The organism is Streptomyces sp. CNT372 (genome assembly GCF_000377145.1).
In genome coordinates this window covers 340,923-396,680 of record NZ_KB897780.1, presented here as the reverse complement: position 1 = coordinate 396,680, position 55,758 = coordinate 340,923, and the positions used below count along the sequence as shown (strand labels likewise).

The 55,758-nt window shown below is 72.7% G+C and carries 54 protein-coding genes, 5 tRNA genes and 1 pseudogene (2 of these 60 running past the window's edge); 36 read left to right on the top strand and 24 right to left on the bottom strand.

The genetic code is table 11. The features are described from left to right. Positions 1-625, top strand: partial view of a dioxygenase family protein gene (locus tag C593_RS0112240; RefSeq protein ID WP_018847577.1) — the 3' portion only. The gene continues 257 nt to the left of window position 1, outside the view; the window shows 625 of its 882 coding nt (coding positions 258-882); its start codon lies off the left edge, out of view; its stop codon occupies positions 623-625. A gap of 154 nt (positions 626-779) precedes the next feature. Here C593_RS0112240 and fahA read toward each other — a convergent pair whose 3' ends face one another. Beyond that, positions 780-2,018 (bottom strand): fumarylacetoacetase, encoded by a 1,239-nt coding sequence (gene fahA, locus C593_RS0112235; RefSeq protein WP_018847576.1) that lies wholly within the window; start codon positions 2,016-2,018, stop codon positions 780-782. A gap of 187 nt (positions 2,019-2,205) precedes the next feature. Further along, entirely contained in the window at positions 2,206-4,206 is a 2,001-nt protein-coding gene (locus C593_RS0112230) for a CocE/NonD family hydrolase (RefSeq protein WP_018847575.1), read from the bottom strand. 212 nt (positions 4,207-4,418) lie between these two features. Between C593_RS0112230 and C593_RS0112225 the strand changes: the two genes are divergently transcribed. Both C593_RS0112225 and C593_RS0112220 read left to right on the top strand, forming a co-directional pair. Then, positions 4,419-5,429, top strand: coding sequence for a polyprenyl synthetase family protein (locus C593_RS0112225; RefSeq protein ID WP_018847574.1), 1,011 nt, complete (start codon positions 4,419-4,421; stop codon positions 5,427-5,429). A gap of 223 nt (positions 5,430-5,652) precedes the next feature. Beyond that, a complete protein-coding gene (locus tag C593_RS0112220) occupies positions 5,653-6,903 on the top strand; it encodes a hypothetical protein (protein ID WP_018847573.1) in 1,251 nt (416 codons plus the stop codon). 87 nt (positions 6,904-6,990) lie between these two features. Here C593_RS0112220 and C593_RS0112215 read toward each other — a convergent pair whose 3' ends face one another. Continuing rightward, positions 6,991-8,313, bottom strand: coding sequence for a M28 family metallopeptidase (locus C593_RS0112215; protein WP_018847572.1), 1,323 nt, complete (start codon positions 8,311-8,313; stop codon positions 6,991-6,993). A 521-nt stretch (positions 8,314-8,834) separates the two neighbouring features. Between C593_RS0112215 and C593_RS0112210 the strand changes: the two genes are divergently transcribed. Next, positions 8,835-10,592 carry a recombinase family protein gene (locus C593_RS0112210; RefSeq protein WP_018847571.1) on the top strand — a complete coding sequence of 586 codons (1,758 nt, stop codon included), beginning with the start codon at positions 8,835-8,837 and terminating at the stop codon, positions 10,590-10,592. A gap of 672 nt (positions 10,593-11,264) precedes the next feature. Here the strand turns inward: C593_RS0112210 and C593_RS0112205 are convergent. After that, the gene (locus C593_RS0112205) at positions 11,265-11,537 is read right to left on the bottom strand and encodes a hypothetical protein (protein ID WP_158686832.1); all 273 of its coding nucleotides are present in this window, start codon (positions 11,535-11,537) and stop codon (positions 11,265-11,267) included. A 56-nt stretch (positions 11,538-11,593) separates the two neighbouring features. Here C593_RS0112205 and C593_RS33005 point away from each other — a divergent pair. Together C593_RS33005 and C593_RS0112200 are read left to right on the top strand one after the other, a co-directional pair. Further along, a tRNA-Arg gene (locus tag C593_RS33005) sits at positions 11,594-11,688 on the top strand. Between the two features lie 42 nt (positions 11,689-11,730). After that, a complete protein-coding gene (locus C593_RS0112200; protein WP_018847570.1) occupies positions 11,731-12,081 on the top strand; it encodes an HNH endonuclease signature motif containing protein in 351 nt (116 codons plus the stop codon). Between the two features lie 693 nt (positions 12,082-12,774). Here C593_RS0112200 and C593_RS31615 read toward each other — a convergent pair. Further along, complete coding sequence (locus C593_RS31615; RefSeq protein ID WP_078521417.1) at positions 12,775-14,112, bottom strand: NsdA family TPR-like regulatory protein; 1,338 nt, start codon at positions 14,110-14,112, stop codon at positions 12,775-12,777. Between the two features lie 141 nt (positions 14,113-14,253). Between C593_RS31615 and C593_RS0112195 the strand changes: the two genes are divergently transcribed. The 4 genes from C593_RS0112195 (at position 14,254) to C593_RS29505 (ending at position 17,284) form a co-directional block, all read left to right on the top strand. Further along, complete coding sequence (locus C593_RS0112195; RefSeq protein ID WP_158686831.1) at positions 14,254-14,802, top strand: hypothetical protein; 549 nt, start codon at positions 14,254-14,256, stop codon at positions 14,800-14,802. Positions 14,803-15,049: 247 nt separating this feature from the next. Then, on the top strand, positions 15,050-15,181 hold the full coding sequence (locus C593_RS33720; protein ID WP_018847568.1) for a hypothetical protein: 132 nt from the start codon (positions 15,050-15,052) through the stop codon (positions 15,179-15,181). Between the two features lies 1 nt (position 15,182). Beyond that, the gene (gene tgmB / locus C593_RS0112185) at positions 15,183-16,130 is read left to right on the top strand and encodes an ATP-grasp ribosomal peptide maturase (protein ID WP_018847567.1); all 948 of its coding nucleotides are present in this window, start codon (positions 15,183-15,185) and stop codon (positions 16,128-16,130) included. Then, complete coding sequence (locus C593_RS29505; RefSeq protein WP_018847566.1) at positions 16,127-17,284, top strand: methyltransferase domain-containing protein; 1,158 nt, start codon at positions 16,127-16,129, stop codon at positions 17,282-17,284. Before tgmB ends, C593_RS29505 begins: the two co-directional genes overlap by 4 nt. 67 nt (positions 17,285-17,351) lie before the next feature. Here the strand turns inward: C593_RS29505 and C593_RS0112175 are convergent, their stop codons facing one another. Further along, complete coding sequence (locus C593_RS0112175; RefSeq protein ID WP_018847565.1) at positions 17,352-17,606, bottom strand: winged helix-turn-helix domain-containing protein; 255 nt, start codon at positions 17,604-17,606, stop codon at positions 17,352-17,354. Between the two features lie 161 nt (positions 17,607-17,767). Here C593_RS0112175 and C593_RS0112170 point away from each other — a divergent pair, with 161 nt between their 5' ends. Beyond that, positions 17,768-18,076 (top strand): hypothetical protein, encoded by a 309-nt coding sequence (locus tag C593_RS0112170; protein ID WP_018847564.1) that lies wholly within the window; start codon positions 17,768-17,770, stop codon positions 18,074-18,076. Next, entirely contained in the window at positions 18,073-18,276 is a 204-nt protein-coding gene (locus tag C593_RS0112165) for a hypothetical protein (RefSeq protein WP_018847563.1), read from the top strand. Before C593_RS0112170 ends, C593_RS0112165 begins: the two co-directional genes overlap by 4 nt. Before the next feature lie 81 nt (positions 18,277-18,357). On the opposite strand, the gene C593_RS0112160 is transcribed toward C593_RS0112165, so the two are convergent. Next, on the bottom strand, positions 18,358-18,804 hold the full coding sequence (locus C593_RS0112160; RefSeq protein ID WP_018847562.1) for a VOC family protein: 447 nt from the start codon (positions 18,802-18,804) through the stop codon (positions 18,358-18,360). Positions 18,805-18,826: 22 nt separating this feature from the next. On the opposite strand from C593_RS0112160, the pseudogene C593_RS33715 reads away from it, so the two are divergent. The 3 genes and pseudogenes from C593_RS33715 to C593_RS0112150 form a co-directional block, all read left to right on the top strand. Further along, a pseudogene (locus C593_RS33715) lies at positions 18,827-19,426 on the top strand (CGNR zinc finger domain-containing protein); the annotation flags it as partial. A gap of 15 nt (positions 19,427-19,441) precedes the next feature. Continuing rightward, the gene (locus tag C593_RS33710; RefSeq protein ID WP_078521455.1) at positions 19,442-19,891 is read left to right on the top strand and encodes an SRPBCC family protein; all 450 of its coding nucleotides are present in this window, start codon (positions 19,442-19,444) and stop codon (positions 19,889-19,891) included. A gap of 77 nt (positions 19,892-19,968) precedes the next feature. Beyond that, complete coding sequence (locus tag C593_RS0112150) at positions 19,969-20,301, top strand: DUF6401 family natural product biosynthesis protein (protein ID WP_018847560.1); 333 nt, start codon at positions 19,969-19,971, stop codon at positions 20,299-20,301. Between the two features lie 178 nt (positions 20,302-20,479). Here the strand turns inward: C593_RS0112150 and C593_RS29495 are convergent, their stop codons facing one another. From C593_RS29495 to C593_RS0112115, 7 genes are all read right to left on the bottom strand, one after another. Next, a complete protein-coding gene (locus C593_RS29495) occupies positions 20,480-21,352 on the bottom strand; it encodes a mechanosensitive ion channel family protein (protein ID WP_018847559.1) in 873 nt (290 codons plus the stop codon). A 365-nt stretch (positions 21,353-21,717) separates the two neighbouring features. Next, positions 21,718-22,812: an EamA family transporter RarD gene (gene rarD, locus C593_RS0112140; protein ID WP_018847558.1), complete on the bottom strand. Its 1,095-nt coding sequence runs from the start codon at positions 22,810-22,812 to the stop codon at positions 21,718-21,720. A 164-nt stretch (positions 22,813-22,976) separates the two neighbouring features. After that, on the bottom strand, positions 22,977-24,044 hold the full coding sequence (locus tag C593_RS0112135; RefSeq protein WP_018847557.1) for a 2-oxoacid:ferredoxin oxidoreductase subunit beta: 1,068 nt from the start codon (positions 24,042-24,044) through the stop codon (positions 22,977-22,979). Continuing rightward, positions 24,037-26,001 (bottom strand): 2-oxoacid:acceptor oxidoreductase subunit alpha, encoded by a 1,965-nt coding sequence (locus C593_RS0112130; protein ID WP_026277608.1) that lies wholly within the window; start codon positions 25,999-26,001, stop codon positions 24,037-24,039. Before C593_RS0112130 ends, C593_RS0112135 begins: the two co-directional genes overlap by 8 nt. Before the next feature lie 199 nt (positions 26,002-26,200). Beyond that, positions 26,201-26,860: a response regulator transcription factor gene (locus C593_RS0112125; protein ID WP_026277607.1), complete on the bottom strand. Its 660-nt coding sequence runs from the start codon at positions 26,858-26,860 to the stop codon at positions 26,201-26,203. Positions 26,861-27,217: 357 nt separating this feature from the next. Next, positions 27,218-28,543: a sensor histidine kinase gene (locus C593_RS0112120; protein WP_018847554.1), complete on the bottom strand. Its 1,326-nt coding sequence runs from the start codon at positions 28,541-28,543 to the stop codon at positions 27,218-27,220. 281 nt (positions 28,544-28,824) lie between these two features. Continuing rightward, positions 28,825-30,018, bottom strand: a complete 1,194-nt coding sequence (locus C593_RS0112115) for a sensor domain-containing protein (protein WP_018847553.1) — start codon at positions 30,016-30,018, stop codon at positions 28,825-28,827. 198 nt (positions 30,019-30,216) lie between these two features. On the opposite strand from C593_RS0112115, the gene C593_RS0112110 reads away from it, so the two are divergent. From C593_RS0112110 to C593_RS0112055, 12 genes are all read left to right on the top strand, one after another. Next, the gene (locus C593_RS0112110) at positions 30,217-30,615 is read left to right on the top strand and encodes an NADH-quinone oxidoreductase subunit A (protein WP_018847552.1); all 399 of its coding nucleotides are present in this window, start codon (positions 30,217-30,219) and stop codon (positions 30,613-30,615) included. Next, positions 30,606-31,283, top strand: coding sequence for a NuoB/complex I 20 kDa subunit family protein (locus C593_RS0112105; protein WP_018847551.1), 678 nt, complete (start codon positions 30,606-30,608; stop codon positions 31,281-31,283). The genes C593_RS0112110 and C593_RS0112105 overlap by 10 nt, the downstream gene beginning before the upstream one ends. After that, positions 31,280-32,389, top strand: a complete 1,110-nt coding sequence (locus C593_RS0112100) for an NADH-quinone oxidoreductase subunit C (protein ID WP_018847550.1) — start codon at positions 31,280-31,282, stop codon at positions 32,387-32,389. Before C593_RS0112105 ends, C593_RS0112100 begins: the two co-directional genes overlap by 4 nt. Further along, positions 32,386-33,351 carry a complex I subunit 1 family protein gene (locus C593_RS0112095; protein WP_018847549.1) on the top strand — a complete coding sequence of 322 codons (966 nt, stop codon included), beginning with the start codon at positions 32,386-32,388 and terminating at the stop codon, positions 33,349-33,351. The genes C593_RS0112100 and C593_RS0112095 overlap by 4 nt, the downstream gene beginning before the upstream one ends. Before the next feature lie 2 nt (positions 33,352-33,353). Continuing rightward, the gene (locus C593_RS0112090) at positions 33,354-34,022 is read left to right on the top strand and encodes a NuoI/complex I 23 kDa subunit family protein (RefSeq protein ID WP_018847548.1); all 669 of its coding nucleotides are present in this window, start codon (positions 33,354-33,356) and stop codon (positions 34,020-34,022) included. Beyond that, on the top strand, positions 34,019-34,711 hold the full coding sequence (locus tag C593_RS0112085) for an NADH-quinone oxidoreductase subunit J (protein ID WP_018847547.1): 693 nt from the start codon (positions 34,019-34,021) through the stop codon (positions 34,709-34,711). Before C593_RS0112090 ends, C593_RS0112085 begins: the two co-directional genes overlap by 4 nt. Next, entirely contained in the window at positions 34,711-35,088 is a 378-nt protein-coding gene (gene nuoK, locus C593_RS0112080) for an NADH-quinone oxidoreductase subunit NuoK (RefSeq protein ID WP_018847546.1), read from the top strand. Before C593_RS0112085 ends, nuoK begins: the two co-directional genes overlap by 1 nt. Then, the gene (locus C593_RS0112075) at positions 35,085-37,085 is read left to right on the top strand and encodes an NADH-quinone oxidoreductase subunit L (RefSeq protein WP_018847545.1); all 2,001 of its coding nucleotides are present in this window, start codon (positions 35,085-35,087) and stop codon (positions 37,083-37,085) included. Before nuoK ends, C593_RS0112075 begins: the two co-directional genes overlap by 4 nt. Positions 37,086-37,088: 3 nt before the next feature. Beyond that, positions 37,089-38,690 carry an NADH-quinone oxidoreductase subunit M gene (locus tag C593_RS0112070; protein WP_018847544.1) on the top strand — a complete coding sequence of 534 codons (1,602 nt, stop codon included), beginning with the start codon at positions 37,089-37,091 and terminating at the stop codon, positions 38,688-38,690. Then, a complete protein-coding gene (locus C593_RS0112065; RefSeq protein WP_018847543.1) occupies positions 38,687-40,264 on the top strand; it encodes an NADH-quinone oxidoreductase subunit N in 1,578 nt (525 codons plus the stop codon). Before C593_RS0112070 ends, C593_RS0112065 begins: the two co-directional genes overlap by 4 nt. A 198-nt stretch (positions 40,265-40,462) precedes the next feature. Beyond that, positions 40,463-41,326, top strand: a complete 864-nt coding sequence (gene htpX, locus C593_RS0112060) for a zinc metalloprotease HtpX (protein WP_018847542.1) — start codon at positions 40,463-40,465, stop codon at positions 41,324-41,326. Next, on the top strand, positions 41,323-41,715 hold the full coding sequence (locus C593_RS0112055; protein ID WP_018847541.1) for a YccF domain-containing protein: 393 nt from the start codon (positions 41,323-41,325) through the stop codon (positions 41,713-41,715). The genes htpX and C593_RS0112055 overlap by 4 nt, the downstream gene beginning before the upstream one ends. Positions 41,716-41,782: 67 nt before the next feature. Here C593_RS0112055 and C593_RS29490 read toward each other — a convergent pair whose 3' ends face one another. The 5 genes from C593_RS29490 to C593_RS0112030 form a co-directional block, all read right to left on the bottom strand. Further along, positions 41,783-43,036 carry an amino acid permease gene (locus tag C593_RS29490; RefSeq protein WP_018847540.1) on the bottom strand — a complete coding sequence of 418 codons (1,254 nt, stop codon included), beginning with the start codon at positions 43,034-43,036 and terminating at the stop codon, positions 41,783-41,785. 111 nt (positions 43,037-43,147) lie between these two features. Next, positions 43,148-43,819 (bottom strand): alpha-ketoglutarate-dependent dioxygenase AlkB, encoded by a 672-nt coding sequence (locus tag C593_RS0112045; RefSeq protein ID WP_026277606.1) that lies wholly within the window; start codon positions 43,817-43,819, stop codon positions 43,148-43,150. Next, positions 43,816-44,346, bottom strand: a complete 531-nt coding sequence (locus C593_RS0112040) for a methylated-DNA--[protein]-cysteine S-methyltransferase (RefSeq protein WP_018847538.1) — start codon at positions 44,344-44,346, stop codon at positions 43,816-43,818. Before C593_RS0112040 ends, C593_RS0112045 begins: the two co-directional genes overlap by 4 nt. A 164-nt stretch (positions 44,347-44,510) precedes the next feature. After that, positions 44,511-44,585, bottom strand: a tRNA-Ala gene (locus C593_RS0112035). Between the two features lie 461 nt (positions 44,586-45,046). Further along, positions 45,047-45,535 carry a YajQ family cyclic di-GMP-binding protein gene (locus tag C593_RS0112030; protein WP_018847537.1) on the bottom strand — a complete coding sequence of 163 codons (489 nt, stop codon included), beginning with the start codon at positions 45,533-45,535 and terminating at the stop codon, positions 45,047-45,049. A gap of 194 nt (positions 45,536-45,729) precedes the next feature. On the opposite strand from C593_RS0112030, the gene C593_RS0112025 reads away from it, so the two are divergent. After that, positions 45,730-45,811: transfer RNA gene (locus tag C593_RS0112025), tRNA-Tyr, on the top strand. A gap of 72 nt (positions 45,812-45,883) precedes the next feature. On the opposite strand, the gene C593_RS0112020 is transcribed toward C593_RS0112025, so the two are convergent. The 4 genes from C593_RS0112020 to C593_RS29485 form a co-directional block, all read right to left on the bottom strand. Beyond that, positions 45,884-46,510, bottom strand: a complete 627-nt coding sequence (locus C593_RS0112020) for a hypothetical protein (RefSeq protein WP_018847536.1) — start codon at positions 46,508-46,510, stop codon at positions 45,884-45,886. Positions 46,511-46,640: 130 nt separating this feature from the next. Then, positions 46,641-47,156 carry a GyrI-like domain-containing protein gene (locus C593_RS0112015; protein WP_018847535.1) on the bottom strand — a complete coding sequence of 172 codons (516 nt, stop codon included), beginning with the start codon at positions 47,154-47,156 and terminating at the stop codon, positions 46,641-46,643. A 106-nt stretch (positions 47,157-47,262) separates the two neighbouring features. Next, on the bottom strand, positions 47,263-47,919 hold the full coding sequence (locus tag C593_RS0112010) for an SDR family oxidoreductase (protein WP_018847534.1): 657 nt from the start codon (positions 47,917-47,919) through the stop codon (positions 47,263-47,265). 280 nt (positions 47,920-48,199) lie between these two features. Beyond that, on the bottom strand, positions 48,200-49,462 hold the full coding sequence (locus tag C593_RS29485; protein WP_018847533.1) for an amidohydrolase family protein: 1,263 nt from the start codon (positions 49,460-49,462) through the stop codon (positions 48,200-48,202). A gap of 342 nt (positions 49,463-49,804) precedes the next feature. On the opposite strand from C593_RS29485, the gene C593_RS0112000 reads away from it, so the two are divergent. The 8 genes from C593_RS0112000 (at position 49,805) to C593_RS0111965 (ending at position 55,016) form a co-directional block, all read left to right on the top strand. Beyond that, a tRNA-Thr gene (locus C593_RS0112000) sits at positions 49,805-49,877 on the top strand. Between the two features lie 42 nt (positions 49,878-49,919). After that, positions 49,920-49,992 (top strand) — tRNA-Met (locus C593_RS0111995). Between the two features lie 120 nt (positions 49,993-50,112). After that, a complete protein-coding gene (gene rpmG, locus C593_RS0111990) occupies positions 50,113-50,277 on the top strand; it encodes a 50S ribosomal protein L33 (RefSeq protein WP_003956487.1) in 165 nt (54 codons plus the stop codon). A gap of 88 nt (positions 50,278-50,365) precedes the next feature. Continuing rightward, positions 50,366-50,818: a MaoC family dehydratase N-terminal domain-containing protein gene (locus C593_RS0111985; protein WP_018847532.1), complete on the top strand. Its 453-nt coding sequence runs from the start codon at positions 50,366-50,368 to the stop codon at positions 50,816-50,818. After that, complete coding sequence (locus C593_RS0111980) at positions 50,818-51,246, top strand: MaoC family dehydratase (RefSeq protein WP_018847531.1); 429 nt, start codon at positions 50,818-50,820, stop codon at positions 51,244-51,246. Before C593_RS0111985 ends, C593_RS0111980 begins: the two co-directional genes overlap by 1 nt. 158 nt (positions 51,247-51,404) lie before the next feature. After that, positions 51,405-51,965, top strand: coding sequence for a TetR/AcrR family transcriptional regulator (locus C593_RS0111975; RefSeq protein WP_199790021.1), 561 nt, complete (start codon positions 51,405-51,407; stop codon positions 51,963-51,965). 86 nt (positions 51,966-52,051) lie between these two features. Beyond that, positions 52,052-53,530, top strand: coding sequence for a DHA2 family efflux MFS transporter permease subunit (locus tag C593_RS0111970; RefSeq protein ID WP_018847529.1), 1,479 nt, complete (start codon positions 52,052-52,054; stop codon positions 53,528-53,530). Positions 53,531-53,960: 430 nt separating this feature from the next. After that, positions 53,961-55,016 carry a UDP-N-acetylmuramate dehydrogenase gene (locus tag C593_RS0111965; protein WP_026277604.1) on the top strand — a complete coding sequence of 352 codons (1,056 nt, stop codon included), beginning with the start codon at positions 53,961-53,963 and terminating at the stop codon, positions 55,014-55,016. A gap of 25 nt (positions 55,017-55,041) precedes the next feature. Here the strand turns inward: C593_RS0111965 and C593_RS0111960 are convergent, their stop codons facing one another. Continuing rightward, positions 55,042-55,758, bottom strand: the 3' portion of a protein-coding gene (locus tag C593_RS0111960) for an adenosine deaminase (protein WP_018847527.1). It continues 327 nt past the right edge of the window; only the last 717 of its 1,044 coding nucleotides appear in the window; the start codon falls outside the window, past its right edge; its stop codon occupies positions 55,042-55,044.

The following is a 55,758-nucleotide window of genomic DNA, read 5'->3' as shown; positions in this document are numbered from 1 at the left end:
CAAGCCGGACTCGCCCCGCCGGACGTCACTGCTGGAGCCGGGCACCCCCGGCACCCGGCTGACCGTGACGGGGTATGTCTTCGGGCGGGCCTGCCGCCCCGTCCCGGGCGTCCTGCTCGACTTCTGGCAGGCGGACGTCAACGGCGCCTACGACAACACGGGGTTCCGCTTCCGCGGGCACCAGTTCACGGACGCGCAGGGCGCGTTCCGCCTCACCACGGTCGTCCCGGGGCTGTATCCGGGGCGCACCCGTCACCTGCACGTCAAGGCGCAGGCTCCCGGCCGCCCCGTGCTGACCACACAGCTCTACTTCCCGGGCGAACCGCGCAACAACACCGACGCGCTGTTCGACCCGCGGCTGCTGATGACCGTGCGGGGCGCGGGCGGCGCCCGGGAGGCGGCGTTCGACTTCGTGCTGGACGTGGCCCAGCAGCCGGGCCCGGGTCCCTCGCCGACCGGGGGCCCGACCACCCCGCCGCCGGGCGGGGCCTGGCGCGCCGGGACGTCCTACGCGGCGGGTGACCGGGTCACCTACGGCGGCGCGGCCTATCTGTGCCTCCAGACCCACCTGGCCCAGCCGGGCTGGGAGCCGCCGTCCGTCCCCGCCCTCTGGCGCGCGGTCTGACCGGACCCGGCCCCCGCCCCACGGGCGCGGGCGGGTGAGCCGAAGGGGCGCGCGGATGCCGGAAGGGAGGCCGCGCCCGGGACCCGGGCAACGAGGGTCCGGGCACGGCCGTCCGCCGGCACCCGCCGACAGCGCCCCGGAGGCGGACCGAGCCTCAGAAGGAGGAGGAGGCAGAGGGAACGATCCGGCCGGTGACCTCGCCGAGGCCCACGCGCACCCCGTCCGGGCCCGGGGCCCAGGCCGTGAGGGTGACCTCGTCGCCGTCCTCCAGGAAGGTGCGCTTGCCGTCCGGGAGTTCGACGGCGTCGCGGCCGTTCCAGGTCAGCTCCAGCAGGGAGCCGCGCTGGTTCACCTCGGGCCCGCTCACCGTGCCGGAGCCGTACACGTCGCCGGTGCGCAGGGACGCGCCGTTCACCGTCATATGGGTGAGCTGCTGCGCCGCCGTCCAGTACATCGAGGCGAACGGCGGCTCCGCGACGACCGTGCCGTTGATCGCCACCGAGATCCGCAGGTCGAAGCCGCCGGGCTCCTCCTCAGCGGAGTCGTCCAGGTACGGCAGGAGGTCGAAGTCCCGGGCGGGCGGGGTGGTCCGGGCCGCGTCCAGGGCCTCCAGGGGGGTCACCCACGCGGAGACCGAGGTGGCGAAGGACTTGCCGAGGAACGGGCCCAGCGGCACGTACTCCCACGCCTGGATGTCCCGCGCCGACCAGTCGTTGAGCAGGAACAGCCCGAAGACGTGGTCGCGGAAGGAGTCGAGCGGGACGGGGGTGCCGAGCGCGGACGGGGTGCCGACGACGAAGCCGACCTCGGCCTCGATGTCCAGCTTCACGGACGGCCCGAAGACCGGCGCCGGGTCGGTGGGCGCCTTGCGCTGCCCACAGGGGCGCACCACGTCCGTCCCGGAGACCACGATCGTGCCGGAGCGCCCGTGGTAACCGATGGGCAGGTGCTTCCAGTTGGGCGTGAGGGCGTCGCCGTCCGGGCGGAAGATCCGGCCCACGTTGGTCGCGTGGTGCTCGCTGGCGTAGAAGTCGACATAGTCGGCGACCTCGTACGGCAGGTGCATGGTCACGGCCGAGAGCGGGTGCAGCAGGGGCTCTATGTCCGGCCGGTGGGCGGGGACGGTGACCCAGGCGGTGAGCGCGCGGCGCACATCGCGCCAGACGGTCCGCCCGGCCGCCAGCAGGGGGTTGAGGCTCGGCCGGCCGAGCAGGTCCGCGTAGGGGGAGCCGAGGGCGAGGGCGGCCGCCCCGGCGTCCAGGACGTGATCGCCGATCCGCACACCGAGCCTGCGGCGCTCGGGGTCGTCCGCGGTGGTGAAGACGCCGTACGGGAGGTTGTGCGGGCCGAAGGGGTCGCCCTCGGCCACGTCGAGCGGGCTCTGCTCGGACATCGGTGCCTGCCTCGCTTTCCACGGGTGTGGACGACACGTTACGTGGGCGCGCCGCCCGCCACACCGGTGCCCCGCGCCGCCCGGAAGCAGCCCCGCCCGGACCCCCGGCGGTCGGCCCGCCCGGCACGCCCCGCCGCCTCCCGCCCGGCACCCGCCCCGCCGCTCGGCCCGCCGTGCGCGGACCGCGTCAGCCCGCCGTGCGCGGGATGCGCCGCTCCCAGGTGCGGTGGAAGACGACCTCCTCGCCGTCCCGGCAGACGACCTCGTCCTCGGTGACGAAGTCCGCAGCGTCGCAGGAGAGCTCCGAGCGGGTGGTGATCCGCACGTCCCAGGCGAGCTCGGGGCGGTGGAGGCGGACCGTGCGGTCGGCGCGGGCGTGTGCGGAGAGGGGGTCGTCCTCCTGGATCGTGTACGTCTCGACGGCGTCCTCGGTGAACTCCAGGCCGTCCGGGTGCACCCGGGTCCCGGGGTGCGGGTCCACCGTCAGCCGCCAGGTGCCCGCGGCCACGTCCCGGACCACCAGCCGCTCGGGGCGCGGCTCGTCGAGGGTGGCGGGCACGGTGACCTGGACGGGTTCGGACTGCTCGGGCTCCTCGAAGCGGATGCCGGCGTCCTCCGGGTGGGCGGCCGCGTCGCGCACGGGCAGCTCCAGCCGGGAACCGGCCGGGTCCAGGGTGAAGCCGTCCGCGTCCGGCTGCGGCCAGGCCCAGGGCCAGTACGCCGAGGAGACCGCGAGCCGGATGCGGTGGCCGGGCGGGAAGGCGTACCCGGCGCCGGCCAGCTCGAAGGTCACCTCCCCGCCCTCCCCGGGAGGCCAGGGCACGGCCCGGTCCGGGCCGTGGCGGGCGGAGAGGTTGAGCACGCCCCGGGTCACCAGGGCCGAGGAGCCGTCCGGGGCCACGTCGCAGAGCCGGACGGCCACCTGTCCGCGCGGGCCCCCCGCGCGCAGGCGCAGGGTCACCCGGGGCCGCCCCAGGATCTCCACCGGGGCCCCGGCCACGGGGAACTCGAAGCACGCCGAGCGGGCGTCCTCCTCGCGCTGGTCGGGCGCCGGGCCGGCGTCGTCGCCGCGCGGGAGGAAGGGGCCGGCGTCGAGGCCGGTCCGCTGCGGGGAGCGCACCAGGACGGGATCGCCGGCCAGCGCGTAAGCCACGGGGGTGACGTACGGGGAGGGCCACGCCGGGTCGCCGGCCCAGCGGCCGGGAGGTCGCGGCCGGGCGGAGGCCGGCCGGTGCGAGGCGCTGATCCAGGAGCGCAGCAGGGGCTCGTCCATGACGTCGTTGTCCGCGTCCTTCAGGTGCCGGTCCCACCAGCGCAGGGTCTCCTGGAGGAAGCCGATCGCCGGGCCGGGCGGCGGGACCTCGTCCGGGTACCGGTGCGGCCAGGGCCCGATCAGCCCGCGCACGCGGTCCGCGGGCAGGTGCTCGACCAGCCGCAGCACGGTGTCCCCGCAGGGGCCGTGCCGGCCGCCCACCGCGAGGACGGCCGCCCGGATCGCGGCGGGGTCCTCGCGGACGCCGCCGCCGCGCCAGTAGTCGTCGCGGAGCTGGTGGGCGAGCCAGGTGTACAGGGGTGGTTCCACCGCCTCCAGCCGCTCCAGCCACTGCTCCCGCCAGCCCTCCCCGGCGTGCAGCGGGTCCGGCGGGTGGACGACCAGGGCCAGCGCGGCCGCGGACCGGGCGTGCGTCCCCGCGGCGAGGACGGAGCCGCCCAGGTAGTGGACATCGTCGTCGTAGCGGTCGTCCGGCGCGCAGACCGTGACGACCGCCTTGAGCGGCCCGGGCGCGCGGGCGGCGATCCGGAGGGCCTCGCCGCCGCCCCGCCCGATCCCGAACACGCCCACCCGGCCGCTGCACCAGGGCCGCGCCGCCAGCCACTCCACGACCGCGACCCCGTCCGCGAGCTCCCCCTCGTCGTACGCGTCGCCGGGCAGCCCCTCGCTGTTGCCGTGCCCGCGCGCGTCGACCCGCACCGAGGCGTATCCGTGCCCGGCGTACCAGGGGTGGCGCCGGCTGTCGCGGGGCGCGGTCCGGTCGGTGAGCCGGTCCGGCAGGTACTCCAGCAGCGCGGGCACCGGTTCGCCGGTGACCGGGCGCCAGAGGCGGGCGTGGAGGCGGGTGCCGTCGGGCAGAGGGATGCGGAGGTCCTCGTGGGCGGTCTCGTACGGCAGGTCGGTACGGATGCGCATGGGTGGTGCCTCCCGGTGGCGGCCCGCGTGCCGGGGAGCGGAACCCCTCCCGCCGAACGGTGCAAAGCGGACGTGACGGCATCGAGAAGAACATACCGGCGGGTGCAGGAAGGCGCTCACGGTGATCGAAAGCCGACCGGATACGCTGACATGAGCGAATCCAGCGACACATCGACAATCCGTGTGATCGTCAGCAGACAGGAGACCCCCTCGTGACCGTCGTCGGGCCGTTCGGGCTGAGCGTGCGGGACCAGGCTCTTGAGGCCGATGTCCAGACCGGGCTGTCGGCTGTCGAGGAGGGCCTGCTCGAAGCCACCAAGAGCGAGGTGCCCTTCATCACGGAGGCCGCCCAGCACCTGGTCCGCGCGGGCGGCAAGCGTTTCCGTCCGCTGCTGGTGATGCTGGCCGCGCAGTTCGGCGACCCCCACGCGCCGGGTGTCGTGCCCTCGGCCGTGGTCGTCGAGCTGACCCACCTCGCCACGCTGTACCACGACGACGTGATGGACGAGGCGGACGTGCGCCGCGGGGTGCCCAGCGCCAATTCCCGCTGGGACAACTCGGTGGCCGTCCTCACCGGCGACTTCCTCTTCGCCCGTGCCTCGCACATCCTGGCCGACCTCGGCCCGGAGGCGGTGCGGGTCCAGGCGGAGGCGTTCGAGCGCCTGGTCACCGGCCAGATCCTGGAGACCGCGGGCCCGCGCGACGGCCGTGACCCGGTCGACCACTACCTCGACGTCCTCGCGGGCAAGACCGGCTCGCTGGTCGCCGTCTCCTGCCGCTTCGGCGCGATGATGGCGGGCGCCGAGGAGCGGACCACCGAGGTGCTGACCCAGTACGGCGAGCGGCTCGGCGTGGCCTTCCAGCTCGCCGACGACGTGCTCGACATCGCCTCCGACTCCCACGAGTCCGGCAAGACCCCCGGCACCGATCTGCGCGAGGGCATCGCGACCCTGCCCGTCCTCCTGCTGCGCGCGGCGGCCGAGGCGGGCGGACGGCCCGAGGACGCCGAGCTGGTCGCCCTGCTGGAGAGCGACCTCGCCGACGACGCCCGGCACGCGGAGGCTCTGCGCCTGCTCCGCGCCCACCCCGCCCTGGAGCAGGCCCGCCGGGAGACCGTGCGCTACGCCGAGGAGGCCCGTGCGATGCTCGCACCGCTGCCGGACGGCTACGCCAAGGCGGCCCTGGAGGAGCTGTGCGACGCGGTGGTGCACCGCGCCGGCTGAACCCCCCGGTACGCCGGCTGAAGCCCCCTGCGCGTCGGGCCGGGGCCGGTAGGCAACCCCGAGTCCGGTGGCGCTGCGCCCCTACGGGACGGGAGAGAGACCGGGCCGGTTGTCATACCCGAGGGGTACGCGGGTTTGCTTCCGGGGGCTGACGCCTGAGGGGCCGTCCGTTTGGTCATATGGAAAGCACCACCCCTGACCAACCACGGAGGTAGGGCACACCATGGCACCGAACGACAGCGCACACACCACCGGCGAGGCCCCTGGCCCCGCGGTGGGCCGCCGCAGGGCCGCCCGCTATGTCGTCCCCCTGGCGGTGGCCGGTGTGGCGGCGGGAACCATCGGCCTCGTGCCGGCGCTCGCCAGCTCCGGTGACCCCGAGCTGCCGAAGGTCACCGCCCGCGAGCTGATCGAGAAGATCGCGGCCTCGGACACCCAGCAGCTCTCCGGCACGGTGAAGATCAGCACCGACCTCGGGCTGCCGGCCATGGACGGGCTCCTCGGCTCCGTGGCGGGGGCCTCCGGGGACGGCGCGTCCGCCGACCCGCGGGCCAGGCTGACCGAACTCGCCTCCGGCACCCACACCCTGCGCATCGCGGCCGACGGCCCGGAGCGCCAGAAGCTCACCCTCGTCGACGGCTCCGAGGAGTACAGCCTCATCCGCAACGGCGAGGAGGTCTGGGCCTGGGACAGCGCCTCGAAGGAGGCGTTCCGGGCCGAGGAGCCCGCCGGTGAGCACGGCGGGGACGCGAAGCCGGACCCGTCCGCCGAACTGCCCGCCACCCCGAAGGAGTTCGCGGACGAGCTGCTGGAGTTCTCCGGCGACACCACCTCCTACCGGGTCGGCGGCACGGCCCGGGTCGCGGGCCGGGACGCGTACCAGCTCGTCGTGGCGCCCGAACAGAAGGGCTCGACGGTCAAGTCGGTCACCATCGCGGTCGACGCGAAGACCGGCACCCCGCTGAAGTTCACCCTCACGCCCAGCGGCGGCGGCAAGGCCGTGATCGACGCGGGCTTCACCCGGGTCGACTTCGCCAAGCCCGCCGCGTCCGTCTTCGACTTCACCCCGCCGAAGGGCGCGAAGATCACCGAGGCCGACGAGGTCGACGAGGCGGCGAAGGCCGCGGAGGCGTCCGGCACCGGCAAGGACGACGCCGGACTCCCGAGCGGGCCCGCCGGGCTGCTCGGCGCCGAGGGCCCGGAGGTCATCGGCGAGGGCTGGACGTCGATCCTCACCGTCGGCGGCTCGGGCGAGGCGTCCGGCAACGGGAAGGGCGGGAAGGAAGAACTCCCGGCGGAGGCGGGCCAGTTCCTGGACTCGATCGGCGACAAGGTCAGCGGTACGTTCGGCACGGGCACGGTCTTCTCGACCCGCCTGGTGAACGCGCTGATGACGGACGACGGCACGGTCTACGTCGGTGCCGTCACCAAGGGCGCGCTGCTCGACGCGGCGAACAAGGCCGCCAGGGGCTGACGCCCCGGGCCCGGCGGCAGCGGCCCGGCCCCGCCCCCTCGTTGGGGGCGGGGCCGGGCCGTTCGACGTCCGAGGTCAAAGATCAGGTCAGAAGGTGAGCTTCCAGGAGTCGATGTAGCCCGTGTCGTACCGGGCCACGTCCTGGACGCGCAGCTTCCACTCACCGTTGGCCGCCTCCGAGGAGGCGTTCACCGTGTAGGTGGTGATCACGTTGTCGGCCGAGTCGCTGCCGCTGGAGTTCTTCAGCCGGTAGGCGCTGCCGTCCGGGGCCACCAGGTCGATCACCAGGTCGCCGCGGTAGGTGTGCTTGATGTCCACGCCGACCCGCAGCGCGGCGGGCGCGTTGCCCGAGCGCCCGGTGACCGGGATCGCCGAGGTGACGGCCGCTCCCATGTCCGGGATCGCGACGTCCGCCGTCGACTCGTAGGTGTCACCGCCGGGCGGGTTGGTGGTACCGGCCGACAGGGACCAGATCGCGTGGGCGGCGGCGTCGCTGTTGCGGTCCAGCGCGGTGTCGTTGATGTTCGCGGTGGTGTCGCAGGAGGAGTGGTAGCAGCGGTCGAAGGCCTGCCCGGCCGTACCGCCCCACTTCTGGGCCTGCGCGCTGGACTTGGTGCGGCCGGCGCCCGTGAACAGACCGCCGACCGGTATGCCGGCGTTCTTGAACGAGGCGTGGTCGGAGCGGCCGTCGCCCTCGGTCTCGATCTCGGTGGGGACCCCGAGGCCGGCGAAGTACTCCTTGAAGGTCTGCTCGATCACCGGGTCGTCGTCGTAGACGAAGTAGCCCGGGTTCGGCGAGCCGATCATGTCGAAGTTCAGATAGCCCGAGATCTTCGCGCGCTCGGCGGCGGGCAGGTTGTTGACGTAGTACCGGGAGCCGATCAGGCCGAGCTCCTCCGCGCCCCACCAGGCGAACCGGAGGTGCTTGTCCGGCTGGAGCTGGGCGCGGGAGACGGCGAGCGCGGTCTCCAGGACGGCCGCCGAACCGGAGGCGTTGTCGTTGATGCCGGCGCCCGAGCTGACCGAGTCGAGGTGCGCGCCGGCCATCAGGGTCTGCCCGGTGTCACCGCCGGGCCAGTCGGCTATCAGGTTGTAGCCGGTGGCGCCGCTGGAGGTGAACTGCTGGACGGTGGTGGTGAATCCGGCCGCGTCCAGCTTGGCCTTCACATAGTCGACGGACGCCTTGTAACCGGGTCTGCCGTGGGCCCGGTTGCCGCCGTTCGCGGCGGCTATGGAGGAGAACTGGGTGAGGTGCGCCTTGACGTTGGCGAGCGGTATGTCCGGCGCCGCGAGGGCGGCCGGCCGTGCTGCGCTCGGTGCTGCGGACTGCGCGGGTGCGCCGGCCGCCAGCAGCCCCGCCAGCGCCAGCGCGGCGCCTGCGAGGGTACGTCCGGGAACGGAGAGGTTCATGTGGGGGCTCCGGATTCCGTATGGGGACAGGACGGAACGTGCGTGACGCCCCCGGCCGGCGGGGTCGGGGGCGCTGGAGCAGGAACGGACGTGCGAGGTGCGAGGTGCGAGGTGCGAGGTGCGAGGTGCGACGTGCGACGTGCGCGCGGTGCGAAGTGCGCGGTGCGTGCTGAATGTTGAGTGAGAGCGTGACGCACCGTCAAGGGTGAGAACCGGACATGGCCGTCCGCTCACCGGACGGTGGGCGTCCGGTGGCCGGGCGCCGGGATCCCGGTGGGAGGGTGGCCGGGGTGTCCCGGCCCGTCGGTCCGGACCATCGGCCCGGGCCCGCCTGACCGCACCCGTCAGCCCCGGCCAGTCAGCCGGACCCGCCGGCCCGGGCCCGTCAGTGGAGGCAGAACTCGTTGCCCTCGGGGTCTCCCAACACACAGAACTAGACGTTCTGGAGTGTTGCTGTGGTGGCATCGACGCTGGTCAAGCCCGGTACCGAGACCGGAACCCCTTCGGTCCCTACAGGGGGCATGACCCATGCACCCCGGAACCCCCTCGCGGGCACGGTCTACACCGAGACCCTTCGGGGTGTGCGGTGTGTCCGTCTGTCCGTGCTCACCGACGAGACCACCAGCCCCGAGCGGCAGCGCGAGGCCGACGACCAAGCGGCAGCCGCGCACAACATCAGCTTTGGCGAGGGTGACCAGCTCCGCGAGGCGGTAGACCTTGACGTTTCCGCTTCCAAGATCAGCCCCTTTGACCGTCCCGCCCTCGGCGCGTGGCTCGCCCGACCCGATGACTTTGACGCCCTGGTGTGGTGGCGCTTTGACCGCGCTATCCGGTCCATGGCGGACATGCACGAGCTTGCCAAGTGGGCCCGCACGCACCGAAAGGTGTTGGTGTTCGCCGAGGGCATCGGCGGGGGAAAGCTCGTCTTTGACTTCCGCAACCCCATGGACCCCATGGCGGAATTGCAGATGACCATGTTTGCCTTTGCCGCTCAGGTGGAGGCACAGAGCATCAGCGACCGCGTAACCGGCGCTATGGCTGCCATCCGGAAAATGCCCCTTCGGTGGCGTGGTGGCGGTCGTCCGCCGTACGGCTACATGCCCGCACCGATGCCCAAGGAACACGGGGGTATCGGCTGGACGCTCGTCCCGGACCCCGATGCGGTCAAGGTCATTGAACGCATCGTCCGTGAGCTGTTGGAGGGTGCGACCGTTTCGGCTATCGCCGTGGGGCTCAACGCCGACAGCATCCCGAGCCCGCGTGATCACTGGGCCGTGAAGATGGAGCGCGAGCGGGGCGGGAAGACCGGCGGGGCCAAGGGGTCGCACGTCGTGCGTGACGTGTTCAAGTGGACCCCCGCTGTCATTACCCGGATGCTGCGCAACCCGACGTTGCTCGGTTGGAAGATGCACCAGGGCAAGCCCGTTCGGGACGCCGAGGGCAACCCGATCATGCAGACCGAAACGCCGATCCTCACGCGCGAGGAGTTCGACCGCATCGGCGCGGTTCTCGACTCCCGCAGCATCGACAACAAGGAACGTAAGGACACGGACGCGCTGCTGTTGCGGGTCGTTCACTGCGACTCGTGCGGGGGACGTATGTACCTGTCCAAGCCCACGAAGAACGGGGCGAGCGTCCACCCCTTCTACAAGTGCAACAGCTCGGCGAGGGGCGACGCGTGCGCACTGCCCGCCAACGTCCGCGCGTGCTGGGTGGACGAGTACGTGACCGCCGAGTTCCTGCGGGTGGTCGGTCCGGTCGAGACGACTCACGTTGTCGAGATTCCCGGGTACGACCCCGAGCCCGAGTTGCGCGCCACTCTCGCCGAGTTCGAGGAGCACCAGGAACAGAAGGGGCGGCAGAAGTCCAAGCACGCCGCGCGGGCGTGGCAGGAACGGGCGGACGCGCTCGACAACCGCATAGCCGAGCTGGAGTCCCGGGAGAAGCGCGAGCCGCAGCGCATCGTTACCAGCACGGGCCGCACGTTCGCGGACGAGTGGGCGGAGAAGGACACGGCTGGACGACGCGCGATGCTCATTGAAGCGGGCGTGCGGCTGGACGTGCGGCGCGGTGTCCGGGGCGGGTGGCGGAAGCTGGACACCCGACGTGTCACGTTCACCATGTCCGGTGAGCTGGACCCTGCCGCGGAAGCCCTCGCGGGTGAGGCATCGGCCCTTGAGTCGGTGGCACGCGGAGACTCCCCGACCGAGGGCGCGTCCGTGCGCCTGGTCGAGCCCGCCACGGTCGCCGAGCCCGTCCGGGAACTGGTCGCCGCGTAGGGCCCCGATAGGCTCGGGCTGCCCCGCACCGAAATGGAGCGTGCGGGGTAGGCCCGGTGCCCCCTCGGGGACGGAGTACCGCCGGACCGTCCGGCCCCGGTAGGTCCCCGTGGACCCGCCGGGGCTTTCTGCTGTCCGCCCTCGGGCGTGCGGGGCCCTCGCCGGCTGCCCCTCGGGCCGAGCGGCCCAACAGCGAGGCGAAAGGGTGTTGAGGGTGTCGAGTTTCGACACTTTTTGGGGTAGCCAAGAAAAACCTAAGAGAAAGAGAAACCGGGGTCTCCGTCGTCACCCTCAACACCCCTCGGCCCCTCACACCACCTTCGGTCCCTACAGGTGGGGCACCAGGAAGAGACCGAGGAACGGGCGACCGCCTACCGCACGGAGCGGGCAAGGCGCGCACCACCTTCGGTCCCTACTACTGGGGCAGGAGAGAGCGCGGGAATACCGCGCACCCACCCCGAGGGGGAAACCGGCGGTCCGAGTACCGGCGCTCTCTCACCAGCGTTGCCCGTGCACCACGCACCCGCGAGGGTGGCCGCAGGGGTCGTGAGGCAACGCGCGGGGACCGCACCGCCCATGAGTAACCGCCCCTTGACCGGGGGCGCCGAAAGGGGTCGTAAGCGCGTGCGGTCCCCACCGAGTCCAGACCCTAAGACCCCAGCTGACTGCCGATCAGAGAACGCCGAAAGCGATCTTGTTGAGGAGGCCCTGAGTCCCGGAGGCAACCGCGTTGTTGTTGTACAAGGCCTGGGTGCTGCCGGGGGCTACCGGGGGCCCGGCGCCGATAAAGCCCGGGTATCCCGGGTATCCCGGATAGCCACCCGGGTACGGCGCGGCGGGATACGGGGCCGCTTCCGGCGAGTCGGCGTGAGCGGTGGCGGTGGCCGAGATGACAGCCACTCCGACGAGAGCAGCGGCGGCAAGCGCGCGCTTGGTTGCGTTCATATCGAACCAAACGATCACTCGTCGTTCGCGTTACGCCCGCCGACGAGGACGACCAAGCCCACCTGACCCAATCGGTAGAGGTGCGCGGTACCGGCCCGGCTCGTCCGGGATATCGGCCGCAGAGTTCCGGGTTCGAGTCCCGGGGTGGGCACGCAGAGAACGACGACCAGGCGGACGACATCGAGGGGGCGCCATGCGCTGTATCGACTGCACGGAGCCGGCGACCCATCGGGGCCGCTGCAAGGCTCACCACGGGGCGTACGAGGGTCGCCCGAACGTCCGCTCTCGGCGGGCACGGGGACGACGACGGGCGAACCGTAGGGACGCTGCGGCCCGACTCCGCCGGCGAGTGCAGGAACGGGGCTCGGCCTGGTGCGACTGGTGCTTGGGCGACTTCCCCGCGGACGGGGTGGACGTGGACCACGTGCGGCCCCTCGCCCTCGGCGGTGAAGACGTGGACCGCAATGTTCAAGTGCTGTGCCACTCGTGCCACCAGCTCAAGACCGCTACCGAGTTCGGGGGCGCGCGTGCTGTGGCTCTGTGAGACGTACGAGCACGGTCCCGAGGACGTTGAACGGCTCGGCGCTGTGGTGGCTGCTGTGGCTGCTGCACCGCCCCGCAACGTGCTGGTCGTGACCACGGCCGAGGACACCCCCGCCCCTGGTGCTGGTGCCCCCCGTGCCGCGTAAGCCCCGCCCCCCGTGCCCTGTACCCGGGTGCCCCGAACTGACCACGGGCGGGCGCTGTGCCAAGCATCGGCGCGAGGCCGAGCAACAGCGCGGTACGTCCAACGAACGGGGCTACACCACACGGTGGCAGCGCATCCGTAAGGCGTACCTGTACCGGAACCCGTGGTGTCTGCTGTGCGGGCGTACAGCGACGGTCGCTGACCACTTCCCCGAGTCTCGGCGTGAGCTGGTGGCGCAAGGGGTCGCCGAGCCGGACGCGTTCAACAGGCTCCGTCCGCTGTGCACGCAGTGTCACAACCGCGAGACCGCGCAACGGCAACCGGGCGGTTGGGCTGCCGCGAATGCGAAGCCAATTCGGACATAGGGCGCAGCCCGACCAGGGGGGTACTCCCCTCTCCTCCCGCTCCAGATCGGCAGGGAGGCAAAAAACTCGCATGGCTCGTTGAGGCTTTTTTGCGGAGGTGACCCCGACCTGATCTAACAGAAACACCCGCCCCGCACGCATCATTCATTAGTGAATGATGCGAGCGGGGCTTTCTTTTTTACGCTCAGGTTCCAACCGGTGGTGGGGTGACAAGCCGTGCGCGCTCGTAGAGACTACGGGCAGCCTGATTCTTGAGGTAGGGACGAATCCGAGCCTGCATCGTTGACATAGCCTTGTCGCACTGCCCCGATTGAACGTCGGGGTAAATTTCCACGACCTTGAGCCATGTGGCACACGCGTTTTCGAGGTGGCCAATGTCTAGCTGACGTTCGGCAAGCATAGACAGGTAGCGAATCCGATTTCTCTTGAATGAGCTGTGTCGCAGCTTATCGGATTCCTCAAGGTCTTTGACTGATCCCCGAACGTCGCCCAGTTCGTACCGGACTTGCCCCGCGTGGTAGGTCAGGGAAGAAGGATTGTACGATCCAAACGTCTTTGATTGGGATTCAGCCTTTTCCATTGCCGCTTCGGCCTCTCGCAGATACGTAAGCGCTTTTGTGCGCTCTCCAAGCTGCGCGGAGGCGTGCGCTTGTTGCCCCGCCAAGAAGGCGCGCATTCGCGGACCAGCCTGCGGAGACGCAGAAGCAGCCGCATCGGCAAGACGCATCGCGGTCTTCCCGTGACGTAGATCAACTGCCTGAACGCTCATTCCCCGTAGGGTCGTGCAATACGTTAGGTGGTCTTCCGAGGCCCCTGCTAGCTCTAGCGCTTTTAGGTAATACTGTTGGGCCAGGCCGTGAACCCCTTCATCCACAGCCATATATCCGGTGAGATAGCAAAGATCCGAAGCCGCTGACATCATGGCTTTACGGACTTCTTCTGTCGCGTCGGCTCGAAGGTAGGGGGCGACCGTGTTCACGAGAAAAGCCGCTGCCATCGGGCGAGCGTGCCGACCTCCGAATTGGTCGTCCAAGTCAGACACGCGCTCTGTCATAGCGATGACCATGTTTACGTCGGCCATCCCTATGCGTTGCGTCTTTCCCGACTGAACCGCTTCCATGCGCCCCACAACATCCGGCCACCCAGGGACGGTAAGGGCCACGGAGAACAGTCCGGCACCTAGGACGCTTCGGCGTGAGGGGTCCATATCTTGCCTCCCGAGGTCTACCAGCCCTTCAACGGTAGTCGGGTGACTGCTAGACCCTTCCGGGGGTGGGAATCCCGCCTCGGCATGTGTGACGGGGCGGAGCAGCCTCCGGGCGAGTGCTTCCAGAATCAGCGGCCGCACGGCGTCTTTCGGTAGGTGCCCACTCAACCACTGGTGCACTGAGGGTTGTTGGTACTTGAGGGGTGTTCCGCGTTCGGTGCCTAACCGGTTGACCTCTTGGGCGAACTGCCGCAGGGTCCACCCGCTCTCGCGGTACAGCCGTTCAAGTCCTGCGTTCGGCTGTCGTGTCGTCACTGGTCCCCAACTCCCGTGCTCTGACTGCTTAACGCTTTTAAGTCCTGCTGTCTTCCCAACGGTACCGCCGTGCGTGGTCGGACGGTTGCCTAGTGCGAGCACGACCACCGCAAGGGATGACACCGCAGGGAGGGCCCGGACATGGAGAAGCGCGCACGAACAGCTACGGGGAATCCCGCCCGGTCCAGTGCGGGAGTACCGACTCGGGCCTACTGGTGCGAAGTCCTCGCCGAAGGCGAGGTGTACGGAACGCGCGAAACAGTCCCGTACGTCCTCGGCGCCTTCCAAACGATCTCGCCGAAACTCGCGCTGCGGTGGTTACAGGGCGAGGCCGCGCGCATCGCGGAACGGCTCGACCCTGACCCGGAATGCTGCCCCTGGGCCAAGCCGTGGATGTGCCTGGACACGGTGCCCGTGCCCGACTGCCCCACGGAATTACGGTTCTGGGCTCTGGACGCCGAGGAGCGCCAGGCCGCCCGGGACCAGCTCAAGGACGGGGCCCCGCTGTCGGTGGTGATCCCCGACACGGGCTGTCGTTTCACCTTGTCCGTCTGGCCCGTGGCTGTGCCCCCGTCCGAGTCCAGCCTCACGCTGCCCGCCGCTGACGGACAGCCCATAAGCCCCCGACCTGGTCGCGCGAGCCACAGGAAGGCCCGGCGCACGTCGGGCTGGCTTGCCTCTCTTCTGTGACCAGGGCAGGCCACCAACTCCGCCCCCTGCTACATGACTTGCTCTGTGGCAGGGAGCGGGCCCAACTCCGGTCGGCTGTCTGCGTGACGGTCGGCAGCCGACCGGCTCCAGATGCACCACACCAACCACCTAGGAGGAACAGAGAATGAGCACCGCAACGGTCACGCCCGTCCCGTTCGGGGTCCGGCACCTGGTCTCGCCCCCGCCGTCGAACAATGAAGCGCCCGTCATCACGTAGAGCGAGGGGTTGCAGCTCAACGTATCGGCCGAGGGCAACCCGTGGCACGCGATCACGGCGGAGATGCCCGAGACGCAGACCGAGACCAGCAACGGCGACGGCTCGGCCCCCGGCTCCGACTCCGGAACCGACCTGTACTGACATGCGAACCGTCCTCATCCTGACCGGCCGGAACGATCTCACGGCCGACGCAGTGGTTGAGGAGCTAGTGAAGCGCGGGGAGGAAGTCGTCAGGTTTGACACCGCCGACTTTCCCACCGCCTCCCGTCTGGCCGTCTCCCTCACCGGGGACGGCTGGACGGGGCCCCTCACCGGCTCCCGTTCCGTCCGACTCGAAGCCGTCAAGTCGGTGTGGTGGCGACGCCCCAACGAGTTCCGGACTCCCGGATACTGGCCCGGCAACGCTCGCGCCCTCGCGGTATCGGAAGCACGCTCAGGGCTGCTCGGCGTACTCGGTTCCCTGCCTGTGCGGTGGATCAACCACCCGAGCAAGGACGCCGCCGCGAACTACAAGCCCGTTCAACTCGCCGTTGCTGCCCGCTGCGGGCTCGACGTGCCCCGCTCCGTGATCACGTCGGACCCCGAGCACGCCCGCATGTTCATGGGCGATGACACGGTTGTCTACAAGGGGCTCGGTGGGGGCGTGCTCGGCCCCGGGGGAGAGCGTCAGTTCCTTCCTGTCGCGCTCGTCTCAGCGGACCAGGTGGACGACGGGGTAAGCGGCACAGCCCACCTGTTCCAAGAGCGCGTGGAAAAGGCGTATGAAGTGCGCTTGACCGTGATCGGGGACCGTATGTTTCCCGTAGCTATCCACGCGGGCAGCGAAGCCGCACAGCTCGACTGGCGCACTGACTACCAGTCCCATACGTACGAGGTGGTGGACCTGCCCCCCGAAGTTGAGAAGGGGGTCCGCCGGCTCATGGACGAACTCGGCCTGTTCTTCGGCGCGCTGGACTTCGCGGTCACCCCGGACGGCCGTTGGGTCTTCTTCGAGGTGAACCCCAACGGTCAGTGGCATTGGCTCGCCGTCAAAGCCGGTGTACCGCTCGTTGAAGCCATGGCCGACGCACTACAAGGAGAGACCGCATGACCGAAACGCCCACATGGACCGCCGCCGCCCGCACCCTCGCCGACAAGGTGACCGCGAACGCCCCCGGATGGCATGAAGCAGTCAGCAACACCCCCCGTCATAAGCTCGTCCCGCGCTGGTGGCAGCGCACCCCCAACAGCCCCACGCAGCAATGGGAGTTGGTGAATCCGCCCGAGGACTCCGCCGAGCTGTTGCACGCGGCCTACACGGACGAGACGCTTGTAACCCGCGTCGGTCCCGCCCACGCTGACCACGCGGCCCCGGGCGAGCACGGAAAGGGTGACCCCACGTCGTCCAGCACCCTGCCGGGGCTCATCGTGTCCATGGCTCACCGGCTCGACGTGAAGCCCGGTCAACGCGTGCTCGACGTGGGCACGGGTTCCGGGTACTCCGCCGCTCTGTTCGCGCACCGCTTCGGCGACGGCAACGTGACGAGTGTGGACGTGGACCCGTACTTGGTCGAGGCTGCCCGCAAGCGTCTCGCGGAGTTCGGGCGAACCCCTCGGCTGGAAGCCATCGACGCAACCGGCGATCTCCCCGATACCGAGTACGACCGCATCATGGCGACCGTTTCCGTGCGGCCCGTCCCCGTGTCCTGGCTCCGCGCGCTGCGTCCTGGCGGGCGACTGGTCACGACGATTGCCCACACCGCCCTATTGATCACGGCAGACATGGGCGCGGACGGAATCGCGCGGGGAACCGTCCAGCCCGACCCGGCAACGTTCATGGAGACGCGACGGGAAGCGGACTACCCAGGGAAGCTGGATGACGTGTTCGTGACCGCCCGAGTGCGCAAGGGCGAGGACGTACGGCCCCCCGAGGGCACGATTCCCGACCTCTGGCAGGAATGGCCGCTCCGGTGGCTGTTCGAGCTGGACACGCCCGGAGTCGAGACCCGCGCAGCTACCTACCCGGACGACGGGCGGCGCGTCGTATGGCTGCTCGCTGCGGACGGCTCATGGGCCCGAGCCGAGGACGGAACCTCACCCCTGGTCCACCAGGGTGGCCCTCGCCGACTCTGGGACGACCTGGAACGCGTCCGCCGCACCTGGGAGGAGCACAACCGGTTCTCTCTCCACTCGATGCGTGCGGAACTCTCCCCCCAGGGCAGCTATCTCCGGTCCCCGGACGACTCATGGCGCTTCCCCATCTGACCCCACACGGACCCCGGCCCCGCCCGTGTGCTGCCCCCGTGGCGCGCGGGCGGGGCTACGCGTCGTCCTAGCGCTCTTCCTCGCTGCGGTCACGCACGTAGGTGCCTCGCTGCGGCACGGTGTAGACGTACCCGAGTTCCCGCAGGTGCCGCACCGCGCGGCGGGCGGTGTCCCGGGCCACGCCCCACCGCTGGATCAATGAGGACTCCGAGGGGATCGGGCGGTCCACGGCGAGGGTGCCCGACTCGATATCCCGGATGATCTCCGCCGCGATCTGCTGATACGGGGGTTTCGGGGCTTCGTAGTCAACGCTCGGGCTCATGGGAGAAGCGTAGACAACCAGACACGCCGAACCCCGTTTCTATACGTAGGTAGACGAGGGTAGAGGAGTTGGCTACCGTCGAAACGAAAAGCGCCCCGAGGGACCGATTAGGCCCGGTCCAACGGGGCTTGCCGAGACAGCTAATAGGAGCTGAAACGACCATGCGCGACTCTATCGCCCGTGCCCTGCTTTGGACGCTGCGGCTGCTGCTGCCCGCCAAGGGTCGGCACGCTGCCGAACGTCCCGCCGCCCCGTTCGTTCCCCCGCCCGCCTCGCCCTGGTCCCGCCCCTGGACCGCCCCGTCATCGCGGGAGGTGCGCGAAATCTTCCACGACGAACACACGCGGTACCTGCCCGCCCCGCAACGGGAGCGAAGCTACGCGGCAGCGTTCGCCCGGATCGGCGTGGACTACGACCACCCGACCATGCCGCTCGGCTCGCTCGTACGCCGTGAGCGGGTGGCCGCGTGACCGCCGACGAACTGTTCCCGGAAGTCCTCGCCGGATTCGAGGCGTGGTGTGTGGAGTGCAAGACCGTCACGCGCGCTCCGATCCCCGTCCGCTGGATACAGAGCAGCAGCGGACCCGGAACGACCCTCTACGCCTGCCCGGACCACGCCGTGAAGCTCGGGGCGGGCCCGACCCCCGAGGACGCGCTACGGGCCCCGTAGCGTCCCACGCAGACAGCAAAACGCCCCGTGCGGCCAAGTGCCGTGCGGGGCTCTGTCGTTGGCGCTGACGTGCAGGTATCCTCAGAACTGGTAGTCAGGTGTGTTGGGGTCGGCCATCACGTCCCATTCGCCCGACGGCTCCCGCACCTGCCGCAGGGCCGTCGCGCCGAGGCCGAGCAGGCGCCGTGCCTCCGCCTCCCGCTCGCCGGGCGCGCTGTGCACGTCGATATGGAGCCGGTTCTTGCCGGACTTCTCCTCCGGCACGCGCTGGAAGAGGATCCGCCGCCCCAGACCCGTCCCGCTCTGCTCGTCGAAGCCGTCGTCCGGATGCCGGACGGCGACCAGATCGCGCCATGCGCGGCGGTCGTGGGACCGGACGGTCAGTTCCTCGGGGACCGCGTTCCGCGTGAGCAGGACCTCGATCAGCGGGCTGTTGTCCTCCACCAGGTAGCCGAGGGCCGCCGCCCAGAAGTCGGCCTGCGCGTGCGGGTCCCGTGCGTCCACGACGAGTTTCCAGTGCAGTGTCATGGCAACCACTTATACTGGTTACATGAACGGAAGGGCAGGGGAAACGCCGGGGCTGATGCTGCGCTGTGGCGGCCGGCGGCCCTACCGCTTCGATCCCGGAGCCCTGTGCCTGGAGTTGCTGGCCACGGGCGGCCCGGGTGACTTCGCGCGGTTCGAGGTGCTCACCGAACCGGCGGCGGTGCTCCGGTGGGCGGCGGAGAGCCGGCTCGCCCCCGGGCTGCGACTCGCCGTCGACGAGGGCTCGCCCGAAGCCGTCCGGTACGTCCGTGACGCGCTCTGGCGCGCGGCCGGCGCCCGCGCCCACGAGCGGGCGCCCGATCCGGCGGATCTCGCGGTGATCAACGCGGCGGCGGCCGAGGCGCCCCTGGTGCCCCGGATCGCCCCGGACGGCGGCCGCGGCTGGGCCCCGGAGCCCGCGAGCGTCACGGCCCTCCTGTCCACGGTCGCCCGGGACGCCGTGGACCTGTTCACCGGCCCCTTCGCGCACCGCGTCCGCGAGTGCGCCACCCACAACTGCTTTCTGATCTTCGTCGACACCTCGCGCCCCGGGCGGCGCCGCTGGTGCGCGATGGGCCACTGCGGCAACCGCAGCAAGGTGCGGGCGCACCGCGCCCGCCGAGCCGAAGGAGACGGACCCATGACGGACCGGACCGGCACCCCCGCCACCGGGCCCGCGGCGGCCACCCCGGCCGGGCTCACGAAGGGCGCGGGCTGGGAAGTCGGCGTCTCCCGCACCCTCCCGCTGCCCCCGGCGGCCGTATGGGACTTCATGGCGAGCCCGGAGGGCGTGCGCCTCTGGCTGGGTGAGCTGGGCGGGGGAGCGGACCTCCCCACGGCGAAGGGCGGGACGTACGAGACGGCGGACGGCGTGCGCGGCGAGGTCCGCGGCTACCGGCCCGGCGAGCGGATCCGGGTGACATACGGGCCGAGTACCGTGCAGATCGCCGTCTCCCCGGCCCGCTCGGGGCAGGGCGCGCGGCTCACCTTCCACCAGGAGCACCTGGCCGACGCGGCCGAGCGCGAGACCCGCCGCGCGCACTGGCAGGAGGTGGCGGAGCGGGTGAAGGAGGCTCTCGGCGTGGGCTGACCGGGGCGGGGGAGGGACCGGCCCGCTGCGACGGAGGTCACGCCGGAGGGTGTGAACAGCGGGCTTAACGTAAGGGGATGGACGCCGCCCTCCCCGACGGCGGCCCACCGGGCTGCCCCCTGCCCGGGGTGGCCGCAGCCTTCATGCCCCGGCTCTCGGAGTTCGCCTTCGAGCCGGGGCTCGTCGCGGCGGTCGACCAGCACGCGGCCCATGTGCGGGACGCCCTGCTCCCGGCACAGCACCGAGCCGGGGAGGCACTGCGCCGGGAGGACCTGGGAGACTACGTCCTCGGCTTCACCGACTGGCTCGCCGAGCACGGCTGGACCGAGCCCGTGGGCCACGATTTCGCGACGCTGCGGCTGACGGCGGTCTGCTGGCTGATCCGCGAGCACGACCTGCTGGGCCACTGAACCGGGGCGCCGGGACGCCGACACCACTCGGCCCGTGCGCCGGGACGCCGATCCCGCGCGCCGGATGGCTCGGCCCGTGCGCCGGGACGCCGATCCCGCGCGCCGGAAGGCTCGGCCCGTGCGCCGGGACGCCGGCCGGATGGCTCGGCCCGTGCGCGTCCATCGGGTGCGCGCCCGGTCACATCGGATCGCGGCCGTTGCCGAGCGGCGGCTCCCCGCCGCCCTCGCGCCCGAAGTCCGGGCCCTTGCCCTGGGGCCGGCCGCCGGTTCCGCCGCTGCCCCGGGTGGTCTCCCGCTCGCCCTGTCCGGCCGCCGCGTCCGCCCGGCCGCGCTGGTAGGCGCTGGTGTCGGTGCCGCCTTTGCCCCGGGCCCGGTCCGACTCGGCCTCGGCCAGTGACAGCCACCGGTCCCAGCGCTGCCGCATCGGCGCGATGAGCCCGCCACCGACGCCGACGACCAGGATGCCCGTCACCGTCGCGAGCACCGCCCAGAGGAGCGGGCCCGTCACCGAGGTCGCGATCTGCGCCTGGCCGAGGGCCGCGACGACGCCGAGACCGACGATGAACGCCCAGGCGACCGTGGCGAGTGTCCGCCCGTAGGAGGTGCCGGACAGCGTGCCCTGGACGATGTCCCGTACGGCCCGTGCGATGGCCATGGCCACGACGACGATCACACAGGCGACGATCGCCTTCGGGATCCAGGAGACGGCTCCGTTGATCATGGCGCTGACCGGGTTGGGCCCGAAGACCCCGAAGGCGAGTTGCAGGGTGATCAGCAGGATCGCGTAGTAGAGGACCTTGCTGAGGATCCCGGTCGCGTCGTACGAGGAGTTCCGCAGGGTGTGCGCCATACCGCTGCGCTCCGACACGCGCTCGAAGCCGACCTTGCGCAGCAGGCGGTCGGCGGCCTTGGCGACGGCTTTGGCCACGAACCAGCCGATGAGGAGGATCACCAGGAAGGCGATGAACCGGGGGATGAACCGGGCGACGGCGGACCACGCGTCCTCGAAGCCCTGACCGAAGTCCACCGACAGTGCGAGGGGGTGGGGCATGGGGCACTCGCTCCGCTCGTCCGGGGCCGCGGTCCGGCTGACCGCGGGCGGACTACCGGGATAGCACCGGGGTTCCCCGGCCGGCCTCCGTGCGGGGGTCCCGGCTGCGCCGGTCGGGTGGCGGATTGGCACCGCTGGGCGTGTCGCGAGGGCCGACCCGCGCCGGTGTGCGCGGTGCGGGCGCGGCGGCCGATCCGTAAACCCGCTCCCGTAAACCCGCTCCCGCAAGCCCGCTCCCGCAAGCCCGGTCTCCCGCCCTGCCCCGTCCCGTCCCGGACCCGCCCCGGCCCGGCCCGGACCCGCCCCGGCCCGGCCCGGACCCGCCCCGGACTCGGACCTGGTCCCGGCCCCGGTCTCCGGCCCGCTCAGGCCGTGCGTTCGGGTGCGCGGTCCTGGGACGTGGCCGTCTCCACCGGAGCGTTCGCCACCGGAGCCTCGCCCACCGGAGCCTCCGCCGCCGGATCCGGGCCCACCGGACCCGGGCCCGCCGCCACGATCCCGCCCGGCCCGCCGCCCGTGCGCGGGTCCGCGCCCGCTGCCGCCGCCTCCGCGGCCAGCCGCGCCGCCTCCGCCCGGCTGCGGCGCGCCGTGCGCAGCGCGTCCCAGGTCAGGAAGGACAGCGCCAGCCAGACCAGCGCGAACCCGGCCCAGCGCTCCGCGGGCATCGCCTCACGGAAGTAGAGGACGCCCAGCAGGAACTGGAAGACCGGCGCCAGGTACTGGAGCAGCCCCAGCGTGGAGAGCGGCACCCGGATCGCCGCCGCCCCGAAGCAGACCAGGGGAGCGGCGGTCACGATGCCCGTGGCCGCGAGGAGCAGCGCGTGGCCGGTGCCGTGGGCGCCGAAGGTCGCCGAGCCGTCCGCGCCGAGCCAGAGCAGGAAGCCGAGGGCGGGCAGGAACTGGATCGCGGTCTCCGCCGCCAGCGACTCCAGTCCGCCGATGTTGACCTTCTTCTTCACGAAGCCGTAGACCGCGAAGGAGAAGGCGAGGGTCAGGGAGACCCACGGCGGCTGCCCGTAGCCGATCGCGAGGACCAGCACGGCGGCGAAGCCGATGCCGACCGCGGCCCACTGGGCGGGCCGCAGACGCTCCTTCAGCAGGACGACGCCCATGGCGATGGTGACCAGCGGGTTGATGAAGTAGCCGAGCGACGCCTCGACGACACGGCCGGAGTTCACCGCCCAGATGTAGACGCCCCAGTTGAGCGTGATCACGGTCGCGGCGACGGTGATCAGGCCCAGCTTGCGCGGGCTGCGCACCAGGTCCCGGACCCAGCCCCACTGCCTCAGCACGAGCAGGGCCACGGCCACCACGACGAGGGACCAGGCCATCCGGTGGGCGAGGATCTCGCCGGCGCCGGAGGGCTGGAGAAGGGGCCAGAAGAGGGGGACCAGGCCCCACATGCCGTAGGCGCCGATCCCGTACAGCAGTCCTGCCCGCTGCTCGTTCTGCGACTTCACTGACCCTCCCTGCCCCTGCCTGTCGTCCCGGAAGACGGTACGCCGCACAGGGGTGTGATGTCATGCCCGTATCGCCATACGGTCATGACTACAGGAGTCCTGAGCGTGGCGGAGGCCGGGCCCCGTGCGGGACCCGGCCTCCGGCAGTGGCCGTGCGCGCCGGCTCAGCCGCCGACCGTCCAGGTGTCCGACCCGGTGAGGAGCGCGCCCAGGTCGCCCTTGCCGTGGCGCTCGACCGCGTGCTCCAGCTGCTCGGCCATCAGCGTGTCGTAGACCGGCCGCCGCACGCTGCGCAGCACACCGATCGGGGTGTGGTGCAGGGTGTCCGGGTCCGCCAGCCGGGAGAGCGCGAAGGCGGTGGTCGGGCTCGTCGCGTGCGCGTCGTGGACCAGCACCTCGGCCTCGTTCTCCGCGGTGACCGCCACGATCTCCAGATCGCCGGTCCGCCGGTCGCGGACCACACCCTTGCCGCCGTCCGGCCCGAAGCGGATCGGCTGCCCGTGCTCCAGCCGGATCACCGCCTCCTCGGCCTGCTGCTTGTCCTTGAGGACGTCGAAGGCGCCGTCGTTGAAGATGTTGCAGTTCTGGTAGATCTCCACCAGCGCCGTCCCCTCGTGGCCGGCCGCCTGGCGCAGCACCTCCGTCAGGTGCCTGCGGTCCGAGTCGACGGTCCGGGCGACGAAGGTGGCCTCCGCGCCCAGCGCCAGGGACACCGGGTTGAAGGGCGCGTCCAGGGAGCCCATCGGCGTCGACTTGGTGATCTTGCCGACCTCGGAGGTGGGGCTGTACTGCCCCTTGGTGAGCCCGTAGATCCGGTTGTTGAACAGCAGGATCTTCAGGTTCACGTTGCGGCGCAGCGCGTGGATCAGATGGTTGCCGCCGATGGAGAGGGCGTCGCCGTCACCGGTGACCACCCACACCGACAGATCCCGCCGGGAGGTCGCGAGACCCGTGGCGATGGCGGGGGCCCGGCCGTGGATGGAGTGCATCCCGTAGGTGTTCATGTAGTACGGGAAGCGGGAGGAGCAGCCGATGCCGGAGACGAAGACGATGTTCTCCTTCGCCAGGCCCAGTTCGGGCATGAAGCCCTGCACGGCGGCGAGGATCGCGTAGTCGCCGCACCCCGGGCACCAGCGCACCTCCTGGTCGGACTTGAAGTCCTTCATGGACTGCTCGGCCTCGGCCCGCGGCACGAGGGAGAGCAGGGTGGGCGCCCCGGTGGTCTCAGTCATCGATGGCCTCCTTGAGGGCCGTGGCCAACTGCTCCGCCTTGAACGGCATTCCGTTCACCTGGGTGTAGCTCACCGCGTCGACCAGGTACTTCGCCCGGATCAGGGTGGCGAGCTGGCCGAGGTTCATCTCCGGGACCACGACCTTGCCGTATCCCGTCAGGACCTCGCCGAGGTTGCGCGGGAACGGGTTGAGGTGCCGCAGGTGCGCCTGGGCGATCGGCACTCCGATCCGGCGCAGCCGGCGCACCGCCGCGGTGACCGGCCCGTAGGTGGACCCCCAGCCGAGGACCAGGGTGCGCGCGTCGTCCGGGTCGTCGACCTCCAGGTCGGGGACGGCGATGCCGTCGACCTTGGCCTGCCGGGTGCGGACCATGAAGTCGTGGTTGGCCGGGTCGTAGGAGATGTTCCCGGTGCCGTCCTGCTTCTCGATGCCGCCGATGCGGTGTTCCAGACCGGGGGTGCCGGGGACGGCCCAGGGCCGGGCCAGGGTCTCCGGGTCGCGCTTGTAGGGCCAGAACACCTCGGTGCCGTCGGCCAGTTCGTGGTTCGGGCCGGTCGCGAACCGCACCCGCAGGTCGGGCAGTTCGTCCAGGTCCGGGATGCGCCAGGGCTCGGAGCCGTTGGCGAGGTAGCCGTCGGAGAGCAGGAACACCGGGGTCCGGTACGCCAGGGCGATCCGGGCGGCGTCGATCGCCGCGTCGAAGCAGTCGGCGGGAGTGCGCGGGGCGACGACGGGGACCGGGGCCTCGCCGTTGCGTCCGTACATCGCCTGGAGGAGGTCCGCCTGCTCGGTCTTGGTCGGCAGACCCGTCGAGGGGCCGCCGCGCTGGATGTCCACCACCAGCAGCGGCAGCTCCAGCGAGACCGCCAGGCCGATGGTCTCCGACTTGAGGGCCACGCCCGGGCCGGAGGTGGTGGTCACCGCCAGCGCACCGCCGAAGGCCGCCCCGAGGGCCGCCCCGATCCCGGCGATCTCGTCCTCCGCCTGGAAGGTGCGCACATCGAAGTTCTTGTGCTTGGAGAGCTCGTGCAGGATGTCGGAGGCCGGGGTGATCGGGTACGAGCCCAGGAAGAGCGGCAGATCGGCCTGCCGGCTCGCCGCGATCAGCCCGTAGGAGAGGGCGAGGTTCCCGGAGATGTTGCGGTAGGTGCCCGGGGGGAACGCGGAACCGGCCGGGCCGACCTCGTAGGAGACGGCGAAGTCCTCGGTCGTCTCGCCGAAGTTCCAGCCGGCGCGGAAGGCGGCGATGTTCGCCTCGGCGATCGCCGGCCGGGACGCGAACTTCTGCCGCAGGAAGCGCTCGGTGCCCTCCGTGGGCCGGTGGTACATCCAGCTCAGCAGGCCGAGCGCGAACATGTTCTTGCTGCGCCCGGCCTCCTTGCGGGACAGGTCGAAGTCCTTCAGGGCCTCGATCGTCAGCGTGGTCAGCGGCACCGGGTGCACCCGGTAGGCGTCCAGGGAGCCGTCCTCCAGCGGGGAGGTCTCGTAGCCGACCTTGGCCATGGCACGCTTGGCGAACTCGTCCGTGTTGACGATGATCTCGCCGCCGCGGGGCACGTCCCCCACGTTCGCCTTCAGGGCCGCCGGGTTCATCGCGACCAGCACGTTCGGCGCGTCACCGGGGGTGAGGATGTCGTGGTCGGCGAAGTGGAGCTGGAAGCTGGACACCCCGGGCAGGGTGCCGGCGGGGGCGCGGATCTCGGCGGGGAAGTTCGGCAGTGTGGACAGGTCGTTGCCGAAGGACGCGGTCTCCGAGGTGAAACGGTCACCCGTCAACTGCATGCCGTCACCCGAGTCGCCCGCGAAGCGGATGATCACCCGGTCGAGGCGGCGGACCTCCTTCTGGCCCTCGGGTCTGCGCTGTCCGCCCACGACGGCGTCATGGGGGTCGTGGGGATCGCGGGCCCCTCCGGCCCCGTCGGCCTGTCCGGCCGGGCTACTGACCTGGCTGGTCACTGAACTGGACCTCCCTCGTCGAGGCGGTTCCTCGGGCGCGGCCGCAGCGCGGCCCCACCCCTGGCAACCCTACGACGCGGGGTTGCCGTTCCCCGGACCGCTCACATGTCGGACGAACCTATGAGACGCGGTGTCACCGTGTTTGTCATGCATCGCCGCCCCCGTTTCCGGGACGGGACCCCGTCACGGGTCCCGGCCGTCACGAGTTCAGATACGTCAGCACCGCGAGTACCCGGCGGTGGTCCCCCTCGCTCGGGGAGAGCCCGAGCTTCTGGAAGATGTTGCTGACGTGCTTCTCCACCGCACCGTCGCTCACCACGAGCTGTTTGGCGACCGCCGAGTTGGTGCGGCCCTCCGCCATCAGGCCGAGGACCTCGCGCTCGCGCGGGGTGAGTCCCGCGAGCACGTCCTGCTTGCGGCTGCGGCCCAGCAACTGGGCCACCACCTCGGGGTCGAGCGCCGTGCCGCCGCGCGCCACCCGCACCACCGCGTCGACGAACTCCCGTACCTCCGCGACCCGGTCCTTGAGGAGATAGCCCACCCCGCGGCTGCTGCCGGCCAGCAGCTCGGTCGCGTACTGCTCCTCCACATACTGCGAGAGGACCAGCACGCCCACCTCCGGATGGGTGCGGCGCAGCTCCACCGCCGCCCGGACACCTTCATCCGTATGAGTGGGCGGCATCCGGACATCGGCGACCACCACATCCGGCAGGGCGTCCTGCGCGGCCAGCTCGGTGACCGTCTTGAGCAGTGCCTGCGCGTCCCCCACCCCGGCGACGACCTCGTGCCCGCGGTCCGTCAGCAGCCGGGTCAGACCCTCCCGGAGCAGTACGGAGTCCTCCGCGATCACCACGCGCACTCTGTCCTCCACTGCCTCGCGTCCCCTTGTCGTCCTCGTCGGTCGCCGTCGTCCGGCGTCGTGCGGCCGTGGCCCGGCGTCTCCCCGACGGGTCACGAGTCCAGCATCCCAGGATCGGGCGCCGGTCGAGCCGGGACCGCGTACACGTCCCCACGGGGGACGCGCCCCGGGCCCCCGGGGTTGATCCGGGGGCCCGGGGCGCGTGCCGCGCGGGGTGGCTGGGGTTCGTATCCGACGGGCAGGGGGGCGGTCGTTGCGGACCGGCCGATGGGAGACGGTTGTTGGGGGCCAGCCGTTGCGGTCCGGCCGTTGGGGTCCGGCCGTTCAGGTCCGGCCGTTGCGGTCCGGTCGCTTCGGTCAGCCGCGCCAGGGGAGTTCGGCGATCACGGTGGTCGGGCCGCCGGCGGGGGAGTCGACGGCGAGGACCCCGTCGACGGCGCCGAGACGTTCGGCGAGCCCCGCGAGACCGCTGCCGGCCGTCGCGTCCGCGCCGCCCCGGCCGTCGTCCGTCACCTGGAGCATCAGCCGGTCCTCGGAACGCCAGACCTCGACGGAAGCGCGGGTGGCGCGGGCGTGCTTGCTGACGTTCTGGAGGAGTTCGGAGACGGTGAAGTACGCGATGCCCTCGATCGCCGCCGCCGGCCGCCGGTCCAGGTCCACCTCGACCGCCACCGGCACCGCGCAGCGGGAGGCGACGGCGGAGAGGGCGGCGTCGAGTCCGCGGTCGGTGAGGACGGCGGGGTGGATGCCGCGGGCGAGGTCGCGGAGTTCCTGGAGGGCGATCTTCACCTCGCCGTGGGCCTCGTCGACCATCCGGGCGGCGGCCTCCGGGTCCTCGGCGAGCTTCTCCTTCGCCAGTCCGAGATCCATGGCGAGGGCGACCAGGCGGGCCTGTGCGCCGTCGTGGAGGTCGCGTTCGATCCGCCGCAGATCCGCCGCCGCCGTGTCCACCACCACACCCCGGTCCGACTCCAGTTCGACGACCCGGCTGGCCAGCCGGGAGGGGCCGAGGAGCCCGCCGACCATGAGCCGGTCCACCTGGTTCAGCCCCCGGATCACCCAGGGCGTCGCGGCCGTCAGCAGCAGACCGGCGACACAGGTCGCGGCGATCTCCGGCGGGGTGTCCAGATACTCGCGGTGCGTCCTGTCCCCGTAGATCTGGATGCCGCCGGCATCGCCCCACACGGGGAAGACCCACTGCCACAGCGGATAGGTCGCCAGCGTCCAGCCCGCCGTCCACAGAGGGACCACCAGGCTGAACGTGAACACCGCCCACGGGAAGTGGAGCAGCGAGTACAACAGCTGCCGCCAGGACGTGCCGCTCTTGAGCAGCCCCCCGATCCAGGCGAGCGCCCCGCCGCCGCCCTGGACCACGGGCTCCGGCGCCGGCACGTCCAGGTCCAGCAGGTACCGGGCCCGCAGCCGCTCGACCGCACCCAGTCCGCGCAGGGCGCCGAAGGTGCCCGCCAGCAGCGGGATCCCGACGAAGGTGACGAGCAGCCCGGCGCTGATCGACCCCATGGTCACGCTGAACGTGAACAGCAGGACGCTCATCGGCAGGCTCAGCAGGATCCAGCCGAACTCCCGCCAGGTGCGCCCCTCCAGAGGCGCGCGCAGCACGGGAGGGAGGGCGTGCGCCCGCCGCCGGGGCGGCGCCGCGCTGTAACCGTGGTCCATGGCCATCGAGGTCGTCCGTTCTGCGAGGCGGGCTGTCATGGGTCCAGCCTGCTGGCCGGGGGCGCCGCGCACCATGAGGGCGGTAGGCGTCCGGGTGGGGGGTTTACCCCACCCTGGGGGAGGCGCGGCGCTGCCGGCGTCACGCGGTGGTGGGGGCGGCGTCACGCGGGTCACTCGGTGGTGCAGGGGTGTCACGGCGTGGTGCGGAGGTCAGGTGGTGGGGGGGTGTCACGGCGTGGTGCGGAGGTCAGGTGGTGGGGGGGTGTCACGGCGTCGTGCGGGCGGCGTCACGCGGTGGTGCGGGCGCGCCAGGGCAGTTCGGCGGTCACGGTGGTCGGGCCGCCCTCGGGGGAGTCCAGCGCGAACAGGCCGTCGACCGCGCCCAGGCGTTCGCCGAGACCGGCCATGCCCGTCCCGCGGTCGAGCCGCGCGCCGCCCCGCCCGTCGTCCACGACCTGGATCAGCACGCGGTCGCCCGCGCGCCAGACGTCCACGAAGGCGCGGGTGGCGCGGGCGTGCTTGCTGACGTTCTGGAGGAGTTCGGAGACGGTGAAGTACGCGATGCCCTCGATCGCGGGGGCGGGGCGCTCGTCCAGATCGGTGGTGACGGTGACCGGGACGGTGCAGCGGGAGGCGACGGCGGAGAGGGCGGCGTCGAGTCCGCGGTCGGTGAGGACGGCGGGGTGGATGCCGCGGGCGAGGTCGCGGAGTTCCTGGAGGGCGATCTTCACCTCGCCGTGGGCCTCGTCGACCATCCGGGCGGCGGCCTCCGGGTCCTCGGCGAGCTTCTCCTTCGCCAGTCCGAGGCCCATGGCGAGGGCGACGAGGCGGGCCTGTGCGCCGTCGTGGAGGTCGCGTTCGATCCGCCGCAGATCCGCCGCCGCCGTGTCCACCACCACTCCGCGCCGGGACTCCAACGCGGCGATCCTGCGTTCCAGTTCGTCGGAGGGCGACAGCAGCCCGCGCACCATCGCGCGGTCCGCGTTCGCCATGGCCCGGACCAGGAACGGCAGCACCGGCCAGAGGACCACCAGGCCGACCAGCGTCACGGCGAAGGTGAGCACCGCCCACGGCAGCCGGACGAACCCGTAGAGCACCGACCGCCACGCGACCGGGTCCTTCAGCCGCTGCCACACCCGGGCCAGGGCCCCGCTGCCGCCCTGGGACGCACCCAGTGGACTCGGCTCGTCCACCCGCACCCCGAGCAGCGCACGGGCGCGGGCCCGTTCCGCCCGCCCGATGCCGCGGGCCCCGGCCAGGCCCGCGGCGAGCAGCGGCAGCCCCACCACGGTGACCCCGAGGCCGACGCCGACGGACATCACGGTCACCACGTAGACGAAGGCGAGCAGCCCGGCCGGCAGGTCGAGCAGCAGGTGCGCGATCTCCTTCCAGGTGCGGCGGTCGAAGGCGAAGCGCGCGGGAGGCGGGCCGGTCTCGCCGGTCTCGCCGGTCTCGCCGGGGGCGGTGTCACTCGCGGTCATGCGCCCAGCCTGCCGGGCCGGGTACTCGGACCGCCATGGGGTACATGGGTGCGGCGGCGTAGGGATAACCCCACCCGACCCGGGACGCGGCCGCCCGCGCCCGCTGGGGCAGGGCCTAGACTCCGGTGCGTATCGAGGCGACGGGACGCGACCGACGGGACGCGGCCGACGGGACGCGGACAGGGAGCGAGGGCGGACGTGCCGGAGGAGACCGTGGTCGTCCACGCGGCGGACTACTTCCAGGGGTACGGAGTCGTCGGCCTGCTCGCCGTGCTCGGTGTGCTGTTCGTCGCCGTGGCGTTCGGCGCGGGACGGTTGCTGCGGCCCGTCGCGCCGACCCCGGAGAAGCTGCTCACCTACGAGTGCGGTGTCGACCCGGTGGGCGACGGCTGGGCCCACACCCAGGTCCGCTACTACGTGTACGCCTTCCTCTATGTGATCTTCGCCGTCGACTCCATCTTCCTCTTCCCCTGGGCGACCGTCTTCGCCGCCGACGGCTACGGCGCGACGACCCTCGTCGAGATGTTCGTGTTCCTCGGCTTCCTGACCGTGGGACTGCTCTACGCGTACAAGAAGGGCGTCCTGACATGGGCGTGACCCCCGCCCCCGTGGACCTGCCGGAGCCCCAGCGCCTGGGCGTCCTGTCCCGGCTGGCGCCGGAGCCGATGAAGGTGGTCCTCAACTGGGGCCGCCGCTACAGCCTGTGGGTCTTCAACTTCGGGCTCGCCTGCTGCGCCATCGAGTTCATCGCGGCCTCCATGGCACGGCACGACTTCATCCGGCTCGGTGTGATCCCCTTCGCGCCCGGTCCCCGCCAGGCGGACCTGATGATCGTGTCGGGCACGGTCACGGACAAGATGGCACCCGCCGTGAAGCGGCTCTACGAGCAGATGCCGGAGCCGAAGTACGTCATCTCCTTCGGGGCCTGCTCCAACTGCGGCGGCCCGTACTGGGACTCCTACTCGGTGACCAAGGGCGTCGACCAGATCATCCCGGTCGACGTGTATGTGCCGGGCTGCCCGCCCCGCCCGGAGGCGCTGCTCCAGGGCGTCCTCAAGCTCCAGGAGAAGATCGCGCGGGAGTCGCTGGGCGAACGCTACGGGCGCGGGGGCGGGGCGCGTCCGTCGGCGGACGCGCTGCGCAGCGGGCTGGTCGCGCCGCCGGCGGCGCCTGCGGCTGACGGGACCGGGAGCGGGTCCCGTACGGAGCCGGAGCCGGAGCCGGGGTCCGAGGCCGGTTCCGGGGCGGAGGGCAGTGGGCGGTGAACCCCTACGACAGCCTCCCCGACGGTGTGACCGAACTCTTCGGCGACGGCGCCACCGCGGAACGCGGCTACGACCTCCTCACGGTCGACGTCCCCGCCGAGTCCTGGATCCCGGCCCTGGAGACAGCCCGGTCCGCGCTGGGCTGCACCTTCTTCGACTGGCTGAGCGCGGTGGACGAGCCGGGCACCGGCTTCCTGGTGTCCGCGCACGTCGTGGCCCTGGGCGGCGGCGCGGTCCGGCGGCTGCTGGTGCGTACGACCGTCCCGCACGACGCCCCCGTGCTGCCGACGGCGGTCGGCGTCTGGGCCGGAGCCGCCTGGCACGAGAGGGAGACCCACGAGATGTTCGGCGTGGACTTCACCGGCCACCCGGGGCTCGAACCACTGCTGCTGCCCGAGGGTTTCGAGGGGCATCCGCTGCGCAAGGACTTCGTGCTCGCCGCCCGGGTCGCCAAGGCGTGGCCGGGCGCCAAGGAGCCGGGGGAGTCCGACCACGGCGGCCCGAAGCGCCGGCAGATGCTGCCGCCCGGGGTGCCGGACCCGAACGAGTGGGGCCCCCTCAAGGGCCAGCTCCCGCCCGCGCCGACCCGCCCCGCCCGCACACCGCGCGCGGGTGCAGGGGGCGCTGCGGGTGCGGGTGCCGCCGGTGCGGGCGGGGCGGGCGAGCGCCCGACGCGTCGCACCCGCAGCGCGTCGGAGGGCTCGGCCTCGCAGCCGGCCCCGGGGACACCGCGCCGCGCCCCCCGCAGCGCCGACGCCCCCTGGCACCACGCCCGCCCGGCCTTCACCGACGAGCCCGCCGCGCCGGAGGCCCCGGAGGCGCCGAAGGCGGAGGCACCCGGGAAGCCGGAGCGGCCCGGGAAGCCGGAACGGCCCGAGCGGCCCGAGCAGCCCGAGCCGTCTCAGCATTCGGACGCGCCCGAGAAGCCCGAGACGCCTCAGCATTCGGACGCGCCCGAGCGGCCGGAGACGCCCGACGCGCCCGAGCAGCCCGACGCGCCCGAGCAGCCCGACGCGCCCGAGCGGCCCGAGTCACCTGACACCCCCGGCACCCCGGCAACACCCGACACCACCCCCGAGCGACCCACCGGAGGCGACCCCGCGTGAACGACGTGCTCGACGTCGCCGTCCGGCTCCTCGCCGTCTTCGCCGCGTTCCTCGTCCTCCCGCTCCTGGTCGGACAGACCGAGCACAAGGTGATGGCGCACATGCAGGGCCGGCTCGGCCCGATGTACGCAGGTGGCTTCCACGGCTGGGCCCAGCTCGTCGCCGACGGCGTGAAGTTCGCGCAGAAGGAGGACGTGGTCCCGGCCGACGCCGACCGCCGTGTCTTCCAACTCGCCCCGGCCGTGGCCCTGCTGCCCTACCTCCTGGTCCTCGTCGCCATCCCCGTGGGCCCGGGCGAGGGCGCGGTCGGCCAGGTCGTCGACGCGGGCGTCTTCTTCGTCCTCGCCGTGATGGGCGTCGGCGTACTCGGCTCCCTGATGGCGGGCTGGGCCTCCGCCAACAAGTTCTCCCTCCTCGGCGGTCTGCGCACCGCCGCCCAGCTGCTCGCGTACGAGCTGCCCATGCTGCTGGCCGCCGCCTCGGTCGCGATGGCCGCCGGCACGGTGTCCCTCATCGGCATCCTGGACGCCTTCGAGTGGTGGTGGCTGCCCTGGCAGATCACCGGCGCGCTCGTCTTCTTCGTCGCCGGTCTCGCCGAACTCCAGCGCCCGCCCTTCGACATGCCGGTCGCCGACTCCGAGATCATCTTCGGTGCGTACACCGAGTACACCGGTCTGCGCTTCGCCCTCTTCCTGCTCGCCGAGTACGCGGGCATCGTCGTGCTCTGCGCGCTGACGACCGTCCTTTTCCTCGGCGGCTGGCACGGCCCGTTCGGCGCCGACGGCCTCGGCTGGCTCTGGACCCTGCTCAAGACCGCCGTCCTGGCCTTCGTCGTCATCTGGCTGCGGGTGTCCTATCCGCGGATGCGCGAGGACCAGTTGCAGAAGCTCGCGTGGACGGCGCTCGTCCCGCTCGCCCTCGCCCAGATCGCCCTCACCGGCGTCGTCAAGGTGGTGCTCTAGCCGTGTCCCCGATCCCCGGTTCCGGCCTGGCCAAGGGCCTGGCCGTCACCCTGCGGACGATGACGAGGAGGACCGTCACCGCGCAGTACCCGGACGTCCTCCCCGAACTCCCGCCCCGCACGCGCGGGGTGATCGGCCTGTTCGAGGAGAACTGCACGGTCTGCATGCTCTGCGCCCGTGAGTGCCCCGACTGGTGCATCTACATCGACTCCCACAAGGAGACGGTCCCGCCGGCCGCCCCGGGCGGCCGCGAGCGCAGCCGCAACGTCCTGGACCGTTTCGCCATCGACTTCTCTCTCTGCATGTACTGCGGTATCTGCATCGAGGTGTGCCCCTTCGACGCGCTGTTCTGGTCGCCCGAGTTCGAGTACGCGGAGACGGACATCCACGAGCTCACCCATGAGCGGGACAAGCTCCGCGAGTGGATGTGGACGGTGCCCGCCCCGCCCGCGCTCGACCAGGGCGCGGAGGAGCCCAAGGAACTCGCCTCGGCCCGCAAGACCGCCGGCAAACTCGAAGCGGCCCGGGCCGCCGAGGCCGCCCGCGAGGCGGAGGCGGCCCAGGCGGCCAAGGAAGCCGACGCGGAGTCCGACGCGGCCCGGCCGGCCGACGGCCCGCACGGCCCCGACGGCCCGCACGGCCCGCAGACCGGTGACGGAGGCACGGCATGACCCTCGCCGCGACGGCACCCCAGGGCTTCCTCTCCCCGACCGGCGTCGAGATCGCCTTCGTCCTCGTCGGCCTCGTCACCCTCGGCGCGGCCGTGATCACCGTCACCACCCGCCAGCTCGTCCACGCGGCCCTCTGGCTGGTCGTCGCGCTCGGCGGACTCGCCGTCGAGTACCTCCTGCTCACCGCCGAGTTCATCGCCTGGGTGCAGGTGCTGATCTACGTCGGTTCCGTGGTCGTCCTCCTCCTCTTCGGGCTGATGCTCACCAGGGCCCCCATCGGCCGCTCCCCGGACGCCGACTCCGGCAACCGGTGGGTCGCCCTCGCCGTGGCCGGGGCCGCCGCCGTCGCCCTGGTCTGGGTGGTCGTGGACGCCTTCCGGACCACCTGGATCGACCTGGACGGACCGGTCCAGGGCTCGACCGAGGTGACCGGCCAGATGCTCTTCCGGAACTGGGTGCTCCCCTTCGAGGCCCTCTCCGTCCTCCTCCTCGCCGCCCTCGTCGGCGCGATCGTCCTCTCCCGCAAGGGCGACCCGGACACCCCCACGGCCCCCGCGTCCGGCACCCCCACGGCCCCCGCGTCCGGCGCCGCCCCGGACCCCGCCGAAAGCACCGGCACGAGCCCCGAGAAGAGCACCGGCACCGAGAAGAGCGCCGGCACCGGCCCCGCCGACGGAGGGACGCGCTGATGCACCTCGCCTACCCCGCCGTCCTCGCCGCCCTCCTCTTCTGCGTCGGCCTGTACGGCGTCCTCGCCCGCCGCAACGCGATCCTCGTCCTGATGTCCGTCGAGCTGATGCTCAACGCCGTCAACCTCAACCTGGTCGCCTTCGACGTCTGGCTGCGCGACACCCTCCACGCCGGCCAGGCCCTCACCCTCTTCACCATCGCCATCGCCGCCGCCGAGATCGGCATCGGCCTGGCGATCGTGCTGATGGTCCACCGCAACCGCGGCACCTCCGACATCGACCGCCTCCGCGACACCGCGGAGACCCCCGACGGCACCGGCACCGGCGCCGACGACACACCCGCCGACCGCGAGGAGAAGGCCGAGGCCACCGCGTGACCACCACGACCCTCGCCGCCCTCGTCCCCCTCCTCCCCTTCCTCGGCGCCGCGGCCGGCCTTCTGCTCGGCCGCACCGCCCCCGGCTTCGTCCGCCCCCTCGCCGTGCTCCCCACCCTGGCCTCGGCCGCGCTCGCCGCGCTGGTGGCCGTGCGCCAGGACGGCGGCCCGGCCCTGAACGCGGCCACCGAACTCACCCCCACCGGCTCGGTCCCGATCGACCTGGCCCTGCACATCGACGGCTTCGCCGCCCTCGTCGCCGTCCTCGTCGCCGTCGTCGCCTCCTGTGTGCAGATCTACTCCACGGCCTATCTGCGCGACGACACCCGCTACCCCTCCTACGCGGCGCTCGTCTCCCTGTTCACCGCCGCGATGCTCCTCGTCGTCTACTCCGGCGACCTGATGGTGCTCCTGGTCGGCTGGGAGATCATGGGCATCTGCTCGTACTTCCTCGTCGGCCACTACTGGGAGACCCCCGAGGCGCGGGCCGCCTCCCTCAAGGCCTTCCTGGTGACCAAGCTCGGTGACGTCCCCTTCCTGATCGGTCTGTTCGCCCTCGCCGCCGACGCGGGCACCTTCCGTGTCACCGGGATCCTCGACGCCGTCGCCGACGGCCGCATCGAGCACCCCACCCTCGTCGCCCTGCTGCTCCTCGCGGGCGTGGCGGGCAAGTCCGCGCAGTTCCCGCTGCACACCTGGCTCCCCGACGCCATGGCCGGCCCCACCCCCGTCTCCGCGCTGATCCACGCCGCCACCATGGTCGCGGCCGGTGTCTACTTCGTCGCCCGGCTCCTTCCGCTGTTCGCCGCCTCCGCCGCGGCGATGACCGTCCTCGCCGTGATGGCCGCGGTCACCATGACCGGATCCGCCCTCGCCGCCCTCGCCCAGGACGACATCAAGCGGGTCCTCGCCTACTCGACGATCGGCCAGCTCGGCTATATGACGGGCGCCCTCGCCGTCGGCGACCGCGGCTCCGCCGTCTTCCACCTCCTCGCCCACGGCGCCTTCAAGGCGCTCCTCTTCCTCGCCGCCGGTGTACTCATCCACGCCGCCGGCACCAACTCCCTGGCCGCCATGTCCCGTATGAGCGGCCTGGCCCGGCGCGCCCCCGACGCCTACTGGACGACGACGATCGCCCTCCTCGCGCTCGCCGCCATCCCCCCGTTCGCCGGTTTCTTCTCCAAGGAGGCCGTCCTGGTGGCCGCCGAGCACACCGCGCTCGGCGAGTCCGGAACCGCCCCCGCGGCGGCCGGCTGGACCGTGCTCGTCGCCGGACTGGTCACCGCCCTCCTCACCGCCGCCTACGCCACCCGCCTCTGGCTCCTCGCCTTCCGCGGCCACGGCCCCGAGGCCCCCGACCACGGCCGGGAGCCCGTCGCCATGACCTCCGTGCTCTGGGTCCTCGCCGTGCCCTCGATCGCCTTCGGACTCACCTGGGACCGCCTGCCCGGCTGGTTCGACGACCAGGACCTGGCCCCCACCCTCACCACGGCCGTGCTCGGCACCGGCGTCGCCCTCGTCGGCGGACTGGTCACCTACGCCGCCTGGCGCCACGCCACCGCCCTCGCCGGCCGCCCCCCGATGGGCGCCGTCGCCGCCCACCCCGACGAGGAGCCCGCCCTCTCCGAGGCCGAGGCCATCGCCACCCACAAGGCCGCCTACGGCTCCCTCTCGGGCGCGCCCGACCCCGCCGACCCGGCCCGGCTGCTGCTCGGCCCCCTGCACCGGCCCGCCGCCGCGGGCTTCCACCTCGACGCCGTGTACTCCGCCCTCTTCGTCCGCCCCGTGCGCGCGGCGGCGGGGCTCGTCCAGTTCCTGGACCGCGAGGTCGTCGACACCTACGTCCGGGGCGCGGGCGCGGGCACCCGCCTGCTGGGCGCCGCCGTCCGGCGGGCCCAGACCGGCAATGTGCAGACCTACCTCGGCGCACTCCTCGCCGGGTCGGTGGTGCTCGCCGTCGCCGTCGTCGTCCTGTCCCACCTGAACGCGGGGGCCTGAGCCGTGATCGATATCAGCGAGTCCGTGATGCAGTTCCTTCTCGCGTTCGTCGTCCTCGCCCCGCTCGCCGGGGCCGCCGCCGCCCTGCTGCCGGCCCCGCCCGGTCTGCGCGGCACCGGGCCCGCCCAGGCCGTCCTGCGGCACGGCGTGACCGTGAGCGGCGCGGTCCTCGTCGCCGCCGTGGTCCTCGCCCTCGGCTTCGACCACGACCGCCCCTCGGCCATGCAGGCCACCACGGACGTGAGCTGGATCCCGGCACTGGACGTGCGGATCCACCTCGGTGTCGACGGCATCTCGCTCCCCCTTCTGCTGCTGACGGCGTTGCTGACCTTCCTCTGCGCCCTGCACACCTACGTCACCAGGGACTCCGCGCCCGCCGGCCCGGCGCGCTCCCCCCACGCGGCGAAGGCGTTCACCGCGCTCGTCCTCGTCCTCGAATCGGGCACCCTCGCGACCTTCGCCGTCCTCGACCTCGTGCTCTTCTTCCTGGCCTTCGAGATGGTGCTCATCCCGATGTACTTCCTCATCGCCCGCTGGGGCGGCGAGGGGCGGCAGGCCGCGGCCTGGAAGTTCATCCTCTACACACTGCTCGGCTCGGTCGTGATGCTGCTCGGCCTTCTGCTGATCGGGCTGAAGACCGGCACCTTCGACATGGTGGCACTCGCCACTGACAATGGCCGGGGGATGACCACATCCGTGCAGGTCATCGCGGTTCTGGCGATCGGGATCGGCCTCGCCGTGAAGACCCCGATGTGGCCCCTGCACAGCTGGCTCCCGGACGCCCACACCGCCGCACCCACCGTCGGCTCGGTGCTGCTCGCGGGTGTGCTCCTGAAGATGGGCACCTACGGGTTCGTCCGGATCGTGCTGCCGATCGCCCCCGACGGCATGCGGGTCTTCGCGCCCTACCTCGCCGCCTTCGCCGTCACCGGCATCGTCTACGGGTCCCTCGCCTGCCTCGCCCTCGCCCGCCGGGGTGCGGGCGGCGACCTGAAGCGGCTCATCGCCTACTCCTCCGTCGGCCACATGGGCTTCGTCCTCCTCGGCATCGCCACCATGACCCCGACCGGCGTCAACGGCGCCCTGTTCGCCAACATCGCCCACGGCCTGATCACCGGACTGCTGTTCTTCCTGGTCGGCGCGGTGAAGGACCGGTACGGCACCGCCGACCTCGACGCCCTCGCCGGCGCCGGCGGCGCCGCTCTCTACGGCCGCGCCCCCCGGCTCGGCGCTCTGCTCGCCTTCGCCGCCGTGGCCTCCCTCGGACTGCCGGGACTCGCGGGCTTCTGGGGCGAGATGCTCGCCCTCTTCGGCGCCTTCGACCCCGCGCCGGGCCTGAGCCGTCCCGCGTTCCTGGTCTTCATGGCGGTCGGCGCCTTCGGCACCCTGCTGACGGCCGCGTATCTGCTGGTCGTCGTGCGGCGGGTGTGCATGGGCACCCCCGAGCGGGAGACGGCGGGCCTGCTCACCGACGTCCGCGGCCACGAGTTCGCCGCCTGGACGCCGCTCGTCGCCCTCACCGTCCTCGCCGGACTGTGGCCCGCGGTTCTCCTCGGGCTCACCGACCCGGCCGTGCAGAAGCTCCTCGCGGGAGGCAACTCGTGACCGTCGCCGCCGAGAGCGCAGCCGCCCTGGTCCAGTCGGTCGACTGGGCCACCATCGCGCCCCCCACGATCACCGCCGTCGTCGGCCTGGCCGTCCTGGTGGCCGACCTGTTCCTCCCGGAGCGCCGCAAGCCCCTGCTGGGCGCCCTCGCGATCACCGGCCTGGTGGCGGCGATCGTCTCCCTGGCACCCCTGCGCGCCGGGGACCGCTCGACCTTCTGCCTCGCCGCCGGCACGCAGGCGTGCAGCTACACGGCCGACCACTTCACCCTGGTCATCCAGTTCCTGGTGCTGGGCGGGGCCCTGCTGACCGCCGTGCTCTCCCTCGGCGAGACCCGCCCGGGCGGGCTGCCCGCCGGGGAGTACTGGTTCCTGCTGCTCGCCTCGGCGGCCGGGGCGGCCCTGCTGCCCGCCTCCCGGGACCTCGCCACCCTGATCGTCGCCCTGGAGGTCGCCTCCCTGCCCGCGTTCGCCCTGGTCGGACTGCGCCGGGGCGACCGGCGCTCCAGCGAGGCCGCGCTCAAGTTCTTCCTCTCCTCGGTCACCGCGACGGCCGTCACCCTGCTCGGTGTGAGCTTCGTGTACGCGGCGACGGGCACCATGCACCTCACCGAGGTGGCCGCCGCGCTGGAGAACGTCCCCGGGCAGCTCGGCACCCTCGCGCAGACGGGCGTGGCCCTGACCCTGGTCGGGTTCGCCTTCAAGACCGCGGCCGTCCCCTTCCACTTCTGGGTGCCCGACACCTACGCGGGCGCCCCGCTTCCGGTCGCCGCCTATCTGTCGGTGGTCGGCAAGGCGGTCGGCTTCACCGGGCTCGTCCTGGTGACGGTCGTCGCCTTCCCCGGCTACGCGGACATCTGGGGCCCCGCCCTGGCCGTCCTCGCCGCCCTCACGATGACCGCGGGCAACGCCGCCGCGCTCCGCCAGGCGCCGGGCCGGGACCGCAGCGCGGTCCGGCTGCTGGCCTGGTCCTCCGTGGGCCAGGCGGGCTATCTGCTGGTCCCGATCGCGGCCGCCGCGTACGCCGGCGGCGAGCAGATCGGCGCGACCGTCTCCTACGCCCTGATGTACGCCGTGGTGAACCTCGGCGCGTTCTCCGTCGTGGCCCTCGTCGCCCGCAGCCACCCGCGCAACCGGATCTCCGACTACCGGGGCCTGTACGCGACGAGGCCGCTCGCCGCCCTGGCCATGGCCTTCTTCCTGCTCTGCCTCGCGGGCCTGCCGCCGGGCATCATCGGGCTCTTCGCCAAGGTGACCGTCTTCTCCTCGGCCGTCGACGGGGGTCTGGGCTGGCTCGCCGTGGTGATGGGCGTCAACGTGGTCGTCGCGCTCGCCTACTACCTGCGCTGGACCGGGGTCCTCTTCCGCGCGCCCGAGACGGCCGCCGAGGCCGCCACCGAGCCCGCCGAGGCCGCCACCGAGCCCGCGGGGCCCGCCACCGACCCCGTCGGCGGGGCGCGCCTTTGCGGCCCGGCACCGGTGACCGTCGCCGTGGCGCTCACCGCGCTCGCCGCCGTGGTGCTCTCCGGCTGGCCCCAGCCGGTGTTGCGCTTCGCCGCCGGCACCCTCTTCTGACGGGCCGCCCGCCCGCCCCACGTGGCCGGAACCACCCGGACGGCCGAGCCCCCGCCCCGCCGCACAGCCCCTGGCCCGGGAGCCGGGGGCGCGGGGAACCAGCGTTGCCCGCCTGGCGTTGACCAGTACAGAAGGGTCCACTGGAGAGTGGAGCACCCGGGTAAAGGGTCCCCTGCCGCACCACTTGGAGGGCGTACCGTGCACCGCCGGCACAACGGGCTGAAGACCGCCGTCCTCCTCGGGGGACTGTCCGCACTGATCCTCGTCATCGGCAGCTTCTTCGGCCGTACGGGGCTGATCGTGGCGCTCGTCGTCGCCCTCGGCACGAACGCCTACGCGTACTGGAACAGCGACAAGCTGGCCCTGCGCGCGATGCGGGCACGGCCGGTGAGCGAGTTCGAGGCCCCCGCGCTCTACCGCATCGTCCGCGAGCTCTCCACGGCGGCCCGGCAGCCCATGCCCCGGCTCTACATCTCCCCGACCCAGGCCCCCAACGCCTTCGCCACCGGCAGGAACCCGAGGAACGCCGCCGTCTGCTGCACCGAGGGCATCCTCAGGATCCTCGACGAGCGCGAGCTGCGCGGGGTGCTCGGCCATGAGCTGAGCCACGTCTACAACCGCGACATCCTCATCTCCTCCGTCGCCGGGGCCCTGGCGTCCGTGGTGATGTTCCTGGTCAACTTCGCCTGGCTGATCCCGATCGGCCGGTCCAGCGACGACGACGGCCCCGGTCTCCTCGGCATGCTCCTGATCATGCTCCTGGGGCCGCTGGCCGCGTCGGTCATCCAGCTCGCCGTCAGCCGCTCCCGCGAGTACGAGGCGGACGCCTCCGGCGCCCAGCTCACCGGGGACCCGCTCGCCCTCGCCAGTGCCCTGCGGAAGCTGGACGCCGGGACGAAGCAGCTCCCGCTGCCGCCGGAGCCCCGGCTGGAGACGGCGAGTCATATGATGATCGCCAATCCCTTCGGCCCGGGCCGGGGCCTGTCGAAGATGTTCTCCACCCACCCGCCCATGGCGGACCGGATCGCCCGACTCGAGCAGATGGCAGGTCATCGACCGTGAAGACAATTCTGAACGTCATATGGCTGGTCCTGAGCGGCTTCTGGCTGTTCCTGGGATACCTGGTCGCGGGCCTCGTGCTCTGCATCACGATCATCGGCATCCCCTTCGGCCTGGCCGCCTTCCGTATCGGCGTCTACGCCCTGTGGCCCTTCGGGTACACCGCTGTCGACCGACGGGATTCGGGCGCGCCCTCCCTCGTCGGGAACGTGCTCTGGGTCGTCCTGGCCGGCTGGTGGCTCGCCCTCGGCCACATCCTCACGGGCATCGCCCTCTGTGTGACGATCATCGGCATCCCGTTCGGCATCGCGAACTTCAAGATGATCCCGGTCTCGCTGATGCCGCTCGGCAAGGAGATCGTGCCCACGGACCGCCCGTTCGCGGGCCGCTGACAGGCCGTCCCCGTCCCCGTCCCCGTCCCCGTCCCCGGGGACGGGGACGCGGACGCCCGCGCGGGCGTCAGGGCCCGTCGTTCCCGCCCGCTCCCGTGTGCCGCGCGCGCACCGCGTACAGCACGGCTCCCGCCGCCAGCACACCCGTGCCCGCCAGCACCGAGGACGCGGGCAGGGCGAAGCCCAGCGCCAGGCAGCCGGCCAGCCCGGCCCCGGCCGTGACCCGCACCGCGAGCCGGGAACCCAGCGTCCACGCCGAAGCGTTGGCGAGGGTGTAGTACACCAGCACGCCGAACGACGAGAAGCCGATCGCCCCGCGCACGTCCACCGTCGCCGCCACCACCGCGGCGACGGCCCCCACGGCGATCTCCGCGTGGTGCGGCACCCGGTGGCGGGGATGCACCGCGGCCAGAGCGCGCGGCAGACGGCCGTCCCGGGCCATCGCCAGCGTCGTGCGCGAGACGCCGAGCAGCAGTGCCAGCAGCGACCCCAGCGCCGCCAGGACGGCGGCCACCCGCACCACGGGCGCCGGCCACGGCACCCCGGCCGCTTCCACGGCCTCGGCCAGCGGCGCCGGCGCCTGCGCCAGCGCGCCCGCCCCCAGCACGGAGAGAAGGGCGACGATCACGCCCGCGTAGACCACGAGCGCGATGCCCAGCGCGAGGGGCACGGCGCGCGGAATCGTCCGCGCCGGGTCCCGGACCTCCTCACCGAGGGTGGTGATCCGGGCGTAACCGGCGAACGCGAAGAAGAGCAGCCCCGCCGCCTGGAGGACACCGCCCGCCGTCACGTCCCCGGCCGGCGCCAGACGACCCGGATCGGCGGCCCCGGACGCCGGCAGCACCACGGCGACGGCGACCAGGACGCCCAGCACCACGGCTACCACCACCCGTGTCACCCGGGCCGACTTCTGGACTCCCGTGCAGTTGAGCGCGGTCAGCGCCACGACCGCCGCCACCGCCACCGCGTGCTCCCGCCCCGGCCAGGCGTACGCGCCCACGGTCAGCGCCATCGCCGCGCAGGAGGCGGTCTTGCCGACGACGAAGGCCCACCCCGCGAGGTACCCCCAGAAGTCACCCAGGCGCTCCCGGGCGTAGACATAGGTACCGCCGGACGCCGGGTGCACAGCGGCCAGCCGTGCCGAGGACATCGCGTTGCAGTAGGCCACGCCGCCCGCCAGCGCGAGCCCGATCAGCAGCCCGGACCCGGCCGCGCCCGCGGCCGGCCCCGGAGCCACGAAGATCCCGGCCCCCACCATGGCCCCGAGGCCGATCACCACGGCGTCGGACACCCCGAGGCTGCGGCGCAGTTCACCCGTCATGTGCCGCACCCTACTGAGCCGCGCGGCCCGCGCCTCGGGGGCCTCCGTCCGCGCCGGGTACGTCGTGTCGGGCTCCTCGCGTCCGGCACCCTGGGCCCGGCACCTCGCGCCTCACCCGAGGCCGGTCTCCCGGAGGGTGATGTTCAGCCGCCCGCCGGCCAACCCGCCGGCCGGCCCGGCAGCGGGGTCGGCCGTTCCCGGGAACACCCGGGTCACCCCGTGGTACGCGAACCGCGAGGGCCCGCCGAACACGAACAGGTCCCCGGACCGCAGTTCGACGTCCGTCCAAGGCCGCCCGCGCGACTCGGTGTTCCCGAAGCGGAAGACGCAGGTGTCCCCGATGCTGAGGGACACCACCGGGGCGCCGGACCGCTCCTCCTTGTCCTGGTGCATGCCCATCCGCGCGGCGGCGTCGTAGAAGTTCACCAGCGCCGTGTCCGGGGTGTACGCCCGGCTCTCCGGCCCCTCCCCGTAGGCCGCGGCCACCGCCTCCCTGCCGAGGTCCGCCAGCCACCCGGGGAAGGCGGCCACCCGGGCGCCGTTCACATCGTCCGCCGTCCGGGAGTAGCGGTACGGCTGCCAGTGCCAGCCGACGCAGACGGTCCGCACCGACATCACCCCGCCGCCGGGAAGGACGGCGTGCCGCAGGGGCACCGGGCCGCGCGCCCAGTCGCGGCACGCCGCCACCAGCTCCCGCTGCCGGGCCGGCGGCAGCCAGTCGGGCACATGGACCGCCCCGGGCGCGACGGTCGTCCGCTCCCTCGGAAACAGGGCGTCGGTCACGAAGGCAAGGGGGTGAGCGGCGACGAGGGAAGCGAGCCCTCCAGCCGCAGCAGCCGGGCCTTGGACTCCAGCCCGCCCGCGTAGCCGCGCAGGGCGCCGTCCGCGCCGATCACCCGGTGGCAGGGCCGCACCACCAGCAGCGGATTGCGGCCGATAGCGGTGCCCACGGCCCGCACCCCGGCCGAGGCGGTGCCGACGGCCGCGGCGATCTGTCCGTAGCTCGCCGTGCGCCCGTAGGGCAGCTCCTCCAGCGCGCGCCACACCCGCCGCTGGAAGTCTGTCCCGGTGCCGGTGAACGCGAGGTCGAAGCGGGTCAGCTCGCCGGCGAAGTACGCGTCGAGCTGTCGGCGGACCTCGCGGAAGGCCTCGGGCCGGCGCCGCCAGCCACCCTGGACCACAGCGGCGCCCTTCTGTCCGGGCAGCGACAGCGAGGCGAGCGCCGTCCCGCCCGGCGCCCCGGCCGACTCCTCGCCGACCAGCAGCAACTCGCCCAGCGGGCTGCCGGCGACGTCGTACACGGTGGCCATGGCGTGTGTCCTCCTCGGGGTGCGGGACCGCTTCCGCCCGTCCGCGAACGGTCCGTCCCTGTCGAGTCTGCGCCCTGCGCGCGCCCGGAGCTGGCGGAAATCCGACACGGCGTTCCGGTGCGCTGCCGTTCCCCGGGCGTCCGCCGGGGGATGAGGAGGAAAGGGGCGGGGCGGCCGGATTCGAACCGGCGTCCTCCTCCATGCTGTGCAGGCGCACTACCTCTGTGCTACGACCCCGCCCTTGCGGCCGATCCTAAGGCCTGTCTGACACATCCCGTCTGGGCTGCGGCGCCCTGCACGCACTCCCCCTGGCTTCGCCGGGCGGTGCCCCCATGCCGCGTTGTCGGTCGTCGGCGCAGCCCGCTGCGCTCTCTCCCCCTGCGCCTGGCGGCGCGGGAGGTGCCCCCACCCTCCGCCTTGCGATCGCACGCACCGGACACCGCAGCCCCGCCCTCCGGGCGAACGACGCTATGTGTCAGACAGGCCTCAGACGCCGGAGCAGCCGCGCCTCCAGCGGGTTTCGGGCGGCGGGCACCAGGAGCGCGCCGCCCACGGTCCCTCGCTGCCGGAACGCGGCGAGCCCGTCCGCACCATGGCGGACGGGCTCGCCCGACCCGGGGCCGGCGGAGGTGCACGAACTGCAGCGGCGCTTCTCGAACCTCAGCAGTGGTTCACGAACCTCAGCGGCACTTCTCGAACGTCAGCGGTAGTTCACGAACTGCAGCGCGAAGTCGAAGTCCTTCTCGCGCAGCAGGGCCTGCACGGCCTGGAGGTCGTCGCGGCTCTTGGAGCTGACCCGCAGCTCCTCGCCCTGGACCTGCGCCTTGACGCCCTTCGGGCCCTCGTCACGGATGATCTTCGCGACCTTCTTGGCGTTGTCCTGGGAGATGCCCTCCTCGATGGAGGCGAAGATCTTGTACTCCTTGCCGGAGAGCTGCGGCTCGCCGGCGTCCAGTGCCTTCAGCGAGATCCCGCGCTTGACCAGCTTCGTCTGGAAGACGTCCAGGATCGCGTTCACACGGTCCTCGGAGTTCGCCTGCATCAGGATCTTCTCGCCGGACCAGGAGATCAAGGCGCCGACGTTCTTGAAGTCGTAGCGCTGGGTGATCTCCTTGGCGGCCTGGTTGAGGGCGTTGTCGACCTCCTGCCGCTCGACCTTCGAGACGATGTCGAAACTGGAGTCGGCCATGTCCTGTGGCTCCTTGTATCGGGTGGTGTGGAGGCGCGCCCGGAACCCCGGACCGCCCGGCCCAGCCTAGCCACCCGCCCGCCCTCCCAGCGCTGATCAATCCGGTGGCGGAGCACCCCTGCGCATCAGGTATCGTTTACGTCGTTGCCACGGAGCGGCCCTCGCAGAGGGACCCCTTCCGGCAGCGATCCCATGGCGGTGTGCCCGAGTGGCCAATGGGAGCGGACTGTAAATCCGTCGGCTTAGCCTACCCAGGTTCGAATCCTGGCGCCGCCACGCGATGAAAGAGCCCGTGCTCTGCGGAAACGCAGAGCACGGGCTCTTTGTCGTGACCGGCCCCCGGACTGCTCAGCGCCCCCCGCCCCCGTCCCCCGGCGGCAGGTCCCGTGTGCCCGGGAGGGGCGGGAGACCCGCGCGGGTCAGGGGGAGGGGGTCGTAGCCGGGGAGGGTGGCGCGGGTGGTCAGGGCTTCGGCGAGGGCCGTGGCGTAGGCGGCGGATTCGCGGGCGACCTCGACCGCCGTGTGGGAGCGCAGCGCCTCGACGCGTTCGACGTGGCCGTGCTCCTCGCGGCGTTCGGTCAGGCGGCGCTCGTGGGCGAGGCGCTCGTGGCGGGCTGCGCGCCAGCGGCGGGCGGCGAGGGCGTAGGCCACGGCCGTCGCCACGGCCCACAGCAGCAGCGGCAGCCAGATGCCGTCGGCGTAGCCGGCGACCCCGGCGAGGGCGAGGCCGCCCGCCACGGCGAAGGCGGTGCCCGCGAGGACGCCGTCGCCGGCCCGGCCGAGGGAGGCGCACGCACCCGCGGCGGCTGCGCCCGTGGCGAGGAGGGCCATCAGCGCCGCGTTGCCCGTGGAGTGCTCCGCGCCGTTGGCGTTCCAGATCCGGCCGAGGACGAGGACCGCCGTCGTCGCGAGGGCGGGCGCGGCCCTGGGGGCGAGGAGGGCGAGCGGGTGGTGGACGACGAGGGGCTGGTGCATCGGACGCTCCTGGACGCGGGTCTGGGGATCCGTGTCCAGGACAACTCCGCCGCCCCGGGGGAGGGGCCCGGCCGCGCCGGTGGACGCCGCAGAAGAACCCGAACGCCCGCGCCCCGACGCCGTGCGGCCGTCAGTCCGCGAGCCGGAAGGCCAGTTCCGTCTCCCACTTGGACAGGTCCGGCTCCACCCGTGGGTCCGTCAGGTACGACTCCAGCCTGCACCCCCAGTGTTCGACCCCGTCCACCACGGTCATGTCCCACTCCAGGTCGTGGTCCCGCGCCCACTGGCGCAGCGCCTCGGTGACCCCGAACAGCTGGTCGGGGTGGCCGATGTGGGTGGTCGTCACATAGCGGCCCGGCGGGAGGGCCGCCACGCCCACATCGCCCTCGGGCTGCGGCGCGACGGAAACCGGGATGCCCGCCTCGACCACCGACTCGCCCTCCATGTCGACGGTGTTGTAGCGGAAGAAGGGGGCTCCGGCGAGACCGGCGCCCTGGCCGACCAGCCAGTCGATGAGTTCGGGGAGCCGGTCTGCGATGGCCGCGAAGCCGTCCATCCGGACGGAGCCCCGGATGTAGACGTACGACTGCTCGTCCCGTTCGACGATCGACGGGCTGGTCCGGGGTGGGGGTGTCGGCTGATTCATGGCTTCCTGACCTCGCGGGGGAGCGGAACTCATCGGACGGAGGACGGGGGAGGGAGGGCAGCGGAGGGAAGGGGCCGGACGGTGGGGGGCGGGCGGACGGGGACGGTCAGTTGCCCGCGACGTCCCGGACCGCGACCGACACCGGCACGTCCCCGCTGATGAGTTCCAGGGTGAGGCCCGCCGTCGCCGCGGACTCGGTCAGCTCCGCGAGGACGGCCGCCACGTCGTCGCGCGGCACCGGCCCCCGGCCCGTCGAGGCGGCGAGGTGGACCAGGCCCTTGCCCGCGTCGTCGGTGAGCTGCCCCGGGCGCAGGACCGTCCAGTCGAGACCGTCCCTGGCGCGGACGTGGTCGTCCGCCTCGCCCTTGGCGCGCAGATAGACGTCGAAGACCTCGTCGCCCGCCCGCCCCGAGTCCGCGCCCATGGAGGAGACGATGATGTACCGCCGTACGCCCGCCTGTTCGGCCGCGTCGGCGAAGAGGACGGCGGCGCCGCGGTCGACGGTGTCCTTGCGGGCGGTGCCGCTGCCCGGCCCGGCCCCGGCGGCGAAGACGGCGGCGTCCGCGCCGCGCAGCACCTCCGCGGTCTCGGCGAGGGAGGCGGACTCCAGGTCCAGGACGACGGGCTCGGCGCCCGCGTCCCGCAGGTCGGCCGCGTGGTCGGGGTTGCGGATGATGCCGACGGGGGTGTGCCCGGCCGCCGAGAGCAGGCGTTCGAGACGGAGTGCGATCTGACCGTGTCCACCAGCGATGACAATGCGCATGCCTCCGACCGTACGTCGGGCCGGCGGCCCGTGCCCGGAAGGCGCCCCGCACCGTCCCGAGCCCGGGCCCCCGCACGGTCCCGTGACCGCGCCCCGCACATGCCCCCGCACTGTCCCGCGCCCGGCCCCCGCACCGCCCCGAGCCCGGGCCTCCCGCACGGCCCCGTGACCGCGCCCGTGCATCTGACCCGGCGCCCGGACGCCGGACCCGGGTCCCCGCACGCTGACCAAGGACCCCGCACGCCGGGCCCGGGCCCGGGCCCGGGCCCGGGCCCGGCCCCTACGCCCCCCGGCTCACGTCCGGCTGCGGCGGGCCCGTGTCCGGGCGTCCCTGCCGCGGGAGTTCGAGGGCGACCGCCGCCGCCGAGTCGCAGTACTCGCGCACCGCGCTCGTCCGCGCCACGACCCGCCCCCGGTGAATGACGATCCGGCTGTACGCGAGGGACAGCGCCCCCGACAGCCGCTCGCCCCGCACCGCGAGCAGCTCCGCCGGGAACCCCGCCTCGACCCGCACCTCCGGCAGCCCCATCAGCTCCCGTGCCCCGCCCGCCACGCACCTGTACGCGTCCGAGGGCCGCATCCCGGACTGCGAGGCCAGCAGGTACGCGGCCTCCAGCGGGTCACCCCGGCCCACCGGATTGCACACCGTGTCCCGCAGCGCCCCGCTGCCCGCCGCCACCCGCACACCCGCCGCGCGCAGCAGCCGGACGGGCGCGTTCCCGCGGTGCTCGACGCCCGAGCAGCCGCCCTGCGGCAGGGAGACGACGCCGACCCCGGCGGCCGCCAGCCGGTCGGCGGTCCGGGCGGCGACATCGCGCGGCAGGGCGGCGAGCCCGGCGCACGGCCCCAGCGTCACCCCGGGCCGCAGCCCGCCGGCCATCGCCGCCAGCCGGGCGAGGCGCGCCGGGTCGTCCCCGTGCGTGTGCAGGTCGACCGGGCAGCCGTACTCGGCGGCGATGTCGAGGACGGTCTCCGCGTAGCCGGTCGGGTCGGGGTCGGTGTCCGGGCAGCCCCCGACCACGCCGGCGCCCATCTTCATGGCGTCCCGCAGCATCGCGACCCCGTCCGCGCCCGCCGCCCCGGTGAGCAGCCGGGGCACGGCGACGGGGGTCAGTTCGGCGAGCCCTCCCAGCGCGCGCCGGGCCTGGAGGACGGCCTCCAGCGCGCCCAGCCCCGCCATGTCCCCGACCCGGACGTGGCAGCGCAGGGCGGTCGCGCCGTGGCCGAGTTGGAGGAGGGCCGCCTCGGTGGCGCGGCGCTGGATGTCGGCGGGGGCGTACGAGACGGGGCCGGGGGTGTCCGCGCTCAGCGCCGTGTCGCCGTGCAGATGAGGTTCGGCGGGGGCGGGGAGCAGAAGGTGGCCGGAGAGGTCGAGGCGGACCGGGTGCGGGGGCAGGCTGCCCGCCGTGCCGACCGCCTCGATACGTCCGCCGCCGAGCCGGACGTCGACCGTGCGCCCGTCGGTGAGGCGGGCGCCGCACAGGAGCAGTGCGGTGGAGTCCGGGGGCGTGCCGCCGTGGGGTTGCGGCTGGCTGTCGGGCATCTGGCTCCTGTGCGGCTGCGGCCGGTACCGGAAAGGATCACTCAGCGTGAGTCGAGACTAGGGGCGCGCGAGGGGCGCTTCGAGGAGGAGGGCAATAGTCGTACCGGCGCGGTCGCGGGAGCCGTGCCGAGGGGACGCGAGCCGCGGCGGCCCCGGGAGCAGGTCGGTTACGGACCCCGAACGGACCGGGAACGGGCCCCGAAAGGACCGGGAACGGACGGGGAACGTCGCCCGGAAGTCACCCGCACGGGAGGGCGGGGAGGAGCGGGCACAGGGGTGGACAGAGCCCCGGGAAACGGATTTGGGCGATTGGCGGGCGACCGTGTAATGTCTTCATCGCTCGCCCCAATAGCTCAGTCGGTAGAGCGTCTCCATGGTAAGGAGAAGGTCTACGGTTCGATTCCGTATTGGGGCTCTGGTGTGAGGGATCCGCCTCCGGGCGGATCCGGATCATCAAAGCGGTGTAGCTCAGTCGGTAGAGCAAGCGGCTCATAATCGCTGTGTCACCGGTTCAAGTCCGGTCACCGCTACACACAGTAGCCGATTGTGGGGTCGGTCCTTCGATCGGCTACTCTTTTATGTCCCCCGACGTCTGACCGAGGCGTGGGAGGGCGACCCATCCGTCCATCCGTCCGTCAAGGAGCACTCACGTGGCTGCCACCGACGTCCGCCCGAAGATCACGCTGGCCTGCGTGGAGTGCAAGGAGCGGAACTACATCACCAAGAAGAACCGGCGCAACAACCCGGACCGTCTTGAGATGAAGAAGCACTGCCCGCGCTGCAACTCGCACACGGCGCACCGCGAAACGCGCTGAATCAGGCTCGTACACGAGGCCGCCCCCGTCGGGGGGCGGCCTCGTGTCGTTTCACTTGTGTCGTTTCAACCGAGGAGGGAGCCAGCCCATGGCGCTCGACCAGTCGTTCGTCGGGCGGACGTACCCGCCCACCGCGCCGTACGAGGTGGGGCGGGAGAAGATCCGCGAGTTCGCCGAGGCGATCGGTGACGCCAACCCCGTGTACACGGACCCGGCGGCCGCCGCCGCGTACGGCCACCCCGAGGTGATCGCCCCGCCGACCTTCGTGTTCGCGATCACCTTCAAGGCGGCGGGCGCCGTGGTGGAGGACCCGCAACTGGGCCTGGACTACAGCCGCGTGGTGCACGGTGACCAGAAGTTCGCCTACCGCCGCCCGGTCCGCGCCGGCGACCGGCTCTCCGTCACCTCCACGATCGAGGCGATCAAGTCCATGGCGGGCAACGACATCCTCGACATCCGCGGCGAGGTGCACGACGAGGCGGGCGAGCACGTGGTGACCGCGTGGACCAAGCTGGTGGCGCGCGCCGCCGAGGAGGCGTGATGGCAGCGAAGATCGCGTACGACGAGGTCGAGGTCGGCACCGAACTGCCGGCGCGGAGCTTCCCGGTCACCCGCGCCACCCTGGTGCGGTACGCGGGGGCCTCGGGCGACTTCAACCCGATCCACTGGAACGAGAAGTTCGCCGTCGAGGTCGGGCTGCCGGACGTCATCGCGCACGGCATGTTCACCATGGCCGAGGCGGCCCGGGTGGTGACGGACTGGCTCGGCGACCCGGGCGCGGTCGTGGAGTACGGGGTCCGCTTCACCAAGCCCGTGGTCGTGCCCAACGACGACGAGGGCGCCGTGATCGAGGTCAGCGGCAAGGTCGCCGCGCTGCTCGGCGACAAGCGGGTGCGGGTCGATCTGACGGCGACGAGCGCGGGACAGAAGGTGCTCGGGATGTCCCGGGCCGTCGTCCAGCTCTCCTGACGGCTCTCCCGGCGGCTCTGCGCCACTCTCCCGGCAGCTCTCCCGGACAGCGCGGGCGGCGCGGACGGTGGCCCCGGGGGCGGCCGTGCCGAGGTGCGCGGCCGCCCGGGGGCGCTCCCGGGTTGCCAAATAAGTGATTGGTCACTAACTTGGCTCCCATGGTCAGGATGAGTGCGGAGGAGCGGCGCGAGAGCGTGGTGCGCGCGGCGGTCACCGAGTTCGCGCGGGCCGGGTACCAGGGCACGTCGACGGAGGCCATCGCCCGCCGGGTCGGCGTCTCCCAGCCGTACCTGTTCCGCCTCTTCCCGAACAAGCAGGCCATCTTCCTCGCCGCGGCCGAACGCTGCATCGCCGACACCCGCCGGGTCTTCGAGGAGGCGGCCGACGGTCTGACGGGGGAGGAGGGGCTGGAGGCGATGGCCACCGCGTACCAGCGGCTCATCGCGGAGGACCCCGACAAGCTGCTGATGCAGATGCAGATGTACGTCGCGGTCGCCGCGGCCGAGGCGGCGGGCGACCACGCCTTCGGCGAGCAGCTGCGCGCCGGGTGGCTGGAGCTGTGGGACACCGTGCAGGCCCGCCTGGGGGCGGACGTGAACGAGACCACCACCTTCCTCGCCTTCGGCATGCTGATCAACGTTCTCGTCGCGATGGGGTTCCCGGCGGACCATCGCGTCTGGTCCGGCTTCTACAGCACCGCCCGGCCCGCCGGGGAGTGAGTGCGGGGCCCCGGCCGGGTCGGGAGTCCGGGGTTCTTTCTGTCCATGAAAATTAGTGATCAATAACTAATCAGCAGGGGGAAGAAGTGCACGAGAACAACCTCGACAAGCCGTCCGGGACGCCGCCGCCCGTGCCGCGGGCCACCACCGTCTGGACCCTCGTGATCACCAGCGTCGCCGGATTCATGGCGGCCCTCGACAACCTCGTCGTCACCACGGCCCTGCCCTCGATCCGGGCCGACCTCGGCGGGGACATCGCCGACCTGGAGTGGACGGTGAACGCGTACACCCTCAGCTTCGCCGTGCTGCTGATGCTCGGCGCCGCGCTGGGCGACCGCTTCGGCCGCCGGCGGCTGTTCGTGGTGGGGCTCACGGTCTTCACCGCCGCGTCCGCCGCCGCCGCGCTCGCCACGGGGATCGGCGGGCTGGTCGCGGCCCGGGCGGTCCAGGGAGTCGGCGCGGCGATCATGATGCCCCTCACCCTGACCCTGCTCACCGCCGCGGTCCCGGCGGCCCGGCGCGGCGCCGCCCTCGGCGTCTTCGGCGCGGTCACCGGGCTCGCGGTCGCGAGCGGGCCGCTGGTCGGCGGCAGCCTCACCGAGCACATCTCCTGGCAGTGGATCTTCTGGCTGAACGTGCCCGTCGGGCTCGTCCTGCTCCCGCTCGCCCGGCTGCGCCTCGCCGAGTCCCGCGCGCCGGGCGCCCGGCTGGACGTCCCCGGCACCCTGCTGCTGAGCGCCGGGCTCTTCGGCGTCGTCTACGGGCTGGTGCACGGCGAGGGCCACGGCTGGACCAGCACCCGGGTCCTGCTCGGGCTCGTCGCCGGCACCGTCCTCCTCCTCGCGTACGGCTGGCACGGCACCGTGGCCCGCGCGCCGATGCTGCCGATGCGGCTCTTCCGTGACCGCGGCTTCTTCGGGATCAACGTCGCGAGCCTGCTGATGTTCCTGGGCATGTTCGGCTCGATCTTCCTGCTGAGCCAGTTCCTCCAGGGCGTCCTGGGCTACTCGCCCACCGAGGCGGGGCTGCGGATGCTGCCCTGGACGGGGATGCCGCTGCTCGTCGCGCCCTTCGCGGGCTGGCTCTCCGACCGGATCGGCGGCCGGCCGGTGGTCGCGACCGGGCTCGCCCTCCAGGCGCTGGGGCTCGCCCTGTTCGCGATCGTCCTGGAACCCGGCGTCTCCTACTCGGCGCAGCTGCCCGGCCTGATCCTCGGCGGGATCGGCATGGCGCTCTACTTCGCCCCGGCGGCCAGCGTCGTGATGTCCAGCGTCCGCCCCGCCGAACAGGGCATCGCCTCGGGCGCCAACAACGCCCTGCGCGAGGTCGGCGGCGCGCTCGGGGTCGCGGTGATGGGCGCGGTGTTCGCCGCTCGCGGCGGCTACGAGACCCCGCAGACCTTCAGCGACGGGACCGTCCCCGCGCTGTGGACGGGCGCGGCGGTGGTGGCCGTCGCCGCGCTGGCGGCCCTGCTGATACCGGGCCGCCGGGCGGCGGCGGGCACGCATCCCGCCGGGAACGCGCCCGCACCCGGGGAGCCGGCCGCCACCCCGGCCGCGGTCTGAGCCCGGGGCGGGGGCCTGCCGGGGACGGTCCGGGGCCGCGCCCCGGGCTCAGACCGGGTTCCGCGCCGGGCCGGGTTCCGCGCCGGGCCGGGTTCCGCGCCGGGCCGGGAGCGCGGCCCCGGGTGCCGTCGGCCAGGGCCGGACGGGCCCTGGTACGTGCCCCGCACGTCCCGGCTTCCGTGCCGGGCCCCGGCCCGGCCTCCGTCCCGGGCCCTGGCACGTCCGGGCCCCGGCCCAGGGGCCCCGCGCAAGGCCCCGGCCCCCGCCAGGCCCGCGCACGCCCGCCCGGTACCCGGTCCGTCCCGGGGCCGGGGCCACCCGTGGTTCGCCCGCCCGGTACCCGGTCCGTCCCCGGGCCGGGGCTCCAACCCCCGGCCCCGGCGCGCGGCCCCGCCCGGACCGCCCGGGTGCGGACCGTACCCTTGTGCCCGTGCAGGTACTTCACGACGCCCCCCTCGCCCCCCTGACCACCTTCCGGCTCGGCGGGCCCGCCGAGCGGCTGGTGGTCGCCACCACCGACGACGAGGTCGTCGCCGCGGTCCGGGAGGCGGACGACGCCGGGACGCCGCTCCTGATCATCGGCGGCGGCAGCAACCTCGTCATCGGCGACAAGGGCTTCGACGGCACTGCCCTGCGCATCGCCACCACCGGCTTCGCCCTCGACGGCACCCGGCTGGAGCTCGCCGCCGGCGAGGTCTGGACCGACGCCGTCACCCGCACCGTGGAGGCCGGGCTCGCCGGTGTCGAGTGCCTCGCCGGCATCCCCGGTTCCGCCGGTGCCACGCCCATCCAGAACGTCGGCGCGTACGGCCAGGAGGTCTCCGAGACCGTCACGGAGGTCGTCGCCTACGACCGCGCCGCCCGCGAGACCGTGACCCTCTCCAACGAGGAGTGCGCCTTCTCCTACCGGCACAGCCGCTTCAAGGAGTACCCCGAGCGCTATGTCGTCCTGCGCGTCCGCTTCGAGCTGGAGGACGCGGGCGGGCTCTCCGCCCCCCTGCGCTACGCGGAGACCGCGCGCGCCCTCGGCGTCGGGACGGGGGAGCGCGTCCCGGTCGGCGACGCCCGCGCCAAGGTCCTTGCCCTCCGCGCCGGGAAGGGCATGGTGCTGGACCCCGAGGACCACGACACCTGGTCGGCCGGGTCCTTCTTCACCAACCCGATCCTGGACGCCGCCGCGTACGCCGTCTTCCTCGACCGGGTCCGCGACCGCCTCGGCGACGGCGTCGCCCCGCCCGTGTACCCGGCGGGTGACGGGCTGACCAAGACCTCCGCCGCCTGGCTGATCGACAAGGCCGGGTTCACCAAGGGCTACGGCAACGGGGCCGCCCGGATCTCCGGAAAGCACACCCTCGCCCTCACCAACCGGGGCGAGGCGACCACCGAGGACCTGCTGGCGCTCGCCCGCGAGGTGGTCGAGGGCGTGCGCGAGGCCTTCGGCGTGACCCTGGTCAACGAGCCGGTGACGGTCGGCGTCAGCCTCTAGGAGGTGTCCGGCGCGTGAGGGCCGGTCAGGCCGGGACCGGCGGCGACGCCGGCGCGGCCAGCCAGTCGTCCACGCCCGCCAGCAGCTTCGCCCGCACGTCCTCCGGCGCCGCCGACCCCCGCACCGACTGCCGGGCCAGCTCCGCCAGTTCCGCGTCCGTGAAGCCGTGGTGGGTCCGGGCCAGCTCGTACTGGGCGGCCAGCCGGGAGCCGAAGAGCAGGGGATCGTCGGCGCCCAGCGCCATCGGGACCCCCGCGTCGTACAGGGTCCGCAGCGGCACGTCCTCCGGCTTCTCGTACACGCCCAGCGCCACGTTGGACGCCGGGCAGACCTCGCAGGTGATCTGGCGCTCGGCCAGCTTGCGCAGCAGCCGGGGATCCTCCGCCGCGCGCACCCCGTGCCCGATCCGGGCCGCGTGCAGGTCGTCGAGGCAGTCGCGCACCGAGGCCGGGCCGGTCAGCTCGCCGCCGTGCGGGGCCGCCAGCAGACCGCCCTCCCGGGCGATGGCGAAGGCGCGGTCGAAGTCCCGTGCCAGGCCCCGGCGCTCGTCGTTGGAGAGCCCGAAGCCCACGATGCCCCGGTCCGCGTAGCGCACGGCGAGGCGGGCCAGGGTCCGCGCGTCCAGCGGATGCTTCATCCGGTTCGCCGCGACCAGCACCCGCATCCCGAGACCCGTCTCCCGGGAGGCGGAGTCCACGGCGTCGAGGATGATCTCCAGCGCCGGGATCAGCCCGCCCAGCCG

Excerpts from the sequence above, each read along its gene's own strand:
- fahA (WP_018847576.1), bottom strand. The coding sequence starts at position 2,018 with ATGTCCGAGCAGAGCCCGCTCGACGTGGCCGAGGGCGACCCCTTCGGC.
- C593_RS0112230 (WP_018847575.1), bottom strand. The coding sequence starts at position 4,206 with ATGCGCATCCGTACCGACCTGCCGTACGAGACCGCCCACGAGGACCTC.
- C593_RS0112220 (WP_018847573.1), top strand. The coding sequence starts at position 5,653 with ATGGCACCGAACGACAGCGCACACACCACCGGCGAGGCCCCTGGCCCC.
- C593_RS0112215 (WP_018847572.1), bottom strand. The coding sequence starts at position 8,313 with ATGAACCTCTCCGTTCCCGGACGTACCCTCGCAGGCGCCGCGCTGGCG.
- C593_RS0112210 (WP_018847571.1), top strand. The coding sequence starts at position 8,835 with ATGACCCATGCACCCCGGAACCCCCTCGCGGGCACGGTCTACACCGAG.
- C593_RS0112205 (WP_158686832.1), bottom strand. The coding sequence starts at position 11,537 with ATGAACGCAACCAAGCGCGCGCTTGCCGCCGCTGCTCTCGTCGGAGTG.
- C593_RS0112200 (WP_018847570.1), top strand. The coding sequence starts at position 11,731 with ATGCGCTGTATCGACTGCACGGAGCCGGCGACCCATCGGGGCCGCTGC.
- C593_RS0112195 (WP_158686831.1), top strand. The coding sequence starts at position 14,254 with ATGGAGAAGCGCGCACGAACAGCTACGGGGAATCCCGCCCGGTCCAGT.
- tgmB (WP_018847567.1), top strand. The coding sequence starts at position 15,183 with ATGCGAACCGTCCTCATCCTGACCGGCCGGAACGATCTCACGGCCGAC.
- C593_RS29505 (WP_018847566.1), top strand. The coding sequence starts at position 16,127 with ATGACCGAAACGCCCACATGGACCGCCGCCGCCCGCACCCTCGCCGAC.
- C593_RS0112175 (WP_018847565.1), bottom strand. The coding sequence starts at position 17,606 with ATGAGCCCGAGCGTTGACTACGAAGCCCCGAAACCCCCGTATCAGCAG.
- C593_RS0112170 (WP_018847564.1), top strand. The coding sequence starts at position 17,768 with ATGCGCGACTCTATCGCCCGTGCCCTGCTTTGGACGCTGCGGCTGCTG.
- C593_RS0112160 (WP_018847562.1), bottom strand. The coding sequence starts at position 18,804 with ATGACACTGCACTGGAAACTCGTCGTGGACGCACGGGACCCGCACGCG.
- C593_RS33710 (WP_078521455.1), top strand. The coding sequence starts at position 19,442 with ATGACGGACCGGACCGGCACCCCCGCCACCGGGCCCGCGGCGGCCACC.
- C593_RS0112150 (WP_018847560.1), top strand. The coding sequence starts at position 19,969 with ATGGACGCCGCCCTCCCCGACGGCGGCCCACCGGGCTGCCCCCTGCCC.
- C593_RS29495 (WP_018847559.1), bottom strand. The coding sequence starts at position 21,352 with ATGCCCCACCCCCTCGCACTGTCGGTGGACTTCGGTCAGGGCTTCGAG.
- C593_RS0112135 (WP_018847557.1), bottom strand. The coding sequence starts at position 24,044 with ATGACTGAGACCACCGGGGCGCCCACCCTGCTCTCCCTCGTGCCGCGG.
- C593_RS0112120 (WP_018847554.1), bottom strand. The coding sequence starts at position 28,543 with ATGGCCATGGACCACGGTTACAGCGCGGCGCCGCCCCGGCGGCGGGCG.
- C593_RS0112115 (WP_018847553.1), bottom strand. The coding sequence starts at position 30,018 with ATGACCGCGAGTGACACCGCCCCCGGCGAGACCGGCGAGACCGGCGAG.
- C593_RS0112105 (WP_018847551.1), top strand. The coding sequence starts at position 30,606 with ATGGGCGTGACCCCCGCCCCCGTGGACCTGCCGGAGCCCCAGCGCCTG.
- C593_RS0112085 (WP_018847547.1), top strand. The coding sequence starts at position 34,019 with ATGACCCTCGCCGCGACGGCACCCCAGGGCTTCCTCTCCCCGACCGGC.
- nuoK (WP_018847546.1), top strand. The coding sequence starts at position 34,711 with ATGCACCTCGCCTACCCCGCCGTCCTCGCCGCCCTCCTCTTCTGCGTC.
- C593_RS29490 (WP_018847540.1), bottom strand. The coding sequence starts at position 43,036 with ATGACGGGTGAACTGCGCCGCAGCCTCGGGGTGTCCGACGCCGTGGTG.
- C593_RS0112040 (WP_018847538.1), bottom strand. The coding sequence starts at position 44,346 with ATGGCCACCGTGTACGACGTCGCCGGCAGCCCGCTGGGCGAGTTGCTG.
- C593_RS0112030 (WP_018847537.1), bottom strand. The coding sequence starts at position 45,535 with ATGGCCGACTCCAGTTTCGACATCGTCTCGAAGGTCGAGCGGCAGGAG.
- C593_RS0112020 (WP_018847536.1), bottom strand. The coding sequence starts at position 46,510 with ATGCACCAGCCCCTCGTCGTCCACCACCCGCTCGCCCTCCTCGCCCCC.
- C593_RS0112015 (WP_018847535.1), bottom strand. The coding sequence starts at position 47,156 with ATGAATCAGCCGACACCCCCACCCCGGACCAGCCCGTCGATCGTCGAA.
- C593_RS0112010 (WP_018847534.1), bottom strand. The coding sequence starts at position 47,919 with ATGCGCATTGTCATCGCTGGTGGACACGGTCAGATCGCACTCCGTCTC.
- C593_RS29485 (WP_018847533.1), bottom strand. The coding sequence starts at position 49,462 with ATGCCCGACAGCCAGCCGCAACCCCACGGCGGCACGCCCCCGGACTCC.
- C593_RS0111985 (WP_018847532.1), top strand. The coding sequence starts at position 50,366 with ATGGCGCTCGACCAGTCGTTCGTCGGGCGGACGTACCCGCCCACCGCG.
- C593_RS0111980 (WP_018847531.1), top strand. The coding sequence starts at position 50,818 with ATGGCAGCGAAGATCGCGTACGACGAGGTCGAGGTCGGCACCGAACTG.
- C593_RS0111975 (WP_199790021.1), top strand. The coding sequence starts at position 51,405 with ATGGTCAGGATGAGTGCGGAGGAGCGGCGCGAGAGCGTGGTGCGCGCG.